Origin of the sequence: Haladaptatus salinisoli, assembly GCF_020614375.1 — an archaeon.
Lineage (GTDB): Archaea > Halobacteriota > Halobacteria > Halobacteriales > Haladaptataceae > Haladaptatus > Haladaptatus salinisoli.
The window spans coordinates 1-55398 of the sequence record NZ_CP085331.1 but is presented as its reverse complement, the minus strand read 5'-3'; the positions used below and the strand labels follow the sequence as shown (position 1 = coordinate 55398).

At 50.5% G+C, this 55398-nt stretch carries 61 protein-coding genes (1 of these 61 only partly in view); 32 read left to right on the top strand and 29 right to left on the bottom strand.

Going from position 1 to position 55398, the window contains the following annotated elements:
- Window positions 1-174: the 3' portion of a hypothetical protein gene (locus LIX00_RS23490; RefSeq protein WP_227357328.1), read on the top strand. 24 nt of this gene lie to the left of the window's left edge; the window shows 174 of its 198 coding nt (coding positions 25-198); the start codon falls outside the window, past its left edge; the stop codon is at window positions 172-174.
- On the opposite strand, the gene LIX00_RS23485 is transcribed toward LIX00_RS23490, so the two are convergent.
- Window positions 171-599: a helix-turn-helix domain-containing protein gene (locus LIX00_RS23485; RefSeq protein ID WP_227357327.1), complete on the bottom strand. Its 429-nt coding sequence runs from the start codon at window positions 597-599 to the stop codon at window positions 171-173. The two genes, LIX00_RS23490 and LIX00_RS23485, sit on opposite strands and share 4 nt — an antisense overlap.
- Window positions 600-2651: 2052 nt before the next feature.
- Here LIX00_RS23485 and LIX00_RS23480 point away from each other — a divergent pair.
- Both LIX00_RS23480 and LIX00_RS23475 read left to right on the top strand, forming a co-directional pair.
- A complete protein-coding gene (locus LIX00_RS23480) occupies window positions 2652-3281 on the top strand; it encodes a YccS family putative transporter (RefSeq protein WP_227357326.1) in 630 nt (209 codons plus the stop codon).
- A 387-nt stretch (window positions 3282-3668) separates the two neighbouring features.
- On the top strand, window positions 3669-4091 hold the full coding sequence (locus LIX00_RS23475) for an anthrone oxygenase family protein (protein WP_227357325.1): 423 nt from the start codon (window positions 3669-3671) through the stop codon (window positions 4089-4091).
- Between the two features lie 119 nt (window positions 4092-4210).
- Here the strand turns inward: LIX00_RS23475 and LIX00_RS23470 are convergent, their stop codons facing one another.
- The gene (locus LIX00_RS23470) at window positions 4211-4786 is read right to left on the bottom strand and encodes a cupin domain-containing protein (protein ID WP_227357324.1); all 576 of its coding nucleotides are present in this window, start codon (window positions 4784-4786) and stop codon (window positions 4211-4213) included.
- A 132-nt stretch (window positions 4787-4918) separates the two neighbouring features.
- Here LIX00_RS23470 and LIX00_RS23465 point away from each other — a divergent pair, with 132 nt between their 5' ends.
- On the top strand, window positions 4919-5314 hold the full coding sequence (locus LIX00_RS23465) for a DUF6176 family protein (protein WP_227357323.1): 396 nt from the start codon (window positions 4919-4921) through the stop codon (window positions 5312-5314).
- Between the two features lie 340 nt (window positions 5315-5654).
- Here LIX00_RS23465 and LIX00_RS23460 read toward each other — a convergent pair whose 3' ends face one another.
- The 6 genes from LIX00_RS23460 to LIX00_RS23435 form a co-directional block, all read right to left on the bottom strand.
- A complete protein-coding gene (locus tag LIX00_RS23460; protein ID WP_227357322.1) occupies window positions 5655-5873 on the bottom strand; it encodes a zinc ribbon domain-containing protein in 219 nt (72 codons plus the stop codon).
- A 2009-nt stretch (window positions 5874-7882) separates the two neighbouring features.
- Window positions 7883-8035 (bottom strand): hypothetical protein, encoded by a 153-nt coding sequence (locus tag LIX00_RS23455; RefSeq protein ID WP_227357321.1) that lies wholly within the window; start codon window positions 8033-8035, stop codon window positions 7883-7885.
- 126 nt (window positions 8036-8161) lie between these two features.
- Window positions 8162-8524 carry a hypothetical protein gene (locus LIX00_RS23450; RefSeq protein ID WP_227357320.1) on the bottom strand — a complete coding sequence of 121 codons (363 nt, stop codon included), beginning with the start codon at window positions 8522-8524 and terminating at the stop codon, window positions 8162-8164.
- A 520-nt stretch (window positions 8525-9044) separates the two neighbouring features.
- A complete protein-coding gene (locus LIX00_RS23445) occupies window positions 9045-9518 on the bottom strand; it encodes a DUF7992 family protein (RefSeq protein WP_497007357.1) in 474 nt (157 codons plus the stop codon).
- A gap of 512 nt (window positions 9519-10030) precedes the next feature.
- Window positions 10031-10582: a SprT family zinc-dependent metalloprotease gene (locus LIX00_RS23440; protein WP_227357319.1), complete on the bottom strand. Its 552-nt coding sequence runs from the start codon at window positions 10580-10582 to the stop codon at window positions 10031-10033.
- Window positions 10583-10633: 51 nt separating this feature from the next.
- Window positions 10634-11056, bottom strand: coding sequence for an SWIM zinc finger family protein (locus LIX00_RS23435; protein ID WP_227357318.1), 423 nt, complete (start codon window positions 11054-11056; stop codon window positions 10634-10636).
- 176 nt (window positions 11057-11232) lie between these two features.
- Here LIX00_RS23435 and LIX00_RS23430 point away from each other — a divergent pair, with 176 nt between their 5' ends.
- The 4 genes from LIX00_RS23430 to LIX00_RS23415 all read left to right on the top strand — a co-directional run bounded on the left by LIX00_RS23430 (window position 11233) and on the right by LIX00_RS23415 (window position 13096).
- Window positions 11233-11472, top strand: coding sequence for a hypothetical protein (locus LIX00_RS23430; protein WP_227357317.1), 240 nt, complete (start codon window positions 11233-11235; stop codon window positions 11470-11472).
- A 110-nt stretch (window positions 11473-11582) separates the two neighbouring features.
- On the top strand, window positions 11583-11948 hold the full coding sequence (locus LIX00_RS23425) for a hypothetical protein (RefSeq protein WP_227357316.1): 366 nt from the start codon (window positions 11583-11585) through the stop codon (window positions 11946-11948).
- A gap of 89 nt (window positions 11949-12037) precedes the next feature.
- The gene (locus LIX00_RS23420) at window positions 12038-12418 is read left to right on the top strand and encodes a hypothetical protein (RefSeq protein ID WP_227357315.1); all 381 of its coding nucleotides are present in this window, start codon (window positions 12038-12040) and stop codon (window positions 12416-12418) included.
- Window positions 12419-12835: 417 nt separating this feature from the next.
- Window positions 12836-13096 (top strand): HalOD1 output domain-containing protein, encoded by a 261-nt coding sequence (locus LIX00_RS23415; protein ID WP_227357314.1) that lies wholly within the window; start codon window positions 12836-12838, stop codon window positions 13094-13096.
- A gap of 463 nt (window positions 13097-13559) precedes the next feature.
- Here LIX00_RS23415 and LIX00_RS23405 read toward each other — a convergent pair whose 3' ends face one another.
- Together LIX00_RS23405 and LIX00_RS23400 are read right to left on the bottom strand one after the other, a co-directional pair.
- Window positions 13560-15311: an outer membrane protein assembly factor BamB family protein gene (locus LIX00_RS23405; protein ID WP_227357312.1), complete on the bottom strand. Its 1752-nt coding sequence runs from the start codon at window positions 15309-15311 to the stop codon at window positions 13560-13562.
- A 239-nt stretch (window positions 15312-15550) separates the two neighbouring features.
- Complete coding sequence (locus LIX00_RS23400; RefSeq protein WP_227357311.1) at window positions 15551-15802, bottom strand: DUF8139 family protein; 252 nt, start codon at window positions 15800-15802, stop codon at window positions 15551-15553.
- Between the two features lie 249 nt (window positions 15803-16051).
- On the opposite strand from LIX00_RS23400, the gene LIX00_RS23395 reads away from it, so the two are divergent.
- A complete protein-coding gene (locus LIX00_RS23395) occupies window positions 16052-16531 on the top strand; it encodes a hypothetical protein (RefSeq protein ID WP_227357310.1) in 480 nt (159 codons plus the stop codon).
- A 201-nt stretch (window positions 16532-16732) separates the two neighbouring features.
- Here the strand turns inward: LIX00_RS23395 and LIX00_RS23390 are convergent, their stop codons facing one another.
- The gene (locus tag LIX00_RS23390; protein WP_227357309.1) at window positions 16733-17887 is read right to left on the bottom strand and encodes an NAD(P)/FAD-dependent oxidoreductase; all 1155 of its coding nucleotides are present in this window, start codon (window positions 17885-17887) and stop codon (window positions 16733-16735) included.
- A gap of 175 nt (window positions 17888-18062) precedes the next feature.
- Here LIX00_RS23390 and LIX00_RS23385 point away from each other — a divergent pair, with 175 nt between their 5' ends.
- On the top strand, window positions 18063-18866 hold the full coding sequence (locus tag LIX00_RS23385) for a DUF8081 domain-containing protein (protein WP_227357308.1): 804 nt from the start codon (window positions 18063-18065) through the stop codon (window positions 18864-18866).
- Window positions 18867-20293: 1427 nt separating this feature from the next.
- Here LIX00_RS23385 and LIX00_RS23380 read toward each other — a convergent pair.
- Both LIX00_RS23380 and LIX00_RS23375 read right to left on the bottom strand, forming a co-directional pair.
- Window positions 20294-21511 carry a hypothetical protein gene (locus tag LIX00_RS23380; RefSeq protein WP_227357307.1) on the bottom strand — a complete coding sequence of 406 codons (1218 nt, stop codon included), beginning with the start codon at window positions 21509-21511 and terminating at the stop codon, window positions 20294-20296.
- A gap of 552 nt (window positions 21512-22063) precedes the next feature.
- Window positions 22064-22465 carry an SWIM zinc finger family protein gene (locus LIX00_RS23375; protein ID WP_227357306.1) on the bottom strand — a complete coding sequence of 134 codons (402 nt, stop codon included), beginning with the start codon at window positions 22463-22465 and terminating at the stop codon, window positions 22064-22066.
- Between the two features lie 562 nt (window positions 22466-23027).
- On the opposite strand from LIX00_RS23375, the gene LIX00_RS23370 reads away from it, so the two are divergent.
- The 5 genes from LIX00_RS23370 to LIX00_RS23345 all read left to right on the top strand — a co-directional run bounded on the left by LIX00_RS23370 (window position 23028) and on the right by LIX00_RS23345 (window position 27053).
- Window positions 23028-23213, top strand: a complete 186-nt coding sequence (locus tag LIX00_RS23370) for a hypothetical protein (RefSeq protein WP_227357305.1) — start codon at window positions 23028-23030, stop codon at window positions 23211-23213.
- A 386-nt stretch (window positions 23214-23599) separates the two neighbouring features.
- The gene (locus LIX00_RS23365) at window positions 23600-24388 is read left to right on the top strand and encodes a DUF8130 domain-containing protein (RefSeq protein WP_227357304.1); all 789 of its coding nucleotides are present in this window, start codon (window positions 23600-23602) and stop codon (window positions 24386-24388) included.
- A 1381-nt stretch (window positions 24389-25769) separates the two neighbouring features.
- Window positions 25770-26228 carry a hypothetical protein gene (locus LIX00_RS23355; RefSeq protein ID WP_227357303.1) on the top strand — a complete coding sequence of 153 codons (459 nt, stop codon included), beginning with the start codon at window positions 25770-25772 and terminating at the stop codon, window positions 26226-26228.
- Between the two features lie 52 nt (window positions 26229-26280).
- A complete protein-coding gene (locus LIX00_RS23350; RefSeq protein WP_227357302.1) occupies window positions 26281-26526 on the top strand; it encodes a hypothetical protein in 246 nt (81 codons plus the stop codon).
- 74 nt (window positions 26527-26600) lie between these two features.
- Entirely contained in the window at window positions 26601-27053 is a 453-nt protein-coding gene (locus LIX00_RS23345) for a twin-arginine translocation signal domain-containing protein (RefSeq protein ID WP_227357301.1), read from the top strand.
- 161 nt (window positions 27054-27214) lie between these two features.
- Here the strand turns inward: LIX00_RS23345 and LIX00_RS23340 are convergent, their stop codons facing one another.
- Both LIX00_RS23340 and LIX00_RS23335 read right to left on the bottom strand, forming a co-directional pair.
- A complete protein-coding gene (locus LIX00_RS23340) occupies window positions 27215-28306 on the bottom strand; it encodes a type I restriction enzyme HsdR N-terminal domain-containing protein (RefSeq protein ID WP_227357300.1) in 1092 nt (363 codons plus the stop codon).
- Window positions 28307-28313: 7 nt separating this feature from the next.
- Complete coding sequence (locus LIX00_RS23335) at window positions 28314-28550, bottom strand: MarR family transcriptional regulator (RefSeq protein WP_227357299.1); 237 nt, start codon at window positions 28548-28550, stop codon at window positions 28314-28316.
- A gap of 538 nt (window positions 28551-29088) precedes the next feature.
- On the opposite strand from LIX00_RS23335, the gene LIX00_RS23330 reads away from it, so the two are divergent.
- A complete protein-coding gene (locus LIX00_RS23330; protein ID WP_227357298.1) occupies window positions 29089-32928 on the top strand; it encodes an Eco57I restriction-modification methylase domain-containing protein in 3840 nt (1279 codons plus the stop codon).
- Between the two features lie 300 nt (window positions 32929-33228).
- On the opposite strand, the gene LIX00_RS23325 is transcribed toward LIX00_RS23330, so the two are convergent.
- Window positions 33229-33651, bottom strand: coding sequence for an HIT family protein (locus LIX00_RS23325; RefSeq protein ID WP_227357297.1), 423 nt, complete (start codon window positions 33649-33651; stop codon window positions 33229-33231).
- 113 nt (window positions 33652-33764) lie between these two features.
- On the opposite strand from LIX00_RS23325, the gene LIX00_RS23320 reads away from it, so the two are divergent.
- Both LIX00_RS23320 and LIX00_RS23315 read left to right on the top strand, forming a co-directional pair.
- Window positions 33765-34262 carry a TIR domain-containing protein gene (locus tag LIX00_RS23320; RefSeq protein WP_227357296.1) on the top strand — a complete coding sequence of 166 codons (498 nt, stop codon included), beginning with the start codon at window positions 33765-33767 and terminating at the stop codon, window positions 34260-34262.
- Between the two features lie 3 nt (window positions 34263-34265).
- Window positions 34266-34769 carry a hypothetical protein gene (locus LIX00_RS23315; RefSeq protein ID WP_227357295.1) on the top strand — a complete coding sequence of 168 codons (504 nt, stop codon included), beginning with the start codon at window positions 34266-34268 and terminating at the stop codon, window positions 34767-34769.
- A 50-nt stretch (window positions 34770-34819) separates the two neighbouring features.
- On the opposite strand, the gene LIX00_RS23310 is transcribed toward LIX00_RS23315, so the two are convergent.
- Window positions 34820-35491, bottom strand: coding sequence for a hypothetical protein (locus LIX00_RS23310; protein ID WP_227357294.1), 672 nt, complete (start codon window positions 35489-35491; stop codon window positions 34820-34822).
- A 147-nt stretch (window positions 35492-35638) separates the two neighbouring features.
- On the opposite strand from LIX00_RS23310, the gene LIX00_RS26035 reads away from it, so the two are divergent.
- Both LIX00_RS26035 and LIX00_RS23305 read left to right on the top strand, forming a co-directional pair.
- Window positions 35639-35767 (top strand): hypothetical protein, encoded by a 129-nt coding sequence (locus LIX00_RS26035; RefSeq protein ID WP_255679375.1) that lies wholly within the window; start codon window positions 35639-35641, stop codon window positions 35765-35767.
- 279 nt (window positions 35768-36046) lie between these two features.
- A complete protein-coding gene (locus LIX00_RS23305; protein WP_227357293.1) occupies window positions 36047-37765 on the top strand; it encodes a pentapeptide repeat-containing protein in 1719 nt (572 codons plus the stop codon).
- A 519-nt stretch (window positions 37766-38284) separates the two neighbouring features.
- Here LIX00_RS23305 and LIX00_RS23300 read toward each other — a convergent pair.
- From LIX00_RS23300 to LIX00_RS23290, 3 genes are all read right to left on the bottom strand, one after another.
- A complete protein-coding gene (locus tag LIX00_RS23300) occupies window positions 38285-38458 on the bottom strand; it encodes a hypothetical protein (protein WP_227357292.1) in 174 nt (57 codons plus the stop codon).
- A gap of 27 nt (window positions 38459-38485) precedes the next feature.
- Window positions 38486-38851 (bottom strand): hypothetical protein, encoded by a 366-nt coding sequence (locus LIX00_RS23295; protein ID WP_227357291.1) that lies wholly within the window; start codon window positions 38849-38851, stop codon window positions 38486-38488.
- Window positions 38852-39163: 312 nt separating this feature from the next.
- Window positions 39164-39364 (bottom strand): hypothetical protein, encoded by a 201-nt coding sequence (locus tag LIX00_RS23290; protein WP_227357368.1) that lies wholly within the window; start codon window positions 39362-39364, stop codon window positions 39164-39166.
- Between the two features lie 274 nt (window positions 39365-39638).
- Here LIX00_RS23290 and LIX00_RS23285 point away from each other — a divergent pair, with 274 nt between their 5' ends.
- From LIX00_RS23285 to LIX00_RS23245, 9 genes are all read left to right on the top strand, one after another.
- Window positions 39639-40133, top strand: coding sequence for a hypothetical protein (locus LIX00_RS23285; protein WP_227357290.1), 495 nt, complete (start codon window positions 39639-39641; stop codon window positions 40131-40133).
- 56 nt (window positions 40134-40189) lie between these two features.
- On the top strand, window positions 40190-40570 hold the full coding sequence (locus tag LIX00_RS23280) for a hypothetical protein (RefSeq protein WP_227357289.1): 381 nt from the start codon (window positions 40190-40192) through the stop codon (window positions 40568-40570).
- Complete coding sequence (locus LIX00_RS23275; protein ID WP_227357288.1) at window positions 40567-40899, top strand: hypothetical protein; 333 nt, start codon at window positions 40567-40569, stop codon at window positions 40897-40899. Before LIX00_RS23280 ends, LIX00_RS23275 begins: the two co-directional genes overlap by 4 nt.
- On the top strand, window positions 40896-41303 hold the full coding sequence (locus LIX00_RS23270; protein WP_227357287.1) for a hypothetical protein: 408 nt from the start codon (window positions 40896-40898) through the stop codon (window positions 41301-41303). Before LIX00_RS23275 ends, LIX00_RS23270 begins: the two co-directional genes overlap by 4 nt.
- Window positions 41296-42201, top strand: a complete 906-nt coding sequence (locus LIX00_RS23265) for a DUF8008 family protein (protein ID WP_227357286.1) — start codon at window positions 41296-41298, stop codon at window positions 42199-42201. The genes LIX00_RS23270 and LIX00_RS23265 overlap by 8 nt, the downstream gene beginning before the upstream one ends.
- Before the next feature lie 278 nt (window positions 42202-42479).
- Window positions 42480-42803, top strand: coding sequence for a hypothetical protein (locus LIX00_RS23260; RefSeq protein WP_227357285.1), 324 nt, complete (start codon window positions 42480-42482; stop codon window positions 42801-42803).
- The gene (locus tag LIX00_RS23255; RefSeq protein WP_227357284.1) at window positions 42804-43313 is read left to right on the top strand and encodes a PIN domain-containing protein; all 510 of its coding nucleotides are present in this window, start codon (window positions 42804-42806) and stop codon (window positions 43311-43313) included.
- Between the two features lie 178 nt (window positions 43314-43491).
- The gene (locus LIX00_RS23250; RefSeq protein ID WP_227357283.1) at window positions 43492-43755 is read left to right on the top strand and encodes a hypothetical protein; all 264 of its coding nucleotides are present in this window, start codon (window positions 43492-43494) and stop codon (window positions 43753-43755) included.
- A gap of 206 nt (window positions 43756-43961) precedes the next feature.
- Window positions 43962-44813, top strand: coding sequence for a DUF7344 domain-containing protein (locus LIX00_RS23245; RefSeq protein ID WP_227357282.1), 852 nt, complete (start codon window positions 43962-43964; stop codon window positions 44811-44813).
- Between the two features lie 500 nt (window positions 44814-45313).
- On the opposite strand, the gene ddfA is transcribed toward LIX00_RS23245, so the two are convergent.
- The 4 genes from ddfA to LIX00_RS26560 form a co-directional block, all read right to left on the bottom strand.
- Window positions 45314-45550, bottom strand: coding sequence for a DdfA family disk-determining factor (gene ddfA / locus LIX00_RS23240; protein ID WP_227357367.1), 237 nt, complete (start codon window positions 45548-45550; stop codon window positions 45314-45316).
- Between the two features lie 219 nt (window positions 45551-45769).
- On the bottom strand, window positions 45770-46096 hold the full coding sequence (locus LIX00_RS26400; RefSeq protein ID WP_438267123.1) for a DUF7344 domain-containing protein: 327 nt from the start codon (window positions 46094-46096) through the stop codon (window positions 45770-45772).
- Window positions 46097-46341: 245 nt separating this feature from the next.
- Window positions 46342-48441 carry a type B DNA-directed DNA polymerase gene (locus LIX00_RS23235; protein ID WP_227357281.1) on the bottom strand — a complete coding sequence of 700 codons (2100 nt, stop codon included), beginning with the start codon at window positions 48439-48441 and terminating at the stop codon, window positions 46342-46344.
- A gap of 4 nt (window positions 48442-48445) precedes the next feature.
- Window positions 48446-48694 (bottom strand): DUF8156 family protein, encoded by a 249-nt coding sequence (locus tag LIX00_RS26560; RefSeq protein ID WP_497007356.1) that lies wholly within the window; start codon window positions 48692-48694, stop codon window positions 48446-48448.
- Between the two features lie 745 nt (window positions 48695-49439).
- Here LIX00_RS26560 and ilvC point away from each other — a divergent pair.
- Both ilvC and LIX00_RS23225 read left to right on the top strand, forming a co-directional pair.
- The gene (gene ilvC / locus LIX00_RS23230; RefSeq protein ID WP_227357280.1) at window positions 49440-50465 is read left to right on the top strand and encodes a ketol-acid reductoisomerase; all 1026 of its coding nucleotides are present in this window, start codon (window positions 49440-49442) and stop codon (window positions 50463-50465) included.
- A 1053-nt stretch (window positions 50466-51518) separates the two neighbouring features.
- Complete coding sequence (locus LIX00_RS23225; RefSeq protein WP_227357279.1) at window positions 51519-51914, top strand: HalOD1 output domain-containing protein; 396 nt, start codon at window positions 51519-51521, stop codon at window positions 51912-51914.
- Window positions 51915-51980: 66 nt separating this feature from the next.
- On the opposite strand, the gene LIX00_RS23220 is transcribed toward LIX00_RS23225, so the two are convergent.
- Complete coding sequence (locus LIX00_RS23220) at window positions 51981-52217, bottom strand: hypothetical protein (RefSeq protein WP_227357278.1); 237 nt, start codon at window positions 52215-52217, stop codon at window positions 51981-51983.
- Window positions 52218-52546: 329 nt separating this feature from the next.
- Here LIX00_RS23220 and LIX00_RS23215 point away from each other — a divergent pair, with 329 nt between their 5' ends.
- Window positions 52547-52954, top strand: a complete 408-nt coding sequence (locus tag LIX00_RS23215; RefSeq protein ID WP_227357277.1) for a hypothetical protein — start codon at window positions 52547-52549, stop codon at window positions 52952-52954.
- A gap of 61 nt (window positions 52955-53015) precedes the next feature.
- Here LIX00_RS23215 and LIX00_RS23210 read toward each other — a convergent pair whose 3' ends face one another.
- The 4 genes from LIX00_RS23210 to LIX00_RS23195 all read right to left on the bottom strand — a co-directional run bounded on the left by LIX00_RS23210 (window position 53016) and on the right by LIX00_RS23195 (window position 55099).
- Window positions 53016-53435: a PIN domain-containing protein gene (locus LIX00_RS23210; protein WP_227357276.1), complete on the bottom strand. Its 420-nt coding sequence runs from the start codon at window positions 53433-53435 to the stop codon at window positions 53016-53018.
- Window positions 53432-53737, bottom strand: coding sequence for an AbrB/MazE/SpoVT family DNA-binding domain-containing protein (locus tag LIX00_RS23205; RefSeq protein WP_227357275.1), 306 nt, complete (start codon window positions 53735-53737; stop codon window positions 53432-53434). Before LIX00_RS23205 ends, LIX00_RS23210 begins: the two co-directional genes overlap by 4 nt.
- Before the next feature lie 118 nt (window positions 53738-53855).
- Window positions 53856-54320: a DUF8160 family protein gene (locus LIX00_RS23200; protein WP_227357274.1), complete on the bottom strand. Its 465-nt coding sequence runs from the start codon at window positions 54318-54320 to the stop codon at window positions 53856-53858.
- Entirely contained in the window at window positions 54317-55099 is a 783-nt protein-coding gene (locus LIX00_RS23195; RefSeq protein WP_227357273.1) for a ParA family protein, read from the bottom strand. Before LIX00_RS23195 ends, LIX00_RS23200 begins: the two co-directional genes overlap by 4 nt.
- Window positions 55100-55398: the final 299 nt, after the last annotated feature.

The window sequence follows — 55398 nt, the reverse complement described above, 5'->3', positions numbered from 1 at the left end:
AGCCAGAAAATCATTCAGACCATCAAGCGGTCCGCAGTAGGGTTCCCTCTGCTCCTCATTTCCTTTGGCGTCCTCCGCTTTGTCATCGGAGGTATGGCTGCAGCCGCGGCTGCCCTCATCATTACCAGCCTCGTCGTGAACGTCTACTTCGCCAAGCCTGAGTCTGATACCTAGCTCTCCACTTCAGTCACATTCGCGCGGATCCACTCTTTGAGTTGGTCGACCCGCTCTTGAGCTGCTTGTGCCTCCGCTCTTACATCCTCAATCTCGCGTCGGAGGTCCTCGATATGCTGCTCAACAGCCGACGGAATCGGCCGAGCATCCGTCCGTGCTAACAAGTCCTCAACTGCCTCACGGCCCCGGTCGGTAAGAGAGAACACACGGGCGGGGATTCGGTCGCCCTGCTCCTCGTGAGCGACGACCTCGATCAGGCCCCACTCTTCGAGGATGTCGAGGTGATAATTCACGGAATTGACGGTGTCAGTAAGTTCACGCTTCGGTGTCTCGGCTGGATAATTATCGTTAATTGCTAGCAGAAGTTCCGCGCGGTTGCCACGGAGTTCGTCGATCAAAACATCCCATGACTCGGGCTTTTCCATACTCTCACTACCACGACGACCGTCAAAATTTTACCGGCAATTGCACATCAAATTCATCCTCCCGACAATAATAGAGGGGGAATTACCCATGGAGCGGAAACGAAATTACAATGAGATCAGTGAGACATTGGGTCCCCCTGGCGACCTAGTCCCAATCTCGCAATGGCGGTTGAGGAAAGAATGCAAGCAACCAGAACCTCAGATAAGAGAAGAGAGATGATTATCTACAGGAAAAAATACCGAGCCAGTGACCAGCAAGAGGGCACCCCAAAATGTCACACGAGAAAATTCAGCCAGAGTGGTGTTAATAGGGACACCCCCACAAGTGGAGAGCCGGCGGAAAGACAAGGTGGTCACGCCACACGAGAACGAGGTAAGTGCAGACAGGGGGACAGTCCAGCCGAGGACACGCGAGGAGAGGAACCAACGGTGAGACCGTGGGACAGTCAGGCCGTGCCGGACCCAGAGGAACACGACTGAGCGACGAAAAAGGGACAGTCCAGCAGTGTGGCCAACAGGTCCGCAGAAGAGAGTAAACCGACAACAAGACAGCCACATCGCAAGGGTGGTAAGCCACTAAGAACAGCACCGGCCAGTAAACCGCACAGTAGGAGGCTGTCAGCAACAGCAACGGCACCCCGGAAACCGAGTGACGACCAGCACAGACGAAACTGGCTGTGATTCCTTTGAGACAGTCACAGCCGGACGGAGTGGACAGTCTGCTCTGTCGGGAGAGAGCGAGGAAACAACTATGCGTCCCACAGGAGTGCTAACTGGTACGACCGGCATGGTGGGTGCCGATGAGCAACACCGGTCACACCACTCTTGGAGCACTGACCGGGTACCAGCAGCACGCCCTGACGGGGTGCTGGTGTGGCTGCACGAGCAGGGTGCCACTGGTCTCCACATCACCTGGGTGCCGACCCGAGTTCACTACGAGGGTGCCGTCTTTTGCAAGACACCGCAGTTTCAATGAGAGCGAACGCAACAGCCGAGGACCAGGCATATGGGAGCTGTCCAGTATGGAGCTATGTACGCTGGTGGACACACGTAAAAGAGACTGTCAAATCTGCCGACCAGCACGGCCTATATTCTAGCGTGATTTCATCTATGGGACTGTCCCCCTTGGTGTCGGTAACAAACTGGACGTCCAGCGGCGACGGCGGGACTGCCACTGGCAGTGATCCCGTGGGACTGTCTGTGAGGGTGAGCATGATTGTGGAAGGAGAAGGTGTCTTCCTGTAGTGTACAGCTGAGTTACTCCGGAACTCTGGTGTGTCACCACTGGACTGTCAGAGTGACTGCTGCTGGTTGTCTGTGATGGTGAATTTCACTTGAAAGACGGGGTGTTTCACGCTGGGTTGGGCACTGTTTTTGCCCGGCCGACTGTTCACAGGGAGCATGAATTTGTAAAGGGGTGACCGGCTAGTGGGTTGGTGGTGTCTTACTCTATATCGCTGCCACTACTGGATTCACGTCGTTATTGGCATTCTAAAATATGGAACAGTCTTGGGTTTGACTATATTATCCGGCTAAATCGGGCGGACTGAGAGACAAGAAGGATAATTGCAATAGTGATTCCCAGAATTATCATCAAATAATTCATATTTATTGAAGCCCAACCTATAAGAAGTGATGAGACCAGCACTGCGCCAGATAGCAACAATAACTTGATTAAATAAGAGGATCTATCAATAATTTGCCTGATGATAATGTTTCCTACATAGAATAGAATCAATGTTAGTGCTATAAAAACTGATACACTAATGATGAAATTGAAAAAGCCGGTATTCGGTACAGTTTGCTGGAGGAACACATGAACTGCGATTGATTGTATCATCGAATATTAAAACGCTGTTATTTATAATAAATGTTTAGCGCGCTGTTGCATAGCGTGGTATCTGTGAGCCCGAGAATAAGCTTCGTGGTGAGTGAAATAACTCTTTGACACTACTCTTTCAGTTGTCGTCGCATTGGCAGTCAGAGCACCGTCACGCTCTGTCGTGTGTGCCAAGGCATATCGTTAAGCCATCGACACACCTCTTAGAAACTATGAACAACCACTCATCAACTCAAACAGCCAGTCGCCTACTCAGCGTGCTTGCCATCCTGTCTGCCAGTGGCGCGAGTGGCTATCTCCTCCTTCCCAATCCGCTTGCAGATGTCTTTTTCGCTGGGATTGTGCTGCTCAGTGTACTATTTGCTCTTATCGGTGGGATTGGTGCATGGACGAACCGGACACCCCTTGTCTGGGTGGCTGCACTCCTGTTAACGGGGCTTACAATTGTGGGACTGTTATCAATTGGGCTCTTTTTCGCACCCGCTGCAGTCTTCTTGCTGGGAGCTGCTGTTTTCTCACAACTAGCTGGACCGCGGACAGGTCAACGGGAGGCAATCGTGTCTCATCCGCCAACTGTGCACGAAACTATGCTGAAGTCGTTAACTGGCACCGTATCCGTGGTAGTCGGAGCGGGGATGGTGTACATAGGTGCATTCACCCAAGAACTATTTGGGGCTTGTTCGAGCGAAACGTTGGCCTGCGCTCTTGAGACGACGCACTGGGATGCAGTCGGAATAACTATCCTCGGACTGATTGCTATTAGCTTCGGGGGATGGCTCCTCTGGAAGCAGATCTATATCGCCCGTGTATTTGCATCAGCAAAGATGGGTAGATGGAAGTAGTTGGTCAATTTAGCCGTACTAGAACCCATATCAAGTGATTGGCTCACCGTTCATCTGGTATATACACACTCCTATCTGGACATTATCATATATTGATAAGTATTGCAAAGTATAAGATGTTTCTTTCTATAATTAGTCAAAGTATATGCCAATGAACCGGAGACAAGTGCTCAAATATGGAGGTGGACTCGGAACGCTTGCTGGGTGCGCAAGCCTGCAAGGAATGATTTTTAGATGGACTCCAAAGAAGTATACAATCCAAAATGACCGTCACGCCTCGGTTGACCACCATAGTTGCTACCGCTCCCGTTAGCGCAACACTTTCGTGACCAACTCCCGATAACGCCTTAGAGAATTATGAGCAGCGTGACCAGAGCGCTCCAAATCATGACGACGGCTGCAACTGGACTGTTCACGGGCGCGGCGGTGTATATTAATCTCGTCGAACACCCCGCTCGTATGCAGAGCGGTCTTGAAGCGGCGATGACCCAGTGGGTTCCGAGCTACAAGCGGGCCACCCGTCTACAAGTTCCCCTTGCCCTAATAGGAACTCTCGGTGGACTAGTGCTCTGGAAACGGGACGCAGATCGGAGGTGGCTGTACGGAGCAGTATGTATCTTCTCGGTTATTCCGTACACCTTCTTTGCGATCTTACCAACCAATAACCGATTGCTTGACCCTGGACTCGACAAAACCGCCGATGAAACCCATGACTTACTCGTACAGTGGGAAAAGCTTCATGCCCGTCGGTCTGTACTCGGCTTAGCGGCATTCCTCCTTTTTCTGAATAACTGTGGTGACCAAGAGTAACCCAGTAGTGCTGTGGATGCGCACCACGAACTGCGCACGGATCGAGACGGCACTCCCAAGGGTGTTCTCCTTCCGCTCATAACGGAAGAAAACGCTAGACAAACTGGGAGGCTCGACTCTCACTCTCGCAGTGGAGGAGTCTCGAATTCCGTCCCGCAGCCCTGGCAGACGACTATGGTTTGGGTTTGGTCGCCAAGAGTTATGCGCAAGTCGTCGTCGCCACACTCAGGACAGTTCTGTGGGGTCTGCTTGGTACCACAGCGTGGACAAACAAATCGGAGACCATCTTCGTCGTTGAAGTCCAACCGTACGTTGTCATGGTTGCACTCGGGACACTCAACAGGGATCCGCATATCTTCGCTATTCCGAGGAGCACCGATTGCTAACACTACGAGGCCGGTATTTGATTCATTCTTGCCGGACTGAAACTCGCCAGGCGCAAATCTAATTGCTTCACCTTCACTGATAGTGACCTTGCCGTCTAGTGTTTCGAAGACTGCTTCTCCCTCAATGACGATGAACACCTCTTCTTGATCCATATGCGTATGAATCCCGCCGGGGAAGCCTTCACCGGGGCCAATACGGTAGTGATTGAGTGCGAGATTGGATGTCTCCAGGGGTTCAGATAGTCCACGACGCTGGAGGTTCTCTTCAAGAACAACGGGCTCTCGGTCATTGACAGCTACTTTCTTCATATGCATCGGTATTCACGGAGAGTGAAAAATATACATCACGAACTCGGGACTCTTGCTCGATCGTGCTAAGTACAGAGCGTATATCTAACATTGCATAAAGACTATCATTATACAGAGTCAACAATTTATCTAATGACAGAAATCTTCATTCGGAAGCAAAAGATTCGCCCTGGCAAAACAGATCGGCTTCGGGAGTGGATACAAGAAATGAATGAAGAAGCCGAGGCAGATACCCAAGGAGTTCGTAACATTTGGGCGGACGAGAGCCTCCATACCATTTCGTTGTTCATCGAACACGCGCAGGATGGAGATTACTTCGTCTGGTATCTTGAAGCCGGCTCAATGGAGCAACTCATCGAGGCACGGCGCGCTTCAACACATCCATTACACGACATTGAAGACGCAATGATGGAGGAAGTATTAGAAGATCCAGAGGAAGTCGGTGATTTCGAACCACTACTTCATGGTGTAAATTCAGAGCGTCCCGCTGCTTTCGACATCCACCAGTACTCTGAAGATCCCCAGTAAACTCGCACCACGAACTGCGCATAGATCGAAAAGGGAGTACCAGGGATGATCTACTGCCGCTTATACTCTCAGCCGGCAGTAAATTACTCAAAATCACCGATTTTGGGAAATCGACCTCGCTGCCGTCACACGTTCTACTTCGATTATAGAACCGATCAAGCATCTCGAAATAGGGTAAAATGGCATAAATTAGACTGGTTCAAATGATCTTGTTTCGATAGCGTCTCAAAAATCCGGACGGTGCAGACTCACCGAGCAGTCGATGGGTGACCGCCTATAGAATCTGAATATATATCTTCAAGTCGGTGATCTCAATCAGGATACCACAGGTACTGGGAGATCAACCGAAGAACACATCAACGACGTCGCTTCCGCGATTGCGAACGTTCTTGTAGAGTTCAGAGTAGCCGCAATTGTCGCAGGAGACGACGGTGAAGCTCTTAGTCTGGATATCGAACATCTTGCTTAACCCGCCTCCGGTGGTTGACAGAGAATCCGTGGTAGCTTCTGTGTGGCCACATTTCGGACAACCGGGGGAACCGTCGGTATCGGGAGTCATGAATTGTAGCATCGCACTGCCAGGGTAAATACTTCGTGTACAACCCCTCAATGACTCTTCTCACTTCTTAGATTCATTGTCAACACTGTCGGCATTTTCTTTGGTATTCGCTCAGCTCATTGCATTCATCTTGGAGGTATTCAACCTATGCTTCGAGTCACCCAATTTTTCGTTCCATGCGGTTGAGTCGTTTGTCAACGCTGTCGCCTGATCGGAATCAAGGGAAGAAGTACTTGAACCTACCAAGCACACCGAACAGAGGGAGAGCATAGATGATACGCATAATGACGGCGAACTATAGGACGGGACCACCTGGAATCTGAAAGGGAATCATTTTTTCATATATTGGTGAGCTTGGGATGTAATCGCCTCTATTCTTATTGTGGTTGGTTCCCACCTCAGAATCAGACGAACCTTATTTTGTTGATTAGAAAGTCTGATATTAGTACGGACAGTACTATGAGTCTAATATGCTAGTGACGAGCTATAGCAGAGATTAGTGGGCACCTGGCAGGAGGAGTGGTGATTATCATCGGACTTCTCGGCATTCGGTTTGCCTACGTGATCACACGCTTCGGCGAACAAATTGATGCAATTGGGAGTACGCGACAATGATCCGAGGTTAAACCAGCAGAATGGAGTATTGTGTCGCAAGAATGATTGGATTCCTTGTTGTACTTACTGGTGGGGTTATCGCTGTGCTTGCACTCATTGAGTGACTCATGATCCTCGATAGATTGCGGCCACGGTCGTAGTCTACTTGTTGACATCTACAATAGGTAGCTGGTTGCCTACTGTAGACGGAGTGATTCAACGAATTGTGTTCTCAGAGTCGGAGTGACTGAACAATTCGCTTGCCACCGCCGTGGTAAACAACGAAATAGCCACCTGCAAGCGACACAAAAACGATCGCAAGCAAGAGAATCGTGCGAGCGAACAATGAAAGCTCAAAGAAAGAATCCAATTGACCGAGTGGCATCGTTATGACTGTGAGGAAGACAAGTACGGTGAGTCCGAATTTGATTTTCTTGAGCATCAATGGGGATCTTGACTTCGGATTTTTTCTGCAAATCATATTTTGATGTTCAGTTGTATAAGTGTGTTCTCTACAATAGAAAAGAAGAACATTTATTCTTCGTCGACATCAGTATGATAGATGAACTGGCGTGAAGTTCTATTTATTAGTATGATTTGGTGGACTCTCGGCGCAGCATATCTATTGTGGCCACAGTCGATGTTTCGATTCCGATTGTTGCCATTTGGACCATCAGAGGATGGCCTTACAGAAAGCGGCGAGCTCGCCTACAAGAGACTTGGGATTTTTCTGATTCTACTTGGTGTAGCTATCGCAGTCTTGGGACTAACTATCTAAAAGCGACGAAAATAGAAATATGAAAAACGGCGGTATAATTCTAAACCCAGCAACTCTTAGTAGATGAGTGACAAGCGGTTAGGCCGTCAGCGGTAGCCGTGAGACGACATTACTCACTACTCAAATTCTCCGATCGAATACCCACCGATAGGGCGGGTGCACCCAGTCAAAATACGCCCGTCCAAGTGTTGTACTGATTCGAGCACCTGCCCTTCCGTTCGCCGACGGTCGATCTGTCGACGTCCATTCTAATCTAGACGATCACGCTCAATCGGTGTTCGGATGATCAACTTCATCAGCCGATTGGAGGTGAGACCCCCGTTACACCCTCAGTGAGGCCGATCAGCAGCCATCTGTCCCCGTCATTGTCGAGCAGTCGCGTTGCAAGGCGATCAGCGTCAATCTCGTCGTCCCGTGTCTCCTCTAGAACGATCGCAAGCTCGCTATGAAGCGTATCGAACAGAAGCGTTTCACGGAGCAGATACAGACGGTTGGCTCCGGATCGCTGTAAACAGTCGCCAGCCAGTGCAATAGTGAATACGCTATTGTTAGTATAATCTACTAGCTAGCGTTAGCACCCGTGCCGTTCGGAAACGAACGGATGAGAGAATGGGGAGGACCGAAGCGTCAGGGGGTGTTAGTTGTCAGAATCGGCAATGAATTGCGTGAGCCACTCGCCGGGTGAGAGCGGGTTGAGGTTGTCCGCATCGATCAATTCCGCCATGTGACCGATCTTGTGACTGCATAGCGAGATCGTGATCGCCGTTGGGCCATCGATCGCCGTCACCATCACCCCACGGCCGCACGTCGGCAGCGTTCGCCCGTCATTCGTCGGCCGCCTCCGCGACGTGTAGCGGCCCGTCGCAGTCGCCACAATTGTACTATTATAGACATATTTAACTAAATCAGAACAATTTCATATATATTTGTACAGGTGCCAAAGGATCACGGCATTGAGGGCGACTCCAATAATGCCACTAATGGAGCTGAGCAGGAGTAAAATTCCAAGAAGGAAAGAATATGCAAATGCAATAACTGCAATTAACCAACCCCATTCTTTCCGTGCTAGAAGGCCGTATCCAGCAGCGAGATGTAACGGAATCGCCGGCAATTCAACGGCAATCTCTAGCCAGCTACTAAGAACTGGAAGATTAACATCACTAAATAACACTGCAAATAGACCAACTAAGGCGCTAATCCCAGTAATTAGCGACCATACTCCGATAAGCTTCAATCCAAGTGGAAGAGGATTCATCGAGTCGTGGTGTTTCGATGTCATCCTTTCCTCTTCCTGGTGCCCTGGTTTATTTTACATTCTTAAAGCTATTATGGCTTAACTATATTCAAAACTATCAGCAATCTCGCTTAGATGTAAATTTAATATCGTAATATTTCCATTTGGTTGTTTTCATATAACAATTGTAATAATCGCAGGGACAGCGATTATGTCCTGGTGCTATATAGTTAAACGAACATCTATTCCATGGCAGAATATCTCTAGTGCGGTTACATTAGTATAATCTGCTAACAAGGCCGTGTTGAAACTCTCAAGAGGTGATCGGTTCTAGCGGTTGGACTGAGTACAGAGCGTGTATCGGTTACCGAGCAATTGTCCTCCTGTGAGGGGACGAAGTAGTAGATATAGATGACTCAAATGCCACTCAGTAGAGAGGGAAACTTTCGTTTTTCTTCGCCAGCTGTGCCGACTCCCGAAATGGACTTCGTTCGTGCGACCATACGCGTCAAACGTGGCTTCTATTGGTATCTATGGTTCGCGGCAGCGAGAAACCACACTGGGATCACTCTTCGCGTTTGCCGTACGTCTCCTCACCCCAACCATAATCGGACGCTTCGTCGTTCCGTTCGAGGTAGTCCTCCAGTACCTCCTGCACAGCCCGGCCGAGATCATCTAACGCGGCATCGATCATCGAAACCGCACTCGAATCGAGCGATTCGGTCGCCTCTCGCTCCCGCCAGTCGTCCGGAATCGTCGGGGCATAGAAGCGAAGACGGTCTTCGGTTGGGTCCCAGTAGAAGTCGAATGCCTGGAACAGGCCGAGGTCGCTGACGATTTGGACCTGCTCTTCATCGAGGTTCGTGTACTCGGTCCACTCGTTGAACCCCTCCTTCCACGCACCCTCCTGAAGTAGATCTTCGATGTCCTCGCGGTAGAAGTCCTCTGATCCCAGCGTCTCTTCCTGCCACTCAAACTCGCGCGGCATCCCTCGGTTCGAGAGATCCGGTGATTCCGGAACCTCTACATCAAGCGTCATACCAATGGTTTCACTGGCAAACTAATAAAGCCCCATATCAGTCCCCAACGAGAGACGAGATGCTCTCTCAACAGAACAGCCCGTTCCTGGATAGATACTCTGTTTTCAGCGCCAGTATTCGACAGATGGAGATTAGTTTACTAAATAGAAAGGCGCGATCATGCTGAATACCCCCTCTCTATTCAGCGCGTCAATCCTGTCACGCTCTGAGAGCTTCAGCAGAACCGTGTGGGATAGTATACTATACTAACCTGTGGTAGCGCCTGTCCCAACCAGAAACGAATGAATGAAAGTGTGATGGAGAGCCGAAAGCGTCAGCAGGAGTCAGTGAGAGTCAGCGAGGAAGTCAGTCACCCACACATCAGGCCGTGGTGGGTGCAGATCGCCCATCTCAAGCATTTCGTCGGGAGTGGCGACCTGATGCTCGCACGGACCCAGAGAGACCCGCGACGGGCCAGCTACCGTTAGAGACCCAACAACTCGCAGACGGCGGGGACAACGATACTCTGTCCTCATTGTCCGGCAGCCTCCTCGACCCGCAGCGCCCCGCCACAGTCGCCACAGCTGTACTTCTCAGGGTGTTTCACGACCTTCGAGCGCTGATAGCGTGCGAGTCGTCCACCGCAATCTTCGCAAATCACCCACCAGTTCGGCGATGTGAACCGCTCGCAGTGCTGGGTTGTGTCGAGGGCGTCGGTCCAGCGGGCGAACGTCTCGCCGTGGTCCGCTTCCTCGAACTCGTGATACTGCCATGCGTGAATCAGTTCATGGCGCACGGTCGAACTGAATTGCTCCCAGCCGTGTTGCTCGAATGCATCCCATGCGAGCGAGATCGTTATCTCGCCGTTCGCAGGGTCATATGTCGTCGCCCCTGCTGACCGCTGTCGTCGGTGGGACACTTCCCACGCAATCGCATCAATCGGCAGGTCAGGGAAATGCGCAGCGGCGACGTCCGCCGTGTGTGCTTGCGCTCGGTCAAGCAGGTCCCGTTCAGTCGTCGGTGTGTCGTCCGCGCGTTCGGTCGAACTAGCCGCGAACTCGGTCAGCGTTCGCTGGGCGACCATATCCAATAGTTTCGATTGTCGTACCATAAAATTAGATGGTGTGACAGATGATTAGTTCGGCAGTTCCTTACGACGCGCGCGGACGCACGGCCAGCACGGGAAGCCATTCAGACCGTCACAGTCGCACTCTGCCGGTGCAGCGTCGTCTTCGTCCGTCTCATCGGTCTCCTCGTCCTCTTCGTCGTCCTCCGATAGGAAGACGTCGAGCGTCCCGTCGTCAGTCGCGGTTTCAACAGCAGTCATGTGCTTGCAGAACGCGCTCCGGTGAACGTGGTGCGGGCACGTGCAGGCCATTGCCTCGCCCGTCACGTCGTCCAGCGTCACGACGTATTGGTGGTCAGCGGGGGTATCGTGGCTCTCGTTGGTCACGTCGACCATACCGGGGGCCTCAACGCGGAAACTGAACTGTTCCCATTGCGCGCGTTTCTGTGCCGTCTCGTCAGCTTCAAGTTCGCTAGGTGATTTCGTACTCATGGTCTTTCAACGTAGGTTTCGGAAGACCAGTGCCGGGTGTTCCAGCACCCGGCGCGTTTCTACACACGCTCGAGGACACCGTTCTTCCTGCTTATTCCTTATAGGGCATAGGTAATAAAACCACCGTTTTCCCTGCAAGGAATAAGATTATGTCACGTGGAAATGAAGGAGCGAGTATGACAGAGAACGATGAGAGGCCGCGCAATGAGAGTGGAGAGTATGTCCAAGAACACACTGAAGAGGCCGTCTTAGAGGTCATGAAACCGCTCGAACCCTACATGACGAGCGAGATCGCGGACGAGCTTGGATGGTCCCGACGGTCGGCCTATAACGTTCTTAGTCGGCTGCATGAGAACGAGGAAATTCGAAAGAAGAAGCCTGAAGCACGGCGCGTGATCTGGATTCGGCCGGAGTAATACCGTAGTCATTTGGGAGGATTTACTTTAGTTGTTCGACATCTTATAATGTCACCGATCCTGAAATCGTTTTACAGAAAGCATTTATCTGGCTAATGAATATATTATTCATGCAGAATACCGCCCGTGAAATAGGATTTGATACAGTAATTGCAACTGCTACTGGGTTAGCACTTGTCACTTACATGCTCCGTCTCGTTCTTGATCCGTTACTAGCAGTCGCTCTTGGAAGCGTCTTTATTGTCGGTGGAACACTCGTATTCATCCCCAAGCATGCAAGGGCGCTAGCAGGAATGAGTGGGTTAGTGACGTTGATTGTTGCAGGAGCACTCATTCCACGTTTTGTCATGGGATTTACTACTGTCAAGAATCCAATGGCCACGACGCTTGGTCTCGGGGTAATTGTCCTCCTCTTTACGTTTGTCATCGTCCATATCACAGCGTTCCGCCCACGAGTACGCCAACCAGTAGACTAACAAAGCGAAGACAATAGTGAGTCAAGGAAAGCTGTGAATTATTAGTCACCAGGCATAGAATAATGTTCTCAAATTTTATCATAATAAGGATGGGTACTGCCATAATTAAAGAAGAATCATCATATAATGCGACTTCTCAGTCAAGGAAGTGGTGGCTCGTGATACTCGCAATTCCTGTTCTCTTCGCTCTCTGGCTCGTCGTGACAATCTTCACGATGAGTATCGCCAGATTTGTCCCGCTTACTGTCTCTGCGTTTCTGTCTACCTATCTTGGTGGAGGAATCATCCTCGTGAGTTACGCAGCTGCGCTTCTCTCGATGGTTGCCGTGTATTCTGACCGGCAGTATGTCCGGAATCACTCTGCCTGGAAGCCGACCATCCTCTATTATCTCATGGTTATTCCGCTGCTTAATGTCCCGGTTGCATGCCTCTATCTGTTCTTTCGGCATCGGCATATCGGAATTCCGTGATAGATGCGCGCTGACTGCAAACGAGCGTGAACGCGACGAGCTGGGACGATTTGCGGAGAAAGCGAGTGACGAAGACATTCTTCGAGAGATTCGTGAGTCCGAGTTTCCGGCAGTGACCACTCGGTGGGTCGCAGATGCGGTTGCAATGGAGCAGCGGCCGGTGCATCAGTGACTCGAGGAGCTTCACGAGCGAGGTGAGTTGGAACGTGGGAAATTGAGTCCACGAGTTGTGATCTGGTGGATTCCCAAAAGCGAAAGAACTGCTTGCGGAGATTGAGACTAACTATGCCGCCACGGATCGCGAGATGAGCGACAGACTCATCCAACAAGTATCAGATTTGTTATTTTGTCTTAAGATCCTGCTAGCCGGTATCATTATTAGATCCGCCAGAAGAGTTCTCCATGAGGTGTGTGAGGATGTGGGTAACGACTACACGCGAAAGACGTTCCGATGGAGGGAAGGTCCAAGTCCATGAAATCGTCGTCAAAGCCCTCGAAGAACATGACGGGATTGACGTAGAGTCGGGAGAGTGGACACTCTATGATTACATCGATCCTGACTCCCTTGACGCTCTCTTCAGCAAGGAAGGGAATACCGTTACAGCAGTGGAATTCACGGTTAAGGGGGCGACCGTTACAGTCTGGCAAGATGGCGAGGTTCACGCGAAGGTGGAGTAGGAGACCTCCTACCGTCTACCATGACAGCCGAGAGAGAGCGCGATACTCGTAGTCAATTTGCAGAGGAAACGACTGACGACGAGATTCTGACGGCGATACACAAGTCGGAGTTTCCGGCAGTAACCGCTCGCTGGGTGGCTGATACGCTTGGGATCGAGCGGCCCTCTGCGCATCGACGGCTTGAAGAGTTACACGAAAAGGGAGAGGTCGAGCGGGGGAAGTTGAGGCCGCGGGTTGTTATCTGGTGGACTCCAGAGGAATAGGTGCAATAGGTACCTTAGTTAGCATCGTCGACTGTTGCATTGGCACTTTTCGTGAGCGTTCGCTGGTCGGTGATATCCGAGAACGTCAATTGGTGTGACATGGATAAAAGGGCTGGAGCGGGGATTAGTTCGGCAATGGTTTGCGGTCCGTTCGTATACACGGCCAGCACGACAAGCCACTGAGGCCGTCACAGGGTCGTCTATCTGAGAAGTGAGTGGCTGGTGAGATAGGCACCGGCACTTGCACCGATACTGCTAACGAACGCAAGAGGAGATCGCCAGTTAAAATCGCGAGGAGACAGTAAGGAGTGATCAGTGGGTGGCGATACGGTCCCAGTGTTTGCAGGATGTGTCTCTCTGGAAACCAACGGCTCTACGTCATTAGGAAATGAGTCTGGATCTAGCCGTGCAGCACCAGATCTACTCAGGGTTCTTTGCTTTTCTGTGGTAGCTGGATCATTTCTCACAGTTTGGGGGCCATCGTCTGGGATGGATTCACCACATTGAGTACTCTCTAACGCATATATAACAGGATACTCTCCAATGGGTTGAACTGTGAGGAAGATACTCTTGTCTACAACCGTCGGAGCCGTAATGAAGGAATCAGAATCGGCATCAATTGCAGAGACCCAACTTTTTGCACCTGTCCGCGTATCAAGCACATACATTGCAGGGGTACCCCAAGAGAGGCCATACTCATTTGGGAAGTCATGATATCTACACATGAAATAGACAGTATCGTCAGCCACAGTTGGTGCTGCCAAGGCTTGCGCTGCCGTTTCAAACCGCCACAGTTCATCGCCAGTAAACCGATCAAACGCATAGAGTGTACTATAAGAGTCTAGATACTCCCCATCAGGTTGTTCAACTGGATCTATAATTTCATCAGCATAAGTACGAGTAAGGACATATAGTCGAGACTCATCAACTGCAGGAGCACTAATATATGGATCTCTATCCACTGTATAAGTGTGTTCCTCTGTCCCATTTAGAGAATATTCTATTGTTGGTGCTGTTCCACGAGCAGGAGCAGGAGACTGCCATTTGATGCTCCCATCAGTTGTAGAGAGAGCATAGACAGTTAGTGACGGATCCTCCTCGAGAGACTGGCTTGTTACGTATATTGCTTCTGAAGTTATGGAAGTCCCCACTATCCGACCGAGATCCCTTCCAACTTGCCACTGTTTCGTTCCAGTTGTAGCATCACGTGCAGTAATCACAGTGGTCTGAGCCGCGGAGTCCCAATCACGCGTATACAGAGTGCTACCATCGACACCCATCAATTGTTCTTGACTATCTATCTCCCAAATCGACTGACCGGTCGCTGTATCAAGGGCGCCACTTCCAAAATACACCCGATCATTCGTCACGCCAATCACTGGTGTCCCAAGATCGGCACGGCGCCACTGAATCTCCCCTGTTGTTGCATTCAGCGAATAAACGCCTATCAACCCATCGCCAGAATATGGCGGCACCATCCCATCACACGAAATATATAGTGATCCACCAGATACAATTGGTTGCGAGTTAGGATCTCCCAATCTGCCATTCGCGCCTGATTCCGAAGGAAGTCGGAATTCCGTGGGAACATTATCTTGTTTCCACAACCGTTCCCCACTGGTTGTATCATATGCGAATACTGCTCCCTCTTCCCCTCCATCGCTTGGGGTGCCGCTAAAGTATACGATACCATTTGCAACAGTTGGACTCCCAGGAGAGTATAGTGATTCACCAACCTTCCATCGTGTCTGGAGATATGGACCCGTTGGTCCTGCTGCGTGTGTTGCTCGTGTGTTTCCAATCGTTCCTCCAGGTGTTGGCCACGCATTTTCTGGCGCGAATGCAACGTTTGCTCCGGCAGAGGTTGCACTTCCAACACCGCTACCGAGAAACACGCTACCAGTTACTGCACCAGTCGCTTGGAGAAACCGTCGTCGTGTCTGTCGTGCCATGCTTCGGAGTTAGAAACTTTTGTAATAAGTTTTGTGTTAGGTAAAAGTCTCATAAATAATTATATTGAAAATTGTGCGATGTCGCTCTCTTGCGCGACTTCTTTGGGCGGGTTCACAAAACCTCCCTTGAGCCACGCACTGCGAAGGCGATTCTTGTTGACTTTGAGTGCATCTTGGATTTGTAGCCACGTTGGCTTGCGTTCGTTATTGGCCATTGCAGTGGACGTATCGGTAATTGGTTACTGTAATACAGGCACCAAGTCACGATGCCGGAACCAGACATATTTTTCCTCACCATTAGTTTTGATGCGGTAGCTGTAGAAGTCCAGTTCGCGCCCAGTCTCGTCTTCGAGATTGTCCTGCAGGACGTCCGTGATGGTGCCTTCTTTCTCGTGGTATTCACTATCGGGATCAGTCTCGGAGACGTAGATCTGTACGTCGTCGCCCAGTTGGTAGGGGTCGCTAGCTGGTTGGGGCACGTCCTCTATCAATACTCGGTATTCTGTGTGGTGAGTTTTTATCGGTATCGGACATCCGTGTGATTCGATGGCTAAGAGTGATTCGCAGAAGTTTTCATACCCCTATCGCAGCAGTTTCTCGACTGGTTGAAAATGCATTGACCGATTCAGAGAATGTATTCAGCATGACAGCCCGCCACAAGTCTGGCACTTTGTTCGCACAGATAGTGGATATTAACCTATCCAAAACAGCTATTGACTACAACTGCAAACTTAATCATAATGAACTATTCCGACGATGGTTGGGTCTGGCGGCAGCACATCGTCGGAAAGGCCCAGAGCAGGGCTATTCTTCTCGTGACAGTGGTTGGCCTTTTAGTACTGGCCTCTGGTGGATTCGTGATTGGGCTGAATGTCGGTCTTTCTCTCGGTTGGCTCATACTAGCATTCGGAATCGCTTTTGGTGCAGGAGTGCTAGGTGCGGGTCTCGGGCCGACTATCGGTTCGCTGTGGGTCGTCAGCCTCTGGTGGTTCATTTTTCCACCACTGGTAGGATACCTTACTAGCAGTTGGGAGAACTCCACCCGGTATCACCATCCTCGGATGCTGGGGTTCGGATATGCTTCTGCACACGCCGAACTCCTTGGTGGCATTGAATACGGGGTTAAATTCGGTCTCCTACTCGCAATACTCATCGGATTGGTCGGATACTCCACTGGAGCCGTCGTTTCACGGATTTTAACACAATTGAAAGCACGTTGATAACCGTCCTGCTACACTGAACAATGATACCCCATTGCGACCGATGATGAGTCACAGATCGATGAGTCTTCCTTTGGTCTCGATCGGTTCGGGGCTCTCTGATTACGAGATGAACACCTGAATGGACTCATTTGTCCCAATCCACTTGGTTGAATCGGCGATTATTCTCCTGAGTGCGATGAGCAACAGATACTACGGCACTCAATCGTCTTCCCCTGCACCCCAGTGGCTTAGATAATCAAAATCAGCGGATCTGTCGTCAAACCGATCGAGCCGAAACTGCGCCATCGGGAAGGGTGGTTCCTCTCCGGTGACCAGCGACCGAACGGCGCGCCCAGTTACAGGCGAGAGCATAACGCCTCGGCCGTGAAGACCGGTCACGACCGCGAGCCCGTCCGGTGCTTCTTGGGGGGTGTCGATGATAGGAAGGCCATCGGGTGAGGCACAGTCCGCGGACGGACAGCAATCTTCTCGGCGGATAGTTCCTGCAGCAACCCCATTGAGCAGCGGTGCGACGTCGTCAACCACGCCTTCGCGGAACGATTCTTGAACGCCCATCGGTGTGCCTTCCGGGTCGTCGAGGAGGTGTTCATTTCCGCCAACGAGTACGTTACCGTGGCCGGTCGTCCGCCAGTATATTCGCATCGTCGGTTCAGAACCCATGGGGCAGTCGTCCGGAAGTGGGTTGTCCGGTTCGATGACGACCGCGTTCCACCGGAGCGGCCTCACTGGGAGTGCGACGTGATCGGCGAGGAGGTCGCGCGTCTTCCAGCCAGTCGCGTAGATGACGTGGTCGGCGTCGATAACGCCGTACTCTGTCTTAACACCAATCACCGTACCGTCTTCGACTCGGATATCCGTGACTTCGTGGTCGCGGAAGATTCCTGCTCCGTTCTGTTCTGCGGCCCACTTCAACGTCATTGCATAGTCGAGTGCGTCGAGGTAACCAGTACCATCGTAGAGAAGACCACCTCCGTACGCAGAGAGGTCACCGAACGATTCTGGGAATCTGCGCTCCAGTTCCTGTTGGGTGAGAAACTTTCCACCACCAGGTGCTTGATCAGTGTATAGGTCGGCGTTCGCCTCAGGAACGAGACGAACCGTCTCGCGCTCTGTAAACGAAAAGACGCCCTGCCCGTCAAGGTTCCGGAACTGTGATAGGGCGAACGACGCCCATTCATCGGGAAACGGTTCAAGCGAAAGCGAAATCATCCCGGATGCTCGGGAGGAAGTATCTGCGGCGACACCGCCTTTGTCGAGGACGATAACGTCATGATCGGGTGCGAGTTCGCGGGCAATGGCAAGCCCCGAGACGCCAGCTCCGACCACGACGACGCGGTCGTTAGTAGTTGGCATGGGTTCTATTCGGATACTCGAAGAGGTAGCACAAAACGCTACGGGTCACTCAGTGACACAAGAACGGCACAGACAGCGATAGACGACTGTTGATACAGCACTGCGCATATTCACGGTACTTAGTGACTCAGAAGAACATCGAATTTTTTGATGAAGAGACGACAAATGAGACTCAATGCCCGATCGTGACTCAGACACGGTGCAACTGCAATTCGACAAGGGACGTCTCGTTGAGCGGTCGCCAGAAGAGAGAGCGAGCAATGAATACGCCGCTGATCCAATCATACCAGGCGATCGAACGGGATTTGCCGTTGAAGTGAAAGACAACGCCCTCGAAGTAAATTCCACACTCTTGGAGATCATTACGACGCATGGCCGTACTCTTGACTTCGGGTCACGAGACCATGCAGAAGCGTATGCGGAGCAGTTATCGGCAGCCGATGGATCACTGCGAATTCAGGCTGCACCCACGAATGACTCGCGAGATATAGAAGCCTATCTTCTTGCTGATCACACACCATCGATTTCAGAACCAGCTACAACTGATGGTGAGACGTGGACGTTCGATGTTGGTGCGAATCTCTACGGGGCACTTGGGGAGGCAATCGTGACAGGCGGATCGAAACCCCACGCACTCTACTACTTTGTGCAGGAGGATTTACAACTCGATGATACTGAGCTAGCGTCCGGGCTGACTCTCGAAATTGAAAGGGGCAAGCCGATCTCGGTTGACCATCGAGAAGGGGTGAAACGGTGGGCACCGGACTGTGTCGTCCGGGCGAAAGATGGGTGGGATGGCTGTGAGCTGGCGAAATATTACTGTGAGATCAAAACTGGCAACGCGTCGTTCGAGCGGTCGCAAGGTGTGGTGATGAAGGAATTGGCAGCTCAAGAGCAAGTGTTGAAGATACGGATGAGAATTGAGGATTTGCCCGAGCAGTATTCGCTCCGAATTCATGAGGTAACACCAGCGGAATGACTTTCTGGCTGTGAGCCAGCACAGGACAGTCACTAAGAGCGACGAGGTCTGACAGTCCCTCTACGAGACAGGACGACAAAATCAGATGAGCCACGAAAGTGGGGTGCCAGCAGCTGTAATAATTGGGTGCCCACTGTCTTCACGTAGATCCGGGTGCTAACAGGAGCACGCACCGTCTGAGGTGCCGCCGTGACGGCATAATCTGGGTGCCAACTCAAGCCCACCACTGGGGTGCCGTCTGCTGTTAGATACCGCAGTTTCATTGAAGCGACCCGCGACAGCGGGCGTTACTGCACGTGGGACTGTCCACCAACGACTGGCGCGTGTGCGCCGGCCACCAACAGGAGACTGTCTGCTCTGGCGACCATCACGCCCTGGACTCCGGCGGTGTCCCGCTGGAGGGACTGTTCAAGACTGAGCAACACAGGAGAGATAAGCAAGTGAGAGCCCGGTGGACTGTCCTCTCCGTACCAGCAGGAGAGTGTTAGGTTTAGTAGCGGTGGGACTGTCGAGTGAGCGCTGTCTACCACGGAACTATGGTGTCTCACTAGCGGGACTGTCAGGAGCAGGGGTTGACTGTCGATCCGGTGAAAAGCAAAGGAAATCCGGTGTGTCACCAAGAGGACGGTTAAGAGAACTCCAACTGGCTGTCTGTCCAGTGGAAAAACAGATGAAATCCGGTGTGTTGCAGCTGGGTGGGCACCCCCGTCTGGTTTCTGCCGGCCGACTGTCCACTGGTCACGAGGAGCGGTTATTCGGGCGGGACGCTTTCCTTTCGGTTACCAGCGCTGGTGGTAGTCGGTGTGTTGTTGAGCTAGGGCTTGAGATCGTTCATTACGCATGTTCAGTCTATCGGCCCTGCTGAAATCCCCAATTACGGACAGTTTGGTAAGGCCGTGCTGAATTCAGAGGATGTATTTAACAGTGTAATTTTTAAAGCCACTTCAATATTGGCGATGTTCTCATTCATCAAGACACCAACCGTATCTCGCAGCGAGTTTGCCCCGATAACATCTAGATTGAGAATCTGGGTGAAGATTACTCCGTTCAATGATGGCAAATAAGAAAGGTGGTAAGCGTAGTACCGGTAGAATGGTCTCAAGAGCTAGCGTCGAACGGCTTCACCCCAATATGAGTCCGACTGTGATCACCTTGACGAAACCGTCACCCTCCCAGCTGGACAGCTTCAACTTGAATGGGACTTGACTGTAATCCTGATTCTCTGCGGAAGTATAGGTCTTGTATCTTGTGTTTACTCGTCGGCAATTAGTCGACACAAATAAGATCTCGCTCAACCGCAGGTCGATTGTACACGATCTGTCAGAAAAATATCTTTTCCTTCCGCTCCGACCTCTAAGAGTCCTTTCCGAACATAAGAGTGGGGTGATTGAAATGGAATATGTGCGAAAAAACTCGGGTGTGCTTGGTTATGGACCGACGACGGTTCCTTCGAAAGTTTCGACCGAGTAGAGGAGAAGTCGTTCTGAGAACCCAGACGCGAAAGCAACGCCCATTAGTATTGTCAGAGACATCTCACCGCCGCTCCCGGATTGGAGGAGAAGCGTGATAAGTAGTGCAGAGACAGCGCCAATGACAATGCGGACAAAGGCTAGCCAATAGCCGAGGATTCGTTCTGAGGCTTGTGTGATTCTCCCTTCTTTGTTGAGGGTCAAGATGCCGCTGACCGAAGCGCCGATTGCGCCGAAGGTGGTCGCAAGCAAGAACACACTAGCTTCGTAGTTAAATTCGGGATTGGATAATACTGCATTAAGGTTGGAGTCGGCTCCGGACGAGGGGAAACTTGAGAATAATGGGAAAAAGAGAATCACACCCACCGCAATGATGATTATGCTAAAGACGAAGTTGAGAATGTTCACACGAAGGTTTTCGATATCTGCGAAGGTGTCGATGTTGTGTTCATGGAGTATCTCGTTTGCACCGATTATGTCCTCCTCTGACAAGATGTCCTTTAGATCTCCGTCTTCATCACAGATCAGATCGGAAATCGAACTCTTTCGCGAGGAGGCCGGTAAATCCTGAAGTTCTCCTTGCATCTTCTTTGCTTCGATTGTTTTTAGCTCGGGATAGAGGTCCAGTTTTCCACGTAGGAGATATCTTTTCGCGGAGTAGAAAGAACGCAAAGCATCCGCTGGTTGATAACGGAAGTCTTTCTGAGCTTCATTCAGAAGTCGATATGCAGAGACAGCCCACGGCGGTAACGACGGTAATTCAATCTCTTCGCCATCGGTGTATTCATAATCATATTTGCTGAAGAACGGAAGCAGGCTTAATGAGCTACTAGATGTCCAGCCACCGAAGCCTCTTTCATATGAGTCAATAGAACTCAGTTCGAGAGCTTGTTTGATTTTTGGAATGTTTGCGGTTCTAGAACCGTTGCCGTCTCCATATCGATCTTGATTATATTCTATCGTGTAGTTTAGTAAGTCATTTTGTGCAACCGAGATATTCCCCCGAAGCATGCGTTTCATATTTGATTTGCCGACGATGCCATCCTTGACTCGAACGTAAACAAAATCCAGGAGACGTAGAATGAAGGCAACTAAGCCGTAGATAAATCTGATGATGTTAAGAATAATACCAGCGACGGTTTCTGTGAAGTTATTAGCTGATTCTCTGACACTCATGATCTATGCTCCCTAGACTAGCAATACTTTCAACAATCTAATTAATGTTTGCCAATTTTTTCATATGGGAGTACATTTCCACTATATAGAAAATCTATATTTCCACATTCTCGGCACAACGAATACGCAACAACTTCACTAACCAAGTCAATCATCAACACTAATTTCTGACAAAACCGACTACTACGAGTATGATTCAACCTTCTAAAATTGAGTGCAGTCAATCAGTTTCAGCTGAATTTAGAAAGTATCGTCCGAGCTGGCGTTGCATTCACGATCCTGTTTACTGGCCACACCAGGTTGCGGAATCCCGAGAGACAAGAACGCAAAACAACCAAGCACGAACCACCAGCCTATGCGATGGCCGGTCTATCGCTCTTAATAACGGTGATCTTTCTGGGACAGCTACTCGTGGTCTGAGCGGGCTGTTGTGTTACGGTGAGTTCTCATATTTTGAAAGTGCTACACTCATACTCTCTACGAGCGTTCGCTGGTCGGTGATATCTGAGAACGTCACTTGGCGAGACATGGATAAATAGGGCTGAGTGGTGGTTAGTTCGGCAGTTCCTTCTGTCCCGTTCTCACACACGGCCAGCATGGGAAGCCACCGAGGCCGTCACAGTCGCACTCTGCCGGTTCGGCATCGTCTTCGTCCGTCTCGTCGTCCTCCGAAGGGAACGCCTCAAGCGTTCCGTCGTCGGTTGCGGTTTCGACGGCGGCCATGTGCTTACAGTATGCGTTGCGGTGGATGTGGTGCGGACACGTACAGGCCATCAGCTCATGAGTTACGTCGTCGATGGAGACCACGTATTGGTGCTCTTCGGGGTTCTCGTGGCTCTCGTTAGTGACGTCGATGAGTCCGGGGGCATCGACGTCGAAGGAGAAGTGTTCCCACTGTGCGCGTTTCTGTGCCGTCTCGTCAGCTTCAAGTTCACTAGGCGATTTCGTTGACATGGTCTTTCAGGCATGCATTAGGAAGACCGGTGCCGGGTGCTGGTACACCCGGCGCGTTTCTACACACGCCCGAGGGCACCGTTCTTCCTTACCACGTACTATGTAGTACGTCGTATTAAAACTATCGAAGTACTACGTAGTGCATGGATTTAAGTTGGTGGATAGTGAACTGAGGGCTACGATGACAGACGAGAGAGAGCGCGATACTCGTGGGCAATTTGCAGAGGAAACGACTGACGACGATATTCTGACAGCTATGCGCGAGTCAGAGTTTCCGGCAGTGACCGCTCGGTGGGTAGCGGATACGCTTGAGATCGAGCGGCCGTCCGCTCACCGGCGGCTTGAAGCGTTGCATGAGGATGGAGAGATTGAGCGGGGGAAGTTGAGTCCGCGGGTGGTTATCTGGTGGATTCGTAGGGAATAGTTGATCAATGAAAAGCCATTGTTGTCAGTGAGGGGCCGTCCTTTGATGTGAAATGCATGTTAGCAACTTAAGGTTCTACTCGCCAAGACATGGCAAAATTTGGTGAGGCTATTTAACGAATGAAACCTTGTCGTTCATATGGCGCTTGAAGACGATCTCACACAGCTTGGAGCTGTCCGAAACATGCTCTATGGCATTCATTTCACGATGTTCGGTCTGTTTGGAATTGCTGTCACTGATAGCTTGATTACGTTCGGTGCTGCTGGATTAGTGGTACTCGGATTCTACTTCACTGGACGAGGCTTTTCGGCGTACTCACCATGATCGTGAATGTAGATTGTATCCATTTAGTGTGGAAACCGTCCAGGAAGTTCACGTGGTCTTTGTTCAGTGATCGACTGCTTGGCTCACATAGTGCCTGGATACTGACGATATGTAAACCAATACGCAATTGGCCAACAGACGACGAGGGCAAGGATGCTAACAGGAAGCGTTGAAAATGAGTCCGGGGGAAGTATGACTGCACCAACACCGGCGATAATGAAGAAGACAAGAAATGCAACGAGAATGAATTGGTACAGTTGTTTCATATCCTATAATGGTCGTCTCAAACTATAGCAGTACTGCTTTTGAAATCGCTCTTGCTAAGAATAACGTTGCTAATGATCGTGCTCCGAACAGCTATGAGCGGTGCACGCGTCTGAGTTGATATGAGTTCAGTTGATGGCTATACTCTCTCGGACTTTACGGTCACCACGACTACGGTGATGCCTACACACTCGTATCATCTCAGACCGTCCGCCTATTTCTCTGCTGAAGCCGTTGCTGACGAGTTCACGAATCCAACGATCGTCGATATCCCGACGCTCGATAATCGAGAGCATCGCGAAACGCTCCAGACGATACTGCAAGAGGGTGAAATTTGGACAGACGACATTCCGACTGGGCTTGCTGAACTCATCGAGGAGACCGATTTTTTCACCTGGGACGCCGGAACCAATGATGTTTGGACACATATCGGCGTCGACCTCTACCGGCGATCACCCGATACTCCGTCAGCACTCACGATAACAGCCGAACTGAAAAATGAGCGGGTCATATTAGAATCACCTGGTACGATTGAATTTCGTGTAACCAATCGAAGTGACGAGGAACGAGTCATTATGAGTGGACCGTCCCCACCATTGAGTGTCCTGTGGGCTGAAGCAGACAGTGACGATCGCTCATTTTTACTGTGGGGTGAGTATGCATCGAGTGGTCATATATCGTTCCGAGATGGGGAATTGGAAGTCAATTCAGTTGGGATCGGAACACGAATCGAACCAGGTGAGACCATCATTCGAACGTATGAGATTCGCGCTGGGACAGATGGGTTGGCACCTGGAGACTACGTGATTTCTGAAACACTCACGTCACGACTTGCAGAAGAACCACCATCGGAGACTATCGAGTGGACGGTCGGTTTTACGCTTACGGAGGATATTCACGACGAAGCATGAGTAGATGACTTTGAAAGGGCACGATAGGTCGGCGGACGAAACGGGATGATCATAGGAGCGGTCAAGATTTGGGCCACGAAACGTTAGTATACAATACTAACCTTGAGACCACCCAAATCCAGAAGAACGAGCCAAATGAGAGAACATGAGGAGAGGGAGACGAGTACGTTCAGGAACAGAAGCTAGCGGATGTACTCAAGATCATACGGCCGCTCGAACCCTACATGACGAGTGAGATCGCGGACGAACTTGGATGGTCGCGACGGTTGGCCTATAACGTTCTGAGTCGTCTCCATGAGAGCGACGAGATTCGCAAGAAAAAGCCCGAGGCGCGTTGTGTGAGCTGGATTCGGGCGGAATAGCAATCCCTCTGAAGAATAGGATAGTAGAATCAAGAGTCAGTTTTCGGCAGAATCGCTTTCTCTGTTTTTGTTGTGATCAAGTACGTCAAGCTCTTCCGTGACAGTCACCAGCTATGAACTGTCGCTTATATCATCCATGTTTTCACGTGATACATGCAGTCCTCTACGCGAAAGGGTTTAGTCCTACGCCTTCCCGGAATTTGAAGTTATTCGTCGTTGGCTTCGCGGGGATCCATAACAAACTCGTAGAGCCCGCGAGTATAGCGTCGAATCCATCCCGCGTTGGTCAGTTCGCGTAGGTAGAACTCAACATTGCCTTTGGTAATCCCAGTTGTTTCTTGCACTGACCGAGGAGTATGTCGTCCCCATGGATGATTGGTTTCTCGCCCGGCTTTGAATGCATCTAGTACTTTTTCTGAATCTCCAGTCGGTTCGAAGTTCTCGTTTACGGACCCACGCGACATTTTCATCACCTGAAGTACTAATAGGTTCTACTTGGTTATCTACTTTCCTTCTCAACAAGGAAATTCACTTTGAACTACAAACGTTTATCATGGTAGATGGCGTACATGTATCTTGAGGAGAGATGAAGGGCATTGTCCCTCACCACTCCACAGTTAACAAAATGAATCGGGAGGCGGGCGACCTGCAAAGGTTTGTGCCAATGAACGATCAGGGGTGGGCCAATCCCGTAGGAGTCACACCGCGATGCGGTCACTGGCGATGACAGGCGGGCGGCAACCACAAGCCGGGGAACTGGGAGAACAGCTTGGCGTGTACCCACATGTGTGTATTCTCACCGACGTTCGTACTCCGTCCACTGCTTTAGGTACGTATGTCATAAATTTAGTCATTTAATAAATATTGCTAATGACTTACAGAGAACAAAATTCACAAACTTGGCTGCTGAGGGCGACCAAGCATAACGATATATTCTAAAGAATTTGTCAAATTCCCGTTTCGGACGTACCTCTCCGACGACTCGCGTCGTCATTTGGAGGGTGGATGTGATACACACGATGATTGACAAACAAGATTCGCGCACAGATAGAACCGAGTATGACCGTGGATTTGACGAAGGCTACAACCGCGTAAATGAACAGCGACGTGGGCGGCGACGTTTCCGCCTGACCGGCCTGTTTGTTGGGGTGTTCGGAACACTCTTTACCCTGTTAGTGGCCGCGGCGCTCATCTTTGCCGTCTTTCTCGGTGGGATTTGGTTGGGGTCACTCGTAACCGACCAACCCACAGACACGCCGGTCACGCCGGTCATCCCCACGGGAGCGGGCGCTGATGGCGATGTAACGATCGTCGAAGGCGATACCACAGTGACGATTGCCGGGACGGGTGCGGCAACGGTGCCGACGCCGATTGGTGACTATAGTATCGTGGTGGAACCGACGACGATTACGGTGCCGACGAACGGTGACCTCTCTGCCCTATCGATTCGGACGGGCGGGGTCACCATCCACTACTAATGATTTCGTGTACCTTCGCCGGCGGATTTGGCGAGGACAACAGGTGAGACCAATGTTTGGTGTCAAGGATAAACTAGACGAAATACAGGAAAAGAACGACGAGAAACTGGCAAAGATGAAGAAGGAAGGCAAAACGGAAATGCAGGCGTTTCTACTCGAAGAAGGGATTCGTGTTCGCCCAGCACCAATCGGCAAAGGCTCCTATGGAATCGAAGAACACAACATTGCAATTATCGCGGCTGAACAACGCCGCACCAACGAACTACTCGAACAACTTATCAAGAAATTAGACGCCTAAGTTGTTCTCGATTTTTATCATACCCTTGCCAGCGGCTTTGGCGAGGACAAATTCCTGGAATGGAGGGATAAACTATGCAACGCAGACAATTTCTGAAGGGGGCAGGGACGATCCTAGCGCTCGGCGCGGTTGCTGGGTGTTCCGGCCGAACCCTTGCTGAGATGAAACGTGAAGAACAAATGGCGAGAACCAGTAACGTGTGGCTCGCCACGGATGAAATGCCGGACGAAATCGAACGACTGACTTCAACGACCGTGCTAGCGAGTGAAAATGTCCCATACCGCATCGAACTTAGCCATGATGGGAAAGACCCACGATACCTAGAAACAAAGGATGTCCAGATTTTTTTGATGCCAGCTGACGTAAACACCGCGTCAGTGACCCTCAAGAAATTGGATAACTCACAGGGAGAAAAGGGGTTGGTCACAGCTGATATTTCACGGGGAGGCTATATGTACGACTACGGGGAATCGTCGCATCCGGAGACGATAATCAAGCTGCACACCAACTTTACAAAAGCCAAGTGACTCAACCCATGGTTCTCCCGTGGACTCTCAGATTTCTCTTCTGTCTCTAACGATCGAAGCGCCTGCTCAACAAACCGAAATCACAGTGGTTTGGAAGCACCTGCCTCCGGCTACGAATGAGGGTACTGGTGAGAGATAAATGAATGTGAAGGGTGATGTCCTCACCAATCACCGTCAAACTCGACAAAAAGACCACATAGCTCGGAGAATTTCGTCAGATACCGTTTCTTGCTCTTCTGATTCAACGCGACATAGAGATAGTAATCATCCGATAGATCCTTTGTTTGGCGCATTGGCTCACCGGTGGGATGAGTCGGCTCTGAGTTAAGAATCGCATTTTTGGAGCCAGGAACATAGGGAAACGACTCTAACTGATCGATGAGATCGTACTCTTGAATCAGGAGATCAACCGTTTCTGCCATCACATCGGATTGATTTTCCTCAGCGCATGACCACACGCGATCCCCGTTTGCAGAAAGATGGACGACAAACTCTGTATCGACTATAGAAGGAGTATCAGAGACAACTTCATCCGAAGCGGTCACAATCTCTTCCCCGTTTTCAACAACCGGGAGATCTGCTTCATCACCGTTTGCGAGCGTGTGAATCAGCGAATCGATGTACTCCTTTGAGTTTGATTCGATTTCTTGAGCTAGCGAATCGTCAATTTCCTCGATTACGAGCTGCGTCACTCGCTCAGCGAGGCTTTCTTTTTGCTGTTGGAGTGTTTCAACGGCGTGCTGTCGTGCTTCAATACGATGTGCAATCGTGTCTGCTTCGCCAGTCTTGACGAGCTCCTTTGAGAGGAGTTCCAAGATGTGCCAATTGTCTTCAAGTTCAGCAATTGAAAACTGCGCCAATGAGACCTCATCAGGACGAGAACTATCTTTGCGACGGCGGAAGATCTCAAATTGGCTGCCGGTTGTGAGGAGTCCCCAATCGACTCCTTTCTGTCGCATGTAGCTCGTCAATTGACTTCGATCGGCGTCAGTGAGTGTACTATCACATCCTTTGGCTTCAATGAATACGACGGGGGCGGTTTCGGTGAGCAGGGCATAATCTGCACGGGTGTTCCCCCGACCGATTTGCATTGGATATTCGAGTTCTACCTCTGACGAGAACACGTCCCACCCGAGAAGATCAATGAGCGGTTGGATGAGTTTTACCTTCGTATTTTCCTCATCCATTTGCGGGGCTTGGTCGATGAGAGATTGGGACCGTTCGACGTACGCTGTGATCTCAGATTCGTTCATCGATTAGTTAGTCCTCACGTGCGTCAGCGACGAAGCGGTAGAGACCTCGATTGACCTTTTCAACCCATCCAGCATCGACGAGGCCGCGAAGTTCCCGGTTGATGTACTGTTTACGGGTATCAAGCTGTTCTTCGAGGCGTTTTGGATTGGCATAGCCCCAGGGCTGTGTTTCTTCTCGTCCTGCTTTGAGTACTTCTAAAATAGCCTCTTGGCGGTCGTTTGGTTCGAATTTCTCGTTGACCATTATGACAAGAGGTGTTACTTGGTTACAATTAATGTTACGAAAATATTGTTAGTATGAGTTACTGTGATCGTTAATAGTATTGTTACGGTGTAATAGCAGACTGCTAATTCTATAATTTTTGACCAGTGATAGTGCAGAGGAGTTTAGGTGGCCACGTCGGACAGAATCTGAAGTTTTGACCGGGCTCACCGAGGAGGGCGAGATTCGCAAGAACCTACGCGAAGACCACCCGTTATATAGATGATTAAGTTGTGTTTGCTTCATTCTCTGTTGTAGTGGTTGTCGATCTGCTCGTTTCCGTCGTAGCGGCTGTCGATATGGTCGCCTCGCGTTGTGTCGTGTACCTACTCTTCGTCGTTGTTGTCTGGCGGTCACGAGTCGTTTGAGACGATGTCTCGAGCATAAACTGCTTAAAAAAAGAACATCTAGTATTCATATAGAATGCTACAATTATCATAGGCACGGGAATCGATTACCCGCATATTTATTTGAATTCCCCAACCAGACTCCAGTAATTCGAAATATTCCGCTCCAATTCATGTCATCCAATTCCTCCTCCGTACCTACCGAGTTCGTTGAGCAAGCCTTCGAAACGACTGTCACCGAGGCCGAAGTAAACCGGCTCATCGAGAGTATCAACGCCGCGGTCTCGAAACTACGCGAACAGATTGACGACGACACACTCGAGGGTATTCTACGGGCAGATTCTGGCTCCTACCTCCTCAGAAGCAGTATGACACAGGACGGTCTCCAACCTGAGTCGTTCACGCAGGACGCCGTCATAAATCCTCTCCTTGACGCGCTCGGTCACGAATACTCAACCGAGGCTGGCGGCCTTTCCGGGGGACAAACACAGGTAGCTGATTACACGATCTCACTCCGCAACTACCAAGAGATCGACTCGTCACGCCTACTCATCGAGGCCGAACCCATTAACAAGGAACTCGACAGTCGAGAACACGGTATTGGGCAGGTACGAGATTGGCTGAGCCAGCGAGAATTCGAGTCCGACCTTGGGTTCGCTACAGACGGTCTCCGTTGGATTTTTATCCGGTACGACCCAGACTCCTATACACACAATATCATTGAGGAAGTAGACTTACAATCAGTCTTCCTTGCACTCTTCGAGAACCAAGTTGGAAAACAGATCAACCCAACAAAAGTCCTCTTCGACGCACACAGAGAACAAGTAACCCGGCTCATTCGAACATTCGAGTTCGAGAACTTCGTTTCTATCGCCGGAGACGCCCGACAGGTCATTAAGCAGAAGCAGGAGGAAATCACGGACGAGTTCTACGACGATTACATTCGGTACGTTTTCGGCATCATGGGTAATGCAGAGGAAACACCTCGCTCACTCGTCGGTGACGGCGTTGTTGTACCGAAAGGAGCGACCGAAGACGACGCCCGATTGTTCGCGGTTGAACTGATGAACCGACTCGTCTTTATCAAGTTCCTCGAAGACAAAGCCCTCGTTCAACCCGATCTTCTCCAGACCCTCAATAACACGTACGAGAATGGGTTTTATACCGGATCGTTCTACGAGGAGTTCCTCCAGTCGTTGTTCTACGACGTGATGAATAACAAGCCGGACGACCGCCCAGCGCAGGTGCAGAAAATAGACCTATTCCAGAACATTCCCTACCTCAATGGCGGTTTATTCCGGCCAACCATCAATGGGGGCGAGTTCAAGGAAGAGGATTTCGACGTTCGGAACTCAGTATTATTTTCTATCATAAATCTACTGGAACGGTACAGTTTCTCCGCTGGAGGTGCACTGACTGACCTCGACCCCAGCATTCTCGGCAATGTTTTCGAGAAGACTATCAACTACATCACCAGCGACAACGCGGACACGAATAAGGAACTCGGGGCCTACTATACACCAAGCGAGATTACACGCTTCTGCGCTGAAAAGACCGTCCGTCCGGCCCTGTTAGACCGGTTCCAGACCGCATTGGTCGAGGAGCGTGACTGGCCCGAGCATGAAGCCAATCGGTTCAACTCAGTGTACGAACTCATCGAAGATCTACCCGGCAGTTGGAGTCTTATTGGTACTCTTCTAGATGAGGTCAACGAGTTTCGAGTCGTTGACCCCGCGTGTGGAAGCGGGCACTTCCTTACGTCGGTTCTCGAGGAAATCGTCAACATTCGGAAGGCGCTCTACGCCCAGAACGAATCCTATCCTGACGAGTATCGCTTGAAGAAGACGACCGTTCTGAACAACATTTACGGGGTTGATCTGATGGGCCCAGCGGTCGAGATCGCGAAACTACGCTGTTGGCTCTCAGTTATCTCCGAACTCGATACCGAGAATGTGGACGAGCTCGCTGAAGACGATGCACTCGCCCTCCCAAATATCGCATTCAACCTGCGAGAGGGCAACAGTCTCATTGGATACACTGGGTTCCCTGAGACAACCGACAACGGAGAATACACTCTCGGGAGTTTCAGTGAGGATAGCGTTCGCGACCGCTATCAGAAAATTATTGATGAAATCGAGAAACACGAGCTGGCCATCGACAGTGAAACTGCCGAAAAGCACCGGAAAAAGGCGTTCGAGAAACTGAGCAATGCTCGTAAGGAACTGATTGAGGATATTCACGGTAACTTTGTCTCGGCTGGTATCGAGGACATTACGCCCGAACAGGTGGCCGAGATGGAACCGTTTAATTGGGTTCTCGAATTTGCAGAGGTCTATGCAGATGGTGGATTCGACGTAATTGTGGGGAACCCGCCTTGGGACAGAATCACCCCACAACGTGACGACTATTTCACTCGTTTCGACCCCGAGTTCAGAACGCTCCTTCCCAAAGCGAAACAAGCTCGCCAAGAGAAACTGCTGGGAACCCCCGAGATTAAGCAAGGCTGGGAGGAATACAAGCGGAATGTAGAGATACAGGCAGAGTATTTCAATAACGCCGAGGATTACGAGCTCCAACGTCCAACCGTGGCCGGTCGGACTCAAGCCACAGAGAACGATTTGTCGGCCCTATTCCTTGAACGGGTATTCCAGATTGCCCGTGACGATGGGTACGTTTCGCAGGTTCTACCGGGTGCGGTTTTTAACGGATCTTCGACCAAAGACCTCCGGCTTCACTTGCTCGATGAGACCGAAATCGAATCTCTCGTAACCTTCGAGAATAAGGGTATCTTCCCCGAAATTGATAACCGATACAACTTCGGGGTACTCGTCTTCGAGAACAAAGGAACGACTAGTGAGCTCAAGGGCATTTTCCAGCAGCATGATGTCGACGTATTACAGGAGTTCGATGAACGCGCTCTTTCCATTCCTCGTCGTGTTTTACGCGAATATTCCCCTGAGGCTGCCATCTTCCCATATGTCAATTCGCAACAAGAAGTGGAGATTTTGAATCGAATCCTTCAGTATCCATCCATCTCAGAGCAAATTGACACGGAGTGGTACGTAGAGCCATACCGGGAGCTGGATAGAGGAAATGATGTTGATCGTTTTGTCGAATCAGAAGACAGGGGCGACTATCCGGTACTAGGTGGGAGCAACATCTATCAGTTCATGTACGATCCTACATTCTTGGATAACTTGGAAGGGCCAAAGTTCTGGAGTGTCGACGAGAGTAGCGACCCTGACCTAAGCGCGAAACGCCGTATTCGAGGAAGAAATCTTCCGAAACTCAAGCGAAGTCTGTACGAGGCGTTCGACGGATCGGGTTCACAGATTGGTTTTGTAAACGACTTGCTCGAAAAACATCGAGGTGAACCACTCTCCGAGGCGGACGTACTACTTGACTGTACCGAGTACCGCATTGTGTATCGTGATATTGCCCGAGCAACCGATGAACGGACGTTGATTGCGTCTGTCCTCCCGAGAGGGGTCGTCTGTCACGATAAGGCTCCACAACTTCGCCCGTATCAGATTTCCCCCGACAAGTCAGATCTGTCCGAATCTCCGCTCCATGGAGTCTACGAGCGTGTTTACTCTGACAAGGAGCTATTCGTCGCTGTTGGACTACTCAACAGTCTTCCCTTTGACTTCCTCATGCGAACGAAGATCGACTCAACCGTCGTTTTCTATAAACTGAAAGAGTCACAAGCCCCACGTCTTACCAAAGGCGATGAGTGGTTTGACTATATCTCGACTCGAGCAGCCCAGCTTAACTGCTATGGCGAGGAGTTTGAGGATATGCGCGACCGGTTGGGCGGTATCGAGCCAGTGACGGAGATGAGCGAGCGGCGAGAAGTACAGACTGAACTTGATGCTGCAGCGTTCCATGCCTACGGTCTTGACCGCGAGCAGACCGCATTCGTCTTGAATGACTTCCACCGCGTGCAAAATCCCCGCCTGATGGACGATGCCTACTTCGAGATGGTGCTGGAGAAGTACGACGATCTCGCCTGATATCGCGTTCAGACGGTACTCGAACTCTTTGACTATGTTTAGGTATTCTGCTTCATGTGCTGCCTCTAAACTTACTTTCTTAGAAAAGCTAGCTCGAATGAGTCGATGAAGAGAAAGCCATGTGCCAATCGCAGAAAAAGGTCGGCAGTTTCTCCTGGCGAATTCGAGACAGATGAGTTAGAAGAGTGCTAACTCTACTACGGTAGGTTATCCAGTTGTCCTATAACTGATTATTGGAGATTTGAGCAGAAGTGAGAAAGGATATGGGTGACGAGTATTATCTTCTGGGAAGCAGAGTGCTCAATTCTTGTCAAGTCCTTTTTTTATCGTTTCAGCATCATTGTCCATCTGGGAACGGCTCAAGTCAAAGCGTGGGCCTACAAGCTCAATGCCGTCTTGTTGATACCTTGGCAATACGTGGAGGTGAACATGGAATACTTCTTGACCGGCAGCGGTTCCATCCGCCAGCCAGAAGTTTATTCCTTCACACTCTAGTTCGGAGCTCCGAATTGCTTGAGCAAGGTCCATACCTGTTTCAAACAGCTTTCCTCCAGTTTCTTTGGTGAGCTCTGATAAAGACGCTGCGTGATCTTTCGGTATCACAAGGGTATGGCCTCTGCTCATGGGTCGAAGAGTCATCATGGCTAAGACGCCATCATCTTCATACACAATACTCCCAGGGGCGTCCCGAGACACAATATCACAAAACACGCAGTCTCCCATAGCTATCACACTATATGGTCGGTGATAATTATTTGCTTTTTTACGATATTGTATTCTTACGTTTAGCACCATCCCAATAATTTATATAGGTGAAGGCTATATAACCAATACTAATGACACGAAGAGTGTTTTTCAGTTTCCATTACGAGCGGGACAACTGGCGTGCAGGAGTAGTCCGCAACAGCAACGTTGTGGAGGGTCCAACAATTACAGAAGAGGGGTTTATTGACTCAGCAGAGTGGGAAGAACTGAAGCAACAAGGAGATGATGCAATCGAGAGTTGGATTGACGACCAATTAAAAAATACCTCAGTCACAGTTATTCTGATTGGTGCTGAGACGTACGACCGGAATTGGGTGAACTACGAAATCAAGCAGAGTATAAACCGACAAAACGGCCTGCTTGGAGTCCGAATTCATAGAATTAAGAACCAATATGGTAACACAGATACTAGGGGTCTAAACCCACTTGATAACCATCAGATACAATTCGAAGATGGCAGTACTCGGACAGCGTCATCGTACTATAAAACCAAAGATTGGGTTCTGAATAGTGGACGGCAAAATATGGGCGACTGGATCGAAGAGGCAGCCGAACTTGCTGGTAGGTAACTGATGTCCACCGAAGAGGATCAAGGTGATTCTGAGAAACCCCGACATGAGCCGTCAGATGCATACTTTCACGAGTTACAGTCTATTCAAGCTATTATCGAAAGACAGGCGAATAACTCATCAAAAATCAAGGGTTGGACAATTACCCTCGTCGTTGCTGTGATTCTATTCCGAACGGGGAATTATCAGACACTATTTGGGTTCGTTCCACTGGTTGCATTCTGGTCTCTTGATTCCTACTATCTAAAGCAGGAACGAAACTACCGAGAATTACACAAATGGGTTCGAATTGAGCGCTTAGAGTCTGATGACCAATTCTTCAATATGGATGCATCTAGATTTAGTGAAAAGACAGATTCAATTGGCAAAATAATGTTTTCATCTACTCAAATGATGTTCTATGGTGTTATCGCAGCCTTACTGCTAGTGTTCTTTGTGTATCCAGTATTCTTTTCCAAGAATGGTACCGACTTAGCAGCTACAATATGCAATAACTCTACGAAATGAGAAAATCTGTTAAAGATATATTTATAACACCTATCTCATATCGTTAATAATTAGAGATCGTTGCCGAAGGATTCTCCATTTTCAGTAAACGGTTGATAGTTGAACGTGGGATCCCAGAAATTACTAAATTCGAGATAGCCGTCTAAGAATGCTGGTATCTCATGCTTTCCACCTTCTGCCAATCTAACACCTGTCATTATTTGTTGGAGAGGCGGTGCTTCCAAATAAATCGCTAGAATTAGTACCTCGTCTTCTCCAAGTGATGATCGTGCCGCTGCAAAGTCCTTCTCAATTTTGTCATCAATTTGGAACCCCGTCATCTTTCGTGAAAAGAATCCTGGTTTGTCTATTTTCTCATCCAAATTCTCATATGTTACTTCAATCCAAACATTAGTTCCACTCATATTAACACGAACATCGAAATCAAGAGAGTTTGGTTTACTGCTGATTGGTTCGTGGAGATCTACCGCTCCTGTACCGTATACAAGACGTAGGTGATGGACTAATGTCAACTCAGTTATCATTGGCATGTTCTGTTCGTTTCTAATCATCCTCCCCCAAACCGCGTATCTGTCCTTGTCGAAATCGATGCTAGTGAGATATTGATTCAGAGTTTCTAAATCCCGCTGCGTGAATCTCTCATTTAATGCTCGTTCAACCTCATCAGCTTTCCCGACGTTATCTAAAAATGTGATGATATTCGGGAAATCTAACTCATCCATGTGAAGTCCGAGACATTCATGAGTAGTCATTCTTTGGGCATGATGTGTTCGTCCAGATTATGTCCCACCAACAAACGGCGGAAACGCCAACAACTCCTGCATGTACCAAACCGACATGATTGTCCCGAGAATGCACTAGCCACTCCGATGCAGAACAGCACCCCGATCGACGGCCAGAGCGAGCTCTCCCAGCAGCTCACGGATCTGAGAGAGTCCGCGATTATGAGCATTCCAATGAACGCGCTGTCGAGTGTGGAGAAACCCCTGCTCGATTGAACGTGTGGATCGACCCCGAGTAGGGAGTGGACAGCGAAGTCAGGCCCGACCAGACTCACCACAGAGATGATCGATGGGAGCACGAAGAGAACAGCCAGAAATCCAACTCGGAATTCCTTGTGACGATCCGTCCGAAGGCAGAGCAGGTACGTCAGCGGGACGATCACGCCGTAGGCAATCAGGTTTCCCCGAAGATGAGCCATCGAGTTATGACCGAAGCGTATGGGACTTTTGATAAAAAGAAAACATTCATTGTGCTTCCTTCTCACATTGAATAACATGCAAGCTTCTCATCCTACATCGATTACTCCTTATTTGTTCTATCTTCTTCCAAATTGGGGTAGATTAGAGAAGATACAGGAGTGGATTGATGAAATATCGAATTCTGGGGACAGAGTTGAAGTCAAGCAAGCTTCTGTTAGTACATCCCCGCCTAGAAACAGTCCATCGAGAGACCGGTGCTGTGAGGTTTTTGATCCAAGCGAATTAATTGAGGAAAAGCATGATGATTTAATTAAACGGGGTTATTCAATCGGTGAGGTTCCAGATGAATGCAAGCAATATGGAGCGGTTTGCTGTTGGAGGCCAAAATGGGAGGATTTTGATCGCTGTATCTGGCATGCGGAGACATATGATAAATCAGTAGACCAAATTGCTCAAGCACGGGATGATGAAGCAGATATTGCTCGTCCAAACAAACGAACGCTGTATAAAGGTCCTGACTCAGATACTTTTGATACTACTATCGATATCCGACTTGATGGTGCTTATCTACGCCGGTTAGAATTAGGAGATGAGGTCCCGCTTGGTGGATGTGTGCTAATTGGTGCAGATCTTGGAGGATCTTCTATAGGGGATTGTTATTGTGCCCAGACAGTATTTTTTGGAGCACGACTGACGAGAGCCACATTTACCGATACAAACCTCAGCGGAGCTCAATTCCAAATCTCCGACTTAGTTGAATCAGAATTTAATGGAGTGAGAATGGTGCATGGTAACCTTTCGTACTCCGCAGTAAATAACGCTATATTTTCAGATGTGAGTTTTGGGGCTAAAGATGTTAATTTCCTCCATGGAGATGCAAGAAATGTCGAATTTAGAGATAGTGTTGTTAATAGTTGCTTTTCAGGCAGTCCACTACAAGGGGCTTCATTCCAAGATGTTTCGCTATCATCTTCAAATATTAATAATTGTGATCTTGAAAAATCAGAGTTCATTCGATGTAACCTTGCTAATGTAGATTTCCGAGGTTCTGACCTTTACCAGGCACAATTTCGAGAAAATCAGCTTGATGATGAAACTGACTTTGGAGAGAGATGTTCATATGAGGCGGTATCTGATTGGAATGTGGAAAATCATGCCACTAAATATTATAAGCAGTCAGAACTAATAAAAGATATCTCTCAACGGGATTGGAAGTCAAAGCTGTGGCTGTCCATACGTAGGTTGAAGAATCGGTCGAAGAGGGATAGTGTTGAACTTAGTAAGGCAATTTATACTTATCGAGCAATCCAACGGATACTACAGGACAATTATCTCTTAGAAGATGTTTCTACCTACTTTGTAAGGGAACAGAACGTGAGGCGGAAAATTGCGTACTCTGAAGGCCATTACTGGCAATGGATGAAGCTCGTAATTCACCGTGGAGTTTCAAATTATGGTGAAAGCTGGGTACGAGTAGTGGTGAACTCTCTATGTGTAATCCTTGGATTTGGGCTAATATATCCTCTAATTGGCGGCGTTTGGCAGTCACCCCAATCAGGTGCGTTTCATCAAATGTTTTTTGAATTACCATTTCGTCAAGTAATAATCTCCGAGCCGATTAGAGTAATATGGATTAATCTCTATTTCAGCCTGGTCACATTCACTACACTGGGGTATGGTGATATCCAACCGGCAAATAGTGTGGTACAAGCATTAGCCAGTCTTCAATCACTCATAGGAGCTTTATTGATAGCTTATCTGGTAGTGGTATTAAGCCGTCGCAGGATTCGTTAGCAATCTGCAACTCTAAAACCAATATATTTATATAGCAATTACTAGTCGGTGGTCTCTGACGTCTAACGAGACAAAGAGTCATAGCCGGTTTGGTTGGACGATAGTCGCTGCTACGTCGATTAGATTTTCGGATCCTATTTATAAAATATTTATGATTTTCATTCCCGTTTTCAGCTCTATTGAAGGACAGTGCTTTAGTCCGGGATTTAGTTATCTGCCCGGTGTTCGTCCAGATAATGTTGTTGGTTGAAGTAAAACACGATTACACCTTCTGTAGCCGCTTATAGAGATAATACACAGCACATATCATACCCATCATACCAACCAGCAGCGGCCAAGCACGCATCAGTTTGACACCGCTCTCCGAGCGACGTGTCGACGTCAGATTGAGAGACATGAAGCACGAGAGAGAGATCACTCCCAATAAGCTTGCGATAGATCCCAAGTCTGGGTTCTCATGGAAGTATGTCGGAATATTCTGCGGTCTAAGCTCCCTAATCCGATGGGTTTTCTTCCTTCTTAGTCTATTTCGTCCTCACCAGCCAAGTCAGCTGGCTCGATATCGGTATGTTTGAATTTGGTGTTGAAGCGTTCGTCAACATCTCCAGCTTTTGCTTCCACGACACTGGCGATCACCGCATGAACACCGTTGATAACCGGATGGGGTTCGAGAAACTGAACCCGAAGTAGCATGTTTGCCTGTTGAACCGGCCTATCCGATCACGTAACATTCCGAATCGCGATCGAATCATCCGGAAAGATGTCTCGTTCCTCAATCTCATCGATATCCGGGAGGGCGGTTGTCTCTGCACTCTTCGGAGAGATATGGAGCTGAACCTCGACAAATCCTTCTCGTTTCACAAAAGGGATGTATTTGTAGAGGTATCGTGGAAAACCAGGTTTTGCAGCAACGACGTTGACGGCAGTGAACTCTAAGTCCGCATCATTAAACACACGAAAGTCCGCATATGTTTGTCTGACAGCTTCTTCGATTTCTGTCGGTCGTCGGAAATGGGTTGCTTTCCAACTAAAGTAGGTGATTGTGAGACCTAGGAGTGAAATGAGTAGTCCAAGAGTCCAGTTCATTTAGTCATACAGTTTCTACTAGAAGCTCTTGAACTCAATTGGTTCACACTGTTGGCGACGATCCATAGAATATAGCTGATGAGTCCAGCTTTCCATGATGTTCACTATCGGGATCAGTCTCGGAAACGTAGACCAGTACTTCGTCGCCCGGTTAGTAAGGGTCACTCGCTGGCTGAAGCACGTCCTGCATCGATACTCGATATTCTATGTGGTAAGATTTTTATCAATATCGGACTCTCCATGGACCTCTATACCTAATACCCAATTAAGTAATAAATTTGTATAGTTATTTTCGTGATTTCAGTTTCAAAGTTAGTCAGTTTCGCAAACAACTTCGCGAAGTTCTTCTAGTAGGTCAGAATGGTTCTCTTCCAAAATTTCGACATCCCTTGTCAGTTCTTCGTTGATTTTACGCCTAACTCGAGATACTGCTTGATAATGCCGATCTGTTTTCTCCTCTTTTTCTAATAATTCCCGTTCCGAATCAGTGAGTATCGCGCGACGTCGAGGCATCTCGTATTTCAGTGATTTAGTAGCCATTGCATTATATGGTTGGATTCCAAGACCCATAAATCCCATATTAGGCAACCTTCCCACAATTGGGAAGTATTAAGTACATGGGTTGCCATACTTGACAATAGGAGCATGGGATACCTCAGAAGATGAGGTTGGTGCTGGTGACACCTTCCCCGTGCTTCGCTGGAGACCAACGAAGCATGACTAGCAATACCCTTTCCGTAGAAAAACGCATCGACTACCAACCACCCATACTCGGAGGACACGACTAATGGCGTCCTTCGACGAGAAACCCAACGGCGGTGTCCTCTCCCTTGAGGCCCACCTCGGCGAGAAAACCTTCCACCCCGTCAAACGCCTCGAACCCACCCCCGACACCGCCGCCCAGGACCCAGACCAACCCACGCCCGATACCGACGAGCCAATCACTCGCGCGTACCTCGTCGAACTCCGCGTGGGCTTCCAAACCCGAACCAAGACCACTGACCAAGAGCCCTACCTGTACTGCATTTACGCCACGCCGCACTGCCAGCAATTTTTCGAACGTCGTTGCCCGATTGAGTACGGCGAGGAGGGCTTCCAGATCCCCGAGGATACCGACACTTACCGCTCGGTCGTCACCACCAAAACGGGCAACCTAAACCTCCCCTCGACGCCACCGGGCGAAACCCACGCAGAAACCCGCAGGCACTACCAGCGTATCCTCAAACGGTGCTACGACATCGACGCCTCCACTCACACCACACCAACCGAGGTGCGCGCGTAAATGCACCCCATTGAACGCCCTCTCCACAGAGCGACAGCCATCGGAGGTGATGGTCGATGACGCGCACGTCCACTTCGATCACCCCCGAGGAGATCGAAGACACATTCGAACGCTGTCCACGGTGTGGAACCTACGCGGTGCAGATCACCGACTCCCATTACTGTGACAGCCGGTTCACAAGCAACCTCTCCGATGCCGAACGCGATCAGCGCATTGCTGCCGACCCTTATCCTGGCGATGAGACGGTTGCCATCGTCGACCAGCATGCAGGCGACGCCGTTGCCTATCATGAACTCGACGCGGACAACCACTCGCTCTGTACGCTGCAGACCGACAACCCACTCGCCTATTGCACTCGTGAAGCGGCACAAGACGATCAGTACGCACCCTGCCAGCTCTGTCAACGCCTTCGCCAGAAACGGGAGGCCGAGCAATGACCGACCGAAGTACGGTCCTCGCCCTAGAGTGTACGGACCCAATCCAGATTCACACGGAGAAGCGGACGCTGACGGGTATTGTCTATCAGTGTGAGCACTGCGAACCCGAACTCTCTTGTCGTGGCCCCGAGCCCGGCGAGCACGTCTTGTACGTTGCGACACCAACCCACGACCTCTACCGACTGCAGTACGCCTACTACGACGAAATCGAACACACCAAAACCAAACTCGAGCACTACGATCTCTCGCCGACTGGTCGATACACCTGGCTTCGGACGGGTGCGCAGGTCGAGTGCATCACCAACCCGACGGGAGGTGAGCAGGCGTGAACACCGACGAGCATTCGATCGTTCCCAAACCACTGAATCCACGCAATTCAGCGATACTCGTCCAGCAGCTTTCGCCCGGTGATCGCGTTCGCATTACGACGACTGACTTACCACGAACAATTCTGACGGTAAGAGAGACACACCCACTGACGAGTCAGGCACCACAGCTAGTGCTGACGGCTCCGCCGATCACCACGACGGCACAGGACGAAACGCAACAAGCCATCTACCACTGCACTGCCGGTCACTCTAATTCGCCGATGACTGTTCTCGAGTACACGCACACCGCTACTGACACGACCGCCCGCTGTATCGGTTCGCTCACCACCATCGCACACTTCCCGCGGCTCTCAACGCCAACAGAGGACACGGCGGTCACAGCGGGGGTGGCTGCCAATGAGTAACACCACTCCGTCCGGAGCGTCCAGTGCTCTCGAAAACGTCTCGGTCACCGACCTCGCCAAGCACGTTCAGTCGCTCACCGACCGTGTTGACGACCTTGAGCAAGAAGTCGCCGAGAAAGACGAGCGAATCGCAGATCTCCGTATGAACTTCGAACAGAAAACCACCCGGATTGAGGAGCTTGAGCAGCGCATCGAAGAGCTAGAATCGTCTGCAACCGCAGCACAATCCCACCGAGAGGCAATTGCCCGTAAGACACAGGCCTGTGATGAACGCATCGACGAGCTGCAAGCACGCGAGTTCGAGAAGGGCGCACATTTGCTTGCCGACAACGTTGAAGCCGATCGTATCTCCGTCAATGGAAGTACTCTCGAGCGTATCACGAAAGACGACGGCAACACCTACTTCCGACTTCCTGGTGAGGAAGACGCACTCGGTCGCGGTGGTGCAGTCGCCCATTCGACGGCTGATCTACTGCCGATTCAGCGATTGGCTCGCTATGACGACGAGATGTTGGCGTCAGTAACTAACCGCAAACCCGACGAACTTGCAGGCAAGGTATGGCGCGAACGCGATGAGGCCGGTCGCTATTCACTCTGGTCGAAAGGGAGTGGTGAGATCCGTGCCTATCTCGATGCCTCAAACCTCGCCGAGTGGATTCGTCTGAAAGAGTCGGGGGTGAGCAAGAAGTACAGCCAGGAACTTGCTCGGCGGACCATGGACGCAATGCACGAGCTCTCGAACGGACGTCTTGGAAAGATCAAACGCCAACGGTCCAAAGACGGATTGAGCTACCAGGAGACGCGTCTCGTGTTGAAAGCTGATGTCGAGCTTCCCGGTGAGGTACCGAACAGCGACACGGACGAGAGTCCGGCCACAGACGGGGTTGCTGGAGAGTAGCGTGGTCGGGACGAAAACACGCCCGAGAGGGACACGAATCTAACACGAATACCATCACGAACGCGGAATTGGACGTCTCGAATTGACACAGTTTGGGACTGACGCGGGACGGCTACTCGTGAGTACGGCAGTTGTATCGGCAGCTATCGGCTCAAAGCCAGCGGGAGGGGGAGAGCTGGGACCGGCCACCGTATTTGTGGTCGGAACGGACGACACGCGGGACTCCCGGACTAGAATGCGACAACAGAGTTTTCCCGTTCGGCTCACAATGTACACACATGAGTTCTGATTCAGGGGAGAAAAAGCGAGTCCAGTTCCGTGCCCCCGAGCGGCTCGTCCAGCAAACAGATACGCTTGCCACCGTCTTAGAGACGGACCGGACGACAATTATTCTCTCGGCACTCCGAGATTACCTTCGCGATGCCGCGCATAACGACGAACTCAAACAAGAAATCGCGGAAGCGTTCTACAGTGACGATATTACGTTCACAGAGTTGAAAGAACTCGTCGGCCACGAAGAAGCCGCCAACTTCCGGATTCTCAAAGAACAACTCGAAGACGAATTCATTGACGCAACCGCCGAGGAACTAGCTGATTCGTAAATGCAGATCGTTGCAGACACATCTGCTCTCGTGAGCCTCGGCACGGTCGCCCATCACACGTGGAACCCACTCGACCATCTCCTTGCTACCCACACGATTATCGTTCCAACACTGGTTTTCGATGAGTTAGGAGAGACAGCAGCATACGATGATGCATCAGGACAGGGTGCAGCACAAATTCTTGACCGACGAGAGACCTTTGACGAACGGGCTGTCGACCTTGACGATTCATTTCCCCTCGACGAGGGCGAGAACGCCGCAGTGACACTCACAAACGAGCTTAACGCGACGCAATTTCTATGTGATGAGTTTAATCGTCTTGCCCTCATCCATGCGTCACTCGTGGATACTCGCCTTGTGACAACGCCGATGCTACTCGTTGCGCTCGTGCGAAATGAGATCGTGTCGCCGACTAATGCGGAGTCGTTACTCGATGAAATGAGCACTGCCCGCAGTTGGTCGAAAAACACCTATGTACAACGTGCTAGAGCGGTTTTGAATAGCCAGTGACTTCCTCGATTCGTTTAGCTCGAATACAGGCTGCCAACTCTGCGAGACGGTTCAGCGTTCGGAACAGAATACCGAGCTGGTCAACTTCCGCGAGAAGCGAGCCGAGAGTCAGCACGTTGAGGACAAGTACCTCAATGTCCTTGAGCACGCAAAGAACGTCGCACAGACGGATGACGTGATGGTTGCCCGACTCGGCTATCGAGAGGTGGCAACGCACTATGGCTGTGCGTACAAGAACGATGGCTATCGCGTCATGGAAGAGATGGCCGAGCGCGTTCCTGGTGTGACCTACAAGGAATCACGGACATTGTCGGTGGACGACGCGATGGGTGTCGGTGGCCATCACATCGAGATCACGTTCGCGCATCCCGACCTCGCCGGGTGGATGCGAGCCCACGAAGCTAACGTAGAGATCAACTCTAGAAAAGCGACCGTCGGATGAGAGCATGGTCGTGTGTTTCAATAGCTTCCTAGAAATCGTTGGCAGCCGTATACATCGGGCCCGATGTTTTGCATAGAACGTGTTTCCAATGTTAGCGTCAGACGTTCCTCCGCAAAGCATTTGGTCGCTAACCGTCGGTGCTCTTCTTGGCCCTATTTTGTTAGCCATACTTCTTATTGAGTCTCATCTATAATGATGAGGTCAGTATGACGCACAATGGGCGTCAAAAGTGGAAAGCTGTCCTGTCCAATCCCGACAATCAGGAGATACTGGCTGTTCTTGAAGATGCCTCACGGCCGCTCCATCTGAACGAGCTGGTCGAACGGCTGGTGAAACAGAACGAGACTGTGATGAGCTCCGATGAGTATGAGCATTACCTCAAACGGAAACAAATCACTCTGTACCATAATTCTCTCCCGAAACTCGCGGATTTTGGATTTATTAATTACGATCAAGAGGCGAACATTGTTACGTCTCGGAACGACGCCATAACAGATATTGACTGGTACGAAGAAGATCTGTTTGCCGAGTTGTTAGCGCGGTTTCAAACTGATCGGCAGTCCGACGAGAACTCGATTGGAACTCTCGAAGGCCGTCAGGCAGCACTCGAGTACGGGAGACAACTTGCCGACGAGGCAGAGGAGGAACTGTTTTGCATGTTCGTCAGCACCGATCTGCTCGAAGAGAAGTGCCTCTGTCACGCAGAAGATGCCATCGACCGGGGCGTGGAGATATACGTGGGTTCGCAAAATCCTGATGTCCGCGATCTCATCCGGAGCCATCTGCCAGACGTCACCCTCTGGGAACCCCAGCGTGGGTGGTTAAACACACCATCAAGGTATCCAAAGGTCGGTCGGCTGGTTCTCGTCGACCGCCGAAAGGTCATGCTCGCCATTCTGGATGAACCGAATTCCGATGGCAAGCACCCCAAGGAGACGGTACTGGTCGGGAAGGGCAAGGACAATCCGCTGGTCGTCCTCGTTCGGGAATTGCTCGGTCCACGGCTTGATCATCTTGACTACCAGAGCGCAGATTTTCAAAGCGGACTCCATTCATAATAGTAACATGCTATTCAACGAACTGTAACGAACCCCAGTAACTAACCTGCCAACCAGGCCCCTGAAATTACCTACGAAATCAGGGCAAGTGAACTGCCGAGTGAAGCCGTCGGTCGGGCAATTACGGCCCTCACGATCACACCAGTGATCGAACTCGACTCACTTTACGACGTGGTAGGTCACAGTCATCTTGGCGCCTTTTCCGCGAATCAAGCAGCTGAGCCATCCACGAGGAGAGGTCGGTGATATTCTGCTTCAACGGGTGTCACGTTTCTGTGACAAAGGAGACTGTCGTCGTTCGAGGAAATGAATAAGCTATCGGATGACATGCTGAATGAGAGTCACTCAGCAAACCATCACAACACTCTCTCAACATTCGTCGTAGTTGTTACGGGAATGCAACCTGGATCAGTTGAGATTAGGAGAAACGGAGAGTTTGGTAACAACTCAATTGCTCAGGAAACTTGAAAGCCTCTACTCTCTGCAACCCTTCATCGTATCTATCTGTCGTCGGTCTCGATCTCAACGGCCCCGTCACTCGAGACTGTCACCCAGTATCCTGCATACTGAAACGAGATTTTGCCGTCTGGACGAGAGGACCCGTCTGCTCGAGACGCAAAGAGTGACTCAAGTGCTTCCGTGTTAATCGCATTGTATAACGGTTCGAGTTCATCTACTGACTGTCCGTCTGCCTCTGCAACCGTAGTGATAATTCGTTCAGTGAGTGAATCAGACATTCCAACTGTTGTCTGTCTACTCCCCGTGGCTGGTGAATTCATTCCCATCTGTCCCTCCTGTAAGAACATCCACCTTGCGTTGGCAAGGTGCTCTTTACGGGATGTTCCTGCTAACTCGCTCAACTGGAGCAGCCGGTAAATAACTAACGGGACAATATTGTACTTTAGCGCCCAAAAATGATCACCAAGAGGATGTACCGCTAAATCTTGTCCACCTAGTTACTCTCGTTCTTGATGCCGGCACATCTCTAAGAGTATCTCAAGACGATCACTGCCACGATAGCGAATGGTTTGACTCCGCGAATCGTACTCAATCACATTGTGATCAGCCAGCTTCGGTAGGTGGCGTTGATGGAGGTTTATTCGAAGACGTTTGTGGGTTATAGCAACGTCTTGCGCAAGTCTGTTAACGAGTGCTGAGAGCGTGAGTGTCTCTTCATTCATTGTCGAGAGGTGATAGAGGAGATAGCGACGATGCTGATTTGCAAGTATCTTAAAAAGTGTATCGAACGAGGGGTTTGATGAATGCGGAGAGTCATTAATCATTGTCTAGTCACTAGATTAGAGGGCCAATGGACGTCAGTGGTGGTGTGTCTGATCGTGATTGCCAGTGTAGTAGAGGCTAATCTCTGATTCCGTCTGCTTTGTTCCTGTTATCGTACTAGTTTTTATTACTTCTCCTACTTAGAAACTATGAAAGAGGTATGACTAAAGAAGGGACAATACGATCGGTAAAATCAATTTTTTGGGATACTGACAGAATATCTTACTGAAGACGTTTACTTCGATCGTCAGCTGAATGACCGTAAACTCGAGTCAGTGTACTGTCCTAACTCTTCCTCAATATCCGACTCACGCCACCCGAGCGGCGATAACACACTCGCTGCTGCCCGAATCAGCAACTCCCGATAAAACCCAGTGTCATACTCGGTCAGCTCCTCGCTTGCCAACAGCACCCGCTCACGCGACTGCTTGTCATCGTCCACCACAATATACGACACGCTCTGACCAGGCGCACGCCCCAACCCTAAATCAGCCGCCCGCTCTAGCGCCGCCACACTCCGCGTCGACTGCGTGTAGTCCTCCCGCTTTTTCGAAACACGATTCGTAATTACCAACTCATTCGGGTCAACCGCTCCACGCTCAAGCCGATCAACCCACGACCGCAGTTCCTCACAAACTGCTTCCGGATCACGATACGCATCCACCGCTCGAATCAACTCCTTTTGCGCCTCATTGATATACGAGGGCGAGCTTCGCTGCCGACACTCGATCCCCCGATATTTGTACTCGTCTTCACCAGCCACTTTTCCGAAGTACTTCGTCAAGGCACCGGCATCCGAATCACGTAACGGCACAAATGTTATCCAGTCGTAGCGGGCTTCGTGTTCGAGCCGAATCTCGACCTGCTCGGAAATTTCCTTCGTAAGCGCAGACAGCGACGTCTGTTCTTCGCCTTCAATCGGCGTCACCCACACGCTATCGACGATGCCATGCACAATACGCCAGCCATGCTCCTCGAGCACTGCTTTCGTCTCCAACAGAATCTCCCGAGCATACGCATTGATCGCTTCGTGGCACTCGATCCGTCCGAACTTCGCGTTCGAAAAGCCCTGATAGCCGAAACAGGAGACTAGAATCCACTTGATCGCACTGGATTGGCCTTGCAATTCCTCGCGACGCTCTTCATCCTCAGTCGCTCGAATCTTGGCTTTGATCGCATCCCGATCCTCGATCAACGGCTCAAGCACATCGGGCAGATACCCTCGCTCGTCACAAATCGAGTAGTCAATGCCCGGCACGTCCTCCCTCTCAGCATGGCACTCACACCGGATTTTCTCGGGACTCACGTTCCGCGTTACGATGATATTCGGATACAACGAGGAAAAGTCGAGTTCGTGAACGTCCTCGTGCAGGCCGACATCCGGTGCAAAGGTGAACCCACCTCGGTCGGCATCGTGCAGCTGGCGCATCGTTTTGAACTTCTCATGCCGCCACGAGTGCCACGGGACAAGCACTTCCCGTTCACGAGCTTCCTGTATCTGAATCCCGGTCAGAATGTTCCCGATCGACGACCACGCCAACTCCTGTAATGGCTTGCCCGACTGCTCAACGAGATACAGACAGCCGTCGAGATTCGTTTGATTCCACATGAACGTATTCGAGCCGTCGATAATCACCCGACCGGGGAGATTGTAGCGTGCTGGTGAGTGCCCGACTTGCCCATAGCTTTCGTAGGTTGATTCACCTGCTAATTGCTGCCACCCTGGACGTCGCCCAAGCTGGAACTCTACGTCGAGCCGATCGGCTTGCTGGAAAAGGACGGGAATGAGGTCGCTCGTATTCAAGAAGAGTACATCCGGATCAACCGACTCCACACGAGCCGACAGCGTCGTTAACACGTCTGCACCACTCCCAGCCACCACCTCATCGTCGATCGTGAGCTCAGTAACCCTCTCACTCGCGAGTTCCGTCTCCGAGACGGTAATCTTCATCTCCGAGAGTGCGTGGGTCGGAAGCGGATCAATCCTCTTTTCCAGACAATAGCGGAACTCTCGCGAGAAGTCGACGTTGTAACACCGATACTCACCAGGCGAGCCCCACTTACTCACCATTCGGGCCACCGAATTCACCGCATTGAGGTCAACCACATCCACCCGAAGTACTTGCTCGGGGTCGTGGCGAAAACTCACGCGTTCATCAACCACGGCAACCCGAACAACAGCAGGATGGTCACGAAGTGCAGCACGTGCCGTCGAAAAATCGCCGTCACCGTGCACAGAGACGTAAATTGTCGGCGTGTACGATTCGTCGACTTCACACTCCACCCCCGTCTCAGTCACCGACCATCTAAGCACGTCGCCATCGACGGAGTCGATTTTGTACACCATGACCTCATCCCTGATCGTTCAGATCGTCCTCTATGTGATCAAGCCGATCAGCCAAGTCGTCGATTTGGATCTGCTGTTCGAGCAGGATCGAGATTAGAATCGGCGTCTCGACGAACAGAGGCTTGTGAACTGTACTGGGATCGGTATGCAGCTGTGCGTACTCTAGGAGTCGATCAAAGACTGCTTGGTCGGTCGGTCGAAGTGCTCGTCGATACTCGTCCCATCCCGTCGTGATTTGGCTAGTATGGCTCATTGCAGGTAAACACGACTACCGAGGGTCCCTTAGGTAAGCCAGGGCCGCTTCCGAATATTCCAATACAGGAAATGTCCATGGAAATGGGTGTGAGAACTGGTCGTGCTGGCCACCCACTATGAAGTAAGAGTCGAGGTTCTATTACCGCCAGTTTGGAGCGAATCTGTCCGTCTCTCTCCAGAATGTTCTCTACGAGATGAGTCTCAAAAAGGCCGGTAATGCTGGTCGTCAGTAGTTCGATTGAATTGTTTCCAATTGGAGTTTCCGAAAACCTAGTTCCCACCAACGCTCACTGGGAGAAAGGCAAGGAAAGCCGACCGCAGGGCTCTCACAACCAACCAGACCGTCAGCGTCGCATGATAGCGCCGGGGAGTCGCTCTGGCCAGGTGTGAGAGCGCAGTTAAAGCATTGGACGGTAGGATAAAACGCGTTCCGGTAACACAAATGCTGATTGTAGTAACCCGCACACCCAAACCGACGGTACTAGTGAGTACGGCAGTTGTATCGGCGGTTATCGGCGACAAACCAGCAGGAGGGAGAGAGATGGTACCGGCCACCGCATTTGCGGTCAGAAACAAGGGATCACCTCTGTCGTCGACTTCCTCCGAGTGGAGGACAAAAGTCCGAGATAGTCTACTCAGACGAGACTGGTGATGGACACTGACTATTGAGTCGTGAGACGGTGCAGCTGAACGTGCGACGGGAGAACTTATTTCGATGCCCGCATAGTTTGTTGAGTCATATCATGGCAGAGAATGATACCACCGTCTACTATGATGATGATGGGACTCTATCGGACCTTGAAGACCGAACAATTGCGATAATCGGATACGGGAATCAAGGACGTGCACAGGCACTGAATCTTCGCGATAGCGGTGTCGAAAGCATAATTGTAGGGAATCGAGAAGACGCCTCGTGGAGCCGTGCTCAAGAAGACGGATTTCCTGTCTATCGAATCCCAAAGGCGTCATCGAAAGCGGATATCGTGTTCATGCTGATTCCAGATGAAGTCGCACCGGACGTGTACGAAAACGCTGTCGAACCCGATCTTGACGAGGGCAACGTAGTGATTTTTGCGTCTGGTTACAATATCACCTATGGATTCATCGATCCAGATGACGGCCTCGATGTGGTACTGGTCGCACCGCGAATGATCGGGACGATGGTCCGAGAACTATACATCGAAGACCGCGGGGCACCAGCATTACTAGGGGTTCACCAAAATCCGTCCGGCGATGCAAAAGAAGTTGGACTCGCGATTGCAAAGGGTATCGGTGCGACGCGATCGGGTGTCGTTGAAAGCAGCTTCGAAGTAGAGACAAAGACCGATCTCATGACCGAGCAGGCGCTTTTTCCAATCTTCGTGAGTGCCATGATGAGTAAATACGAGATCGAACTCGAAGCGGGAGTTCCACCGGAGGTCATCATGCTCGAACAATCACTCTCCCGTGAAATGGCCTACATTTTCCAAAAAGCAGCCACCCAGGGGATCATCGAGCAACTCTCACTTCACTCCCAAACCAGTCAGTACGGCCAACTGCGGGGAATCGATGCGTTCGACCGTCAACCCATCCAAGAGTACATGCGTGAATGCATGCACCGAATTGAGAAAGGCACATTCGCGACCGAGTGGACCAGAGAGCAACAGGCAGGTTATCCAACACTCGACCACCTCCGAAAGAAGTACGAGAAGACGGAGATGGTGGAGGCCGAACAGCAAACACTCGATGCATTTGGTCTACGCGAAGAAGGAACGAAAGACGAAGATTGAAAACCAACTACGGAACTGATGAGCTCCAGACCGGAAGGGAGTACGGTTACAGAAAAGCGAACGCTCGAACGGATGATCCTCCGGTATCCTGGAAATTAAGCGAAGGATAGAAGAAGTACGCTCGACGACTTTTGGCGTCGAGCACCTGATCGAGGACAAGCGACTGGAGTGAGCCAGTCATGCGCTCGTCGGTTTCGAGCAGTGTAATGCCGGGGGTGAGTGAGGGAAGTTCTGGGGATGTTTGGCGTATCACAGATAATATTTCTCCGGGATTTCAGATCGGCAAGCCAGGGTCGCTTCCGAATATTCCGATACATGACATAGCGATAGTAATTGGTGTGGGTGTTGGTCGTGCTAGTTGCCACACTGGAGAAAATCGGGGATCGGTCAATCGCTACTTCCGACCAGTGCACGTCATCGGTAGAAGCCCACCGAAGAACCCGGAATATCTCGAAACATTTGGCCAAGTTGAGTCCCACATTCTATTCACCAAATCCGGTGAAGGGGAGATGATTTTGAATGACTTGGTTGATGAGTTTGTAGTGAAGTTCACGCCGCCCCTGTGGACTGTTTAAAAGGAGTTGTAGATGGTTTGATCCGTCTCAGCTGGCGCAATTGGACACGAATCTACCGCAGCCAATCACGATTAGAAAGCCCGACACTGATAGTGGAATCCGACACGCTCCATCCGTTTCCGATTTGGCTTTCCGAAAGTCCGGTTCTCAACAGACAGGGCACTGGATAACAGACGTACTCAACCCGTCGGGAAAGAGGCTAGGAAGGGAGAACCACTCTCACGACCAGCCACGGCGACACCGTCGGGTGATGACGCCAGACTGTGTCGTCGCGCTGGCCTCTGGTGAGAGCGTATCTCCACCAACGGCATAGGGGATAAAATAAGTTCGTCAGACATTATTTGATTTTATTATACTATCCCCTCAAGCAATCCCATATAACTTTTATTGGTCTCGGTTTTAGTATTGTTTTCTTTCGATTGAGTAAATTCTGCGGTAAGCGGCCGTTACTCAACTATTTGGAGAACAAATGGAAAGTATGAACAGCGACACAATAAGAACGAAAACGACTAGCTGGTTCGGTTCCACCACGGAGCACTCGGGACCGAGCCCACCACCCCAATACGCACTGGTCGCCTCAAAGACGATTGATCCCGAAGCATTGGGTTCGGAGCTTGTTGTTGGTGTCGTTGAGGCACTTGTTGAGGTGATCGAGCCGGCAGCTGGCCAAACCACACTCTCATTGTACGAATACGTGAACCCAGATGCACTCGAAGACATCATCACAGCAAGTACGGAGAAAAAGAGTGATGTCGAGGTCCGATTCACGGTCGAGGACTATCTTGTCACCGTCCGCAGTGACAATACCATTCTCATCTACGAACCGATTAGAGCACAACGCGAAACTAGTGGAAATCGATATCCGGCTAGTTGATCACGAACAGTGATTCAGTCTGCTATTTCCCACCTACGTTGAACCTCACGATCAAGACGGCCCTTGCTATTCAGATCCGTAATCAGTGAGTCGGAGATTTCCGTCGACTTCGTAGAGATGGCCCTTGTTATACAATCGTTCGATGATATCTTTGGCAGCAGGCCGCTCAAGATCTTCTTTCTCGGCGAGAACGGTATAGGCTTGCTCATAGGTGAGTTCACCACCGGGTGGGATTGTGCTCGCGAGTGCCTCAAGCGCTTCTTGCGCAAGTGGTGTAAGTGGCGACGTCCCATCTGAGACCATTCGTGGTACCAAATTCGAATGCTGAGCAAGTAAACCCTCGGACAGAGTCCAGTCGTGACACCCTTTGGCTCATTATGACAAGGGGAGTAAGTAGACGCCATGGGAGGATAGGGTGGGATGAGTACGAGAACCCACGTCGTCTGCTGGGTTACGTTGACTGCACTCGACGCTTGGTACCCGATGGATAAAGACGTCAGCCAACCAGAGCGGAAGTGAAACTGAAGACACGAGAAGACTCGCGACCCCCACGCTCCTCACCAACAACGCCGAGCCGAGAGCGCATTCACCAAGGCGAATATTCTTGGGTTAGTATACTATACTAACCACCAATGCCCAACAAGATCAAACGGTCCGGCGATGGCCTCGCTCTCCAAGTCACAAAGCCTGCCCGAGCAGCTGGGCTCGTTGAAGAAACCGATGATGAAACCACCTCTCTTGCAGACGTCCGCGTGTTTGCATTCGACGGCCTCCTCCTCGTCGTCGACATCGACCGCATCACCGACGAGAATATCGTCGAACTCACGACCTCAGCCGCCCGCGATACAGTTTCAATCCACCGAGTAACAGACGCCTCACTCCAAATCGCAGGGAATGGCTATCAAGTCCAACTGCCAGGTGCTGCAGATGCAGGATTCCACGTCGGTGATCGAGCGCCCTGCACATCAGTGCCGAATCTGCTCGTGATTGCAGCGGAGGGATCGGAACGTGTGGCGGCAGATATAGCGACGATCCGATGAGAACAAGTGTAAACAATCCATCCCACAAATACGAGGTTCCGACCTCCGCTTGAAAGGATAGCTACGCGGACCCATCGCGAAAGCGCTCAATCGGCACTGAGGAGACCTCATCATAATCGTCATCCCCACCAACGAGGAGTGTTGCGTCGAGATGTGTTGCGGTCGCAAGTGCGAACGAATCGCCCAGAGCAGGATTGTACTCGAGAATATAGTCGGAAGCATCCATCCACACCTGATCGACATTGGTTGGTTCGATGCCAAGGTCGTCGAGCCACTCGAGATATTCGTCAGCCGTCGCTCGGTCGTACTTCCGGGCGAGTGTATACCGAACTTCGGTGAGATTCACACAGCTGGCGTATCCAGCAGTCTGCTCGGTAGCAACTGCGTTGAGATACTCCTCAACGGCTTTGCTTCCAGGTTCATCGTCTGCATGGGCGATCAACGGCTCAGCATCGAAAACGACGCGATCGGGACTCGTCATTCGTTTTCGGATGAAAACTGGGCTTCGCGATCGTCCCGGTCTTGCTCGCGTTTCTCACGGAGAATCTCCGTTGCCGGCGTGTCGGTGGTCGCGTCACTACGAGCGGCGAATCCGCGCATTTCACTGGGAGAGCGGACGTGCTCGACGATGACGGTACCATCGTCAGTTTCACGGAAGAGTACCTTTCCCGGTGCATTAATTCCAAGCTTGTCGCGGAATCGCTTTGGGATGGTTGCTTGGCCATGTTTCGAGACAGCGACCACCTCCTTTTCAGAGTCATCTGGCTGTTCTGATTTACTCATCATTCATAGTCTAGTGGCTATTCATAGGTAAGCCTTTCTCTTACAGCGGACTTCTGGAGGAGTCCACTGCGGTAGCGAAGAAACACGTAGGAACTGGCCAATTTCCCCTGAATAACCACTATTCGTTTTCAATACCGAGAAGATCCGCCAACTCATCTAAATCTCGAGATTCTACATCACCTAGCTGAGCCATCCCTAATTCGAGAAGTGGTACGAGGAAGTCTCGACTCTTCTCAAGGTCGATTCCACGCTTTCGGCCAAATCGATACTCCAGGTCTAACCACGTGCCATGAAGCTGTTCATACTGGTCGGGTCGAAGATAGACCATTTGACTTTCCCGCTCTCTCGTCGTCAGTTTCCGACGCTTATTCGCCTGTTTGTCTTCATCGCCTATGCGCCTATTCGTATTAGACGCCTGTTCATCATCACCGTCTATTCGACTATTCGCCTGTGCGTCTTCATTATCTGTCTGCCTATTCGTTTCAGACGCCTGTTCGTCTATCTGACTATCCGCCTGTTCATCATCGTCATCGTCTGAGTTTCCCCACCGACCGGACAACTCCTCGGCACGATTATCAGTCATTCAGCAGCCCTCCCTTCGAGATCTGCAGCAATGTCATCAAACACGCCCTCCATATCACACTCCTCATCGTGTTCGAAAATCGTTCGACCGGCCATCTGGGCTCGTTGGAGAACTACTCGCTTCCGGAGTTCGTAGACGGGGACGAGTTCACCAAATACCGTATCAAACCACTCGATCATCTCATTGCTAACCCCATCTTGGCGGACGTCATTAGCGACGACCCCAACGGGCTGAATACTAGCTTCGGGAAACAGCATTTCGAGCGAGTCGATTTGATCACGTAGGAGTTCGACAGCTCGCTTACTCGTTCCCTTGGTTTCCGCCGGAATCAGCACACGCCCAGTTGCCAGAAGGGCGTTGTCAGTAAGTGCACCCAGTCCAGGAGGGCAATCGATGACGATGAAGTCATAATCAGTGGAAAGATTGTCGAGGGCCATCCCAACCCGTCGTTCTCCCCCTTGTGCATTCTGCAGATTTGTCTCGGTATTCTTCGACGTGAGAGCCACATTGCTGGGAATGACGTCGAACTCGGGGGCTTTTCGAACTAGTTCATCAGCTCGAGAGATTTTGTCGAGGTCGAGGAGTACGTCATGGAGCGTGAGCCCATTAGCGTCGTACGCGTCCGGGATGCCTACTGATTCGGTTGCATAGCCCTGAGGATCGAGGTCGACGAGAAGAACGTTATTGCCCCGATTGGCGAGCGCGCCCGCTAAATTCACAGCAACAGTCGTTTTGCCGGTGCCACCCTTCTGGTTTGATACACTAACACTATACGCCATGAATAGGCGTCTGTACGGAATTGATAAATAGGTGCGTCAGACGCCTATCCGAATATTCGACTATTTGAATTTGTGAATAGGCGCATGTTCATCCGAACAGATCGTCAGGATTGGGAGCGTGCAAGAGTTAATATGGTTACTAACAAACGGATGCGATTCTCGGCTACGAGAAACGGAATTTCAACCCCGAGATTTCACGGAAGAGAACTACACGATTCTAATTCCCCCACCCCCCGCATTTCACGAGAGTTGACGATGAGACACCCCCCAGATTTCACGAGTGTTTTATTGTAGACGTG

Coding starts and splice junctions, on each gene's coding strand:
- LIX00_RS23485 (WP_227357327.1), bottom strand. CDS start 599: ATGGAAAAGCCCGAGTCATGGGATGTTTTGATCGACGAACTCCGTGGC.
- LIX00_RS23480 (WP_227357326.1), top strand. CDS start 2,652: ATGAACAACCACTCATCAACTCAAACAGCCAGTCGCCTACTCAGCGTG.
- LIX00_RS23475 (WP_227357325.1), top strand. CDS start 3,669: ATGACGACGGCTGCAACTGGACTGTTCACGGGCGCGGCGGTGTATATT.
- LIX00_RS23470 (WP_227357324.1), bottom strand. CDS start 4,786: ATGAAGAAAGTAGCTGTCAATGACCGAGAGCCCGTTGTTCTTGAAGAG.
- LIX00_RS23465 (WP_227357323.1), top strand. CDS start 4,919: ATGACAGAAATCTTCATTCGGAAGCAAAAGATTCGCCCTGGCAAAACA.
- LIX00_RS23460 (WP_227357322.1), bottom strand. CDS start 5,873: ATGACTCCCGATACCGACGGTTCCCCCGGTTGTCCGAAATGTGGCCAC.
- LIX00_RS23455 (WP_227357321.1), bottom strand. CDS start 8,035: ATGGTGACGGCGATCGATGGCCCAACGGCGATCACGATCTCGCTATGC.
- LIX00_RS23450 (WP_227357320.1), bottom strand. CDS start 8,524: ATGACATCGAAACACCACGACTCGATGAATCCTCTTCCACTTGGATTG.
- LIX00_RS23445 (WP_497007357.1), bottom strand. CDS start 9,518: ATGACGCTTGATGTAGAGGTTCCGGAATCACCGGATCTCTCGAACCGA.
- LIX00_RS23440 (WP_227357319.1), bottom strand. CDS start 10,582: ATGGTCGCCCAGCGAACGCTGACCGAGTTCGCGGCTAGTTCGACCGAA.
- LIX00_RS23435 (WP_227357318.1), bottom strand. CDS start 11,056: ATGAGTACGAAATCACCTAGCGAACTTGAAGCTGACGAGACGGCACAG.
- LIX00_RS23430 (WP_227357317.1), top strand. CDS start 11,233: ATGACAGAGAACGATGAGAGGCCGCGCAATGAGAGTGGAGAGTATGTC.
- LIX00_RS23425 (WP_227357316.1), top strand. CDS start 11,583: ATGCAGAATACCGCCCGTGAAATAGGATTTGATACAGTAATTGCAACT.
- LIX00_RS23420 (WP_227357315.1), top strand. CDS start 12,038: ATGGGTACTGCCATAATTAAAGAAGAATCATCATATAATGCGACTTCT.
- LIX00_RS23415 (WP_227357314.1), top strand. CDS start 12,836: ATGTGGGTAACGACTACACGCGAAAGACGTTCCGATGGAGGGAAGGTC.
- LIX00_RS23405 (WP_227357312.1), bottom strand. CDS start 15,311: ATGGCACGACAGACACGACGACGGTTTCTCCAAGCGACTGGTGCAGTA.
- LIX00_RS23395 (WP_227357310.1), top strand. CDS start 16,052: ATGAACTATTCCGACGATGGTTGGGTCTGGCGGCAGCACATCGTCGGA.
- LIX00_RS23390 (WP_227357309.1), bottom strand. CDS start 17,887: ATGCCAACTACTAACGACCGCGTCGTCGTGGTCGGAGCTGGCGTCTCG.
- LIX00_RS23385 (WP_227357308.1), top strand. CDS start 18,063: ATGCCCGATCGTGACTCAGACACGGTGCAACTGCAATTCGACAAGGGA.
- LIX00_RS23380 (WP_227357307.1), bottom strand. CDS start 21,511: ATGAGTGTCAGAGAATCAGCTAATAACTTCACAGAAACCGTCGCTGGT.
- LIX00_RS23375 (WP_227357306.1), bottom strand. CDS start 22,465: ATGTCAACGAAATCGCCTAGTGAACTTGAAGCTGACGAGACGGCACAG.
- LIX00_RS23370 (WP_227357305.1), top strand. CDS start 23,028: ATGGCGCTTGAAGACGATCTCACACAGCTTGGAGCTGTCCGAAACATG.
- LIX00_RS23365 (WP_227357304.1), top strand. CDS start 23,600: ATGAGTTCAGTTGATGGCTATACTCTCTCGGACTTTACGGTCACCACG.
- LIX00_RS23355 (WP_227357303.1), top strand. CDS start 25,770: ATGATTGACAAACAAGATTCGCGCACAGATAGAACCGAGTATGACCGT.
- LIX00_RS23350 (WP_227357302.1), top strand. CDS start 26,281: ATGTTTGGTGTCAAGGATAAACTAGACGAAATACAGGAAAAGAACGAC.
- LIX00_RS23345 (WP_227357301.1), top strand. CDS start 26,601: ATGCAACGCAGACAATTTCTGAAGGGGGCAGGGACGATCCTAGCGCTC.
- LIX00_RS23340 (WP_227357300.1), bottom strand. CDS start 28,306: ATGAACGAATCTGAGATCACAGCGTACGTCGAACGGTCCCAATCTCTC.
- LIX00_RS23335 (WP_227357299.1), bottom strand. CDS start 28,550: ATGGTCAACGAGAAATTCGAACCAAACGACCGCCAAGAGGCTATTTTA.
- LIX00_RS23330 (WP_227357298.1), top strand. CDS start 29,089: ATGTCATCCAATTCCTCCTCCGTACCTACCGAGTTCGTTGAGCAAGCC.
- LIX00_RS23325 (WP_227357297.1), bottom strand. CDS start 33,651: ATGGGAGACTGCGTGTTTTGTGATATTGTGTCTCGGGACGCCCCTGGG.
- LIX00_RS23320 (WP_227357296.1), top strand. CDS start 33,765: ATGACACGAAGAGTGTTTTTCAGTTTCCATTACGAGCGGGACAACTGG.
- LIX00_RS23315 (WP_227357295.1), top strand. CDS start 34,266: ATGTCCACCGAAGAGGATCAAGGTGATTCTGAGAAACCCCGACATGAG.
- LIX00_RS23310 (WP_227357294.1), bottom strand. CDS start 35,491: ATGGATGAGTTAGATTTCCCGAATATCATCACATTTTTAGATAACGTC.
- LIX00_RS26035 (WP_255679375.1), top strand. CDS start 35,639: ATGCAGAACAGCACCCCGATCGACGGCCAGAGCGAGCTCTCCCAGCAG.
- LIX00_RS23305 (WP_227357293.1), top strand. CDS start 36,047: ATGCAAGCTTCTCATCCTACATCGATTACTCCTTATTTGTTCTATCTT.
- LIX00_RS23300 (WP_227357292.1), bottom strand. CDS start 38,458: ATGCTACTTCGGGTTCAGTTTCTCGAACCCCATCCGGTTATCAACGGT.
- LIX00_RS23295 (WP_227357291.1), bottom strand. CDS start 38,851: ATGAACTGGACTCTTGGACTACTCATTTCACTCCTAGGTCTCACAATC.
- LIX00_RS23290 (WP_227357368.1), bottom strand. CDS start 39,364: ATGCCTCGACGTCGCGCGATACTCACTGATTCGGAACGGGAATTATTA.
- LIX00_RS23285 (WP_227357290.1), top strand. CDS start 39,639: ATGGCGTCCTTCGACGAGAAACCCAACGGCGGTGTCCTCTCCCTTGAG.
- LIX00_RS23280 (WP_227357289.1), top strand. CDS start 40,190: ATGACGCGCACGTCCACTTCGATCACCCCCGAGGAGATCGAAGACACA.
- LIX00_RS23275 (WP_227357288.1), top strand. CDS start 40,567: ATGACCGACCGAAGTACGGTCCTCGCCCTAGAGTGTACGGACCCAATC.
- LIX00_RS23265 (WP_227357286.1), top strand. CDS start 41,296: ATGAGTAACACCACTCCGTCCGGAGCGTCCAGTGCTCTCGAAAACGTC.
- LIX00_RS23260 (WP_227357285.1), top strand. CDS start 42,480: ATGAGTTCTGATTCAGGGGAGAAAAAGCGAGTCCAGTTCCGTGCCCCC.
- LIX00_RS23255 (WP_227357284.1), top strand. CDS start 42,804: ATGCAGATCGTTGCAGACACATCTGCTCTCGTGAGCCTCGGCACGGTC.
- LIX00_RS23250 (WP_227357283.1), top strand. CDS start 43,492: ATGGTTGCCCGACTCGGCTATCGAGAGGTGGCAACGCACTATGGCTGT.
- LIX00_RS23245 (WP_227357282.1), top strand. CDS start 43,962: ATGACGCACAATGGGCGTCAAAAGTGGAAAGCTGTCCTGTCCAATCCC.
- ddfA (WP_227357367.1), bottom strand. CDS start 45,550: ATGTCTGATTCACTCACTGAACGAATTATCACTACGGTTGCAGAGGCA.
- LIX00_RS26400 (WP_438267123.1), bottom strand. CDS start 46,096: ATGATTAATGACTCTCCGCATTCATCAAACCCCTCGTTCGATACACTT.
- LIX00_RS23235 (WP_227357281.1), bottom strand. CDS start 48,441: ATGGTGTACAAAATCGACTCCGTCGATGGCGACGTGCTTAGATGGTCG.
- LIX00_RS26560 (WP_497007356.1), bottom strand. CDS start 48,694: ATGAGCCATACTAGCCAAATCACGACGGGATGGGACGAGTATCGACGA.
- ilvC (WP_227357280.1), top strand. CDS start 49,440: ATGGCAGAGAATGATACCACCGTCTACTATGATGATGATGGGACTCTA.
- LIX00_RS23225 (WP_227357279.1), top strand. CDS start 51,519: ATGAACAGCGACACAATAAGAACGAAAACGACTAGCTGGTTCGGTTCC.
- LIX00_RS23220 (WP_227357278.1), bottom strand. CDS start 52,217: ATGGTCTCAGATGGGACGTCGCCACTTACACCACTTGCGCAAGAAGCG.
- LIX00_RS23215 (WP_227357277.1), top strand. CDS start 52,547: ATGCCCAACAAGATCAAACGGTCCGGCGATGGCCTCGCTCTCCAAGTC.
- LIX00_RS23210 (WP_227357276.1), bottom strand. CDS start 53,435: ATGACGAGTCCCGATCGCGTCGTTTTCGATGCTGAGCCGTTGATCGCC.
- LIX00_RS23205 (WP_227357275.1), bottom strand. CDS start 53,737: ATGAGTAAATCAGAACAGCCAGATGACTCTGAAAAGGAGGTGGTCGCT.
- LIX00_RS23200 (WP_227357274.1), bottom strand. CDS start 54,320: ATGACTGATAATCGTGCCGAGGAGTTGTCCGGTCGGTGGGGAAACTCA.
- LIX00_RS23195 (WP_227357273.1), bottom strand. CDS start 55,099: ATGGCGTATAGTGTTAGTGTATCAAACCAGAAGGGTGGCACCGGCAAA.